This is a genomic window from Enterococcus sp. DIV0187 (genome assembly GCF_051713785.1).
In the GTDB taxonomy this organism is placed as follows: Bacteria; Bacillota; Bacilli; order Lactobacillales; family Enterococcaceae; genus Enterococcus_A; species Enterococcus_A avium.
Genome location: NZ_JBIOQO010000001.1, coordinates 2,135,001 through 2,192,671 on the forward strand (window position 1 = coordinate 2,135,001; position 57,671 = coordinate 2,192,671).

The 57,671-nt window shown below is 40.3% G+C and carries 59 protein-coding genes and 1 other RNA gene (1 of these 60 only partly in view); 12 read left to right on the forward strand and 48 right to left on the reverse strand.

Features of this window, described 5'->3' with window-relative positions:
* Together IGI52_RS10465 and IGI52_RS10470 are read right to left on the reverse strand one after the other, a co-directional pair.
* Positions 1–165: the 5' end (the start) of a hypothetical protein gene (locus IGI52_RS10465; protein WP_171030593.1), read on the reverse strand. The gene continues 198 nt to the left of window position 1, outside the view; only the first 165 of its 363 coding nucleotides appear in the window; the start codon lies at positions 163–165; the stop codon falls past the left edge of the window.
* Positions 166–250: 85 nt separating this feature from the next.
* Positions 251–631, reverse strand: a complete 381-nt coding sequence (locus IGI52_RS10470) for a CvfD/Ygs/GSP13 family RNA-binding post-transcriptional regulator (protein ID WP_016179825.1) — start codon at positions 629–631, stop codon at positions 251–253.
* 77 nt (positions 632–708) lie between these two features.
* On the opposite strand from IGI52_RS10470, the gene IGI52_RS10475 reads away from it, so the two are divergent.
* Positions 709–1,875, forward strand: a complete 1,167-nt coding sequence (locus IGI52_RS10475; RefSeq protein WP_438781231.1) for a MalY/PatB family protein — start codon at positions 709–711, stop codon at positions 1,873–1,875.
* Positions 1,876–1,934: 59 nt separating this feature from the next.
* On the opposite strand, the gene IGI52_RS10480 is transcribed toward IGI52_RS10475, so the two are convergent.
* Positions 1,935–2,522: a peptidylprolyl isomerase gene (locus IGI52_RS10480; RefSeq protein WP_049218898.1), complete on the reverse strand. Its 588-nt coding sequence runs from the start codon at positions 2,520–2,522 to the stop codon at positions 1,935–1,937.
* A 131-nt stretch (positions 2,523–2,653) separates the two neighbouring features.
* Between IGI52_RS10480 and IGI52_RS10485 the strand changes: the two genes are divergently transcribed.
* Complete coding sequence (locus tag IGI52_RS10485) at positions 2,654–3,637, forward strand: NAD(P)/FAD-dependent oxidoreductase (protein WP_048719062.1); 984 nt, start codon at positions 2,654–2,656, stop codon at positions 3,635–3,637.
* 59 nt (positions 3,638–3,696) lie between these two features.
* Entirely contained in the window at positions 3,697–4,206 is a 510-nt protein-coding gene (locus IGI52_RS10490) for a phosphatidylglycerophosphatase A family protein (RefSeq protein ID WP_016179821.1), read from the forward strand.
* 18 nt (positions 4,207–4,224) lie between these two features.
* Here the strand turns inward: IGI52_RS10490 and IGI52_RS10495 are convergent, their stop codons facing one another.
* Genes IGI52_RS10495 through IGI52_RS10510 form a run of 4 tightly spaced genes read right to left on the reverse strand, consistent with a single transcriptional unit; the run spans position 4,225 to position 7,659 of the window.
* Positions 4,225–4,860 carry a TIGR01906 family membrane protein gene (locus tag IGI52_RS10495; protein ID WP_368757159.1) on the reverse strand — a complete coding sequence of 212 codons (636 nt, stop codon included), beginning with the start codon at positions 4,858–4,860 and terminating at the stop codon, positions 4,225–4,227.
* The gene (locus IGI52_RS10500) at positions 4,850–5,620 is read right to left on the reverse strand and encodes a TIGR01457 family HAD-type hydrolase (RefSeq protein ID WP_016179819.1); all 771 of its coding nucleotides are present in this window, start codon (positions 5,618–5,620) and stop codon (positions 4,850–4,852) included. Before IGI52_RS10500 ends, IGI52_RS10495 begins: the two co-directional genes overlap by 11 nt.
* Positions 5,621–5,624: 4 nt before the next feature.
* Complete coding sequence (locus tag IGI52_RS10505; RefSeq protein ID WP_016179818.1) at positions 5,625–6,245, reverse strand: YutD family protein; 621 nt, start codon at positions 6,243–6,245, stop codon at positions 5,625–5,627.
* Positions 6,246–6,279: 34 nt separating this feature from the next.
* Positions 6,280–7,659, reverse strand: a complete 1,380-nt coding sequence (locus IGI52_RS10510; protein ID WP_438781232.1) for a bifunctional metallophosphatase/5'-nucleotidase — start codon at positions 7,657–7,659, stop codon at positions 6,280–6,282.
* Positions 7,660–7,755: 96 nt separating this feature from the next.
* Here IGI52_RS10510 and IGI52_RS10515 point away from each other — a divergent pair, with 96 nt between their 5' ends.
* Complete coding sequence (locus IGI52_RS10515; protein ID WP_048720347.1) at positions 7,756–8,235, forward strand: methylated-DNA--[protein]-cysteine S-methyltransferase; 480 nt, start codon at positions 7,756–7,758, stop codon at positions 8,233–8,235.
* A 51-nt stretch (positions 8,236–8,286) separates the two neighbouring features.
* On the opposite strand, the gene IGI52_RS10520 is transcribed toward IGI52_RS10515, so the two are convergent.
* From IGI52_RS10520 to IGI52_RS10575, 12 genes are all read right to left on the reverse strand, one after another.
* Entirely contained in the window at positions 8,287–8,781 is a 495-nt protein-coding gene (locus IGI52_RS10520) for an LURP-one-related/scramblase family protein (RefSeq protein ID WP_048720343.1), read from the reverse strand.
* A gap of 11 nt (positions 8,782–8,792) precedes the next feature.
* Complete coding sequence (locus IGI52_RS10525) at positions 8,793–9,662, reverse strand: SPFH domain-containing protein (protein WP_048720345.1); 870 nt, start codon at positions 9,660–9,662, stop codon at positions 8,793–8,795.
* A 165-nt stretch (positions 9,663–9,827) separates the two neighbouring features.
* Positions 9,828–9,911, reverse strand: an RNA gene (gene ffs, locus IGI52_RS10530) — signal recognition particle sRNA small type.
* 26 nt (positions 9,912–9,937) lie between these two features.
* Positions 9,938–10,441 carry a tRNA adenosine(34) deaminase TadA gene (gene tadA, locus IGI52_RS10535; protein ID WP_048721224.1) on the reverse strand — a complete coding sequence of 168 codons (504 nt, stop codon included), beginning with the start codon at positions 10,439–10,441 and terminating at the stop codon, positions 9,938–9,940.
* A gap of 94 nt (positions 10,442–10,535) precedes the next feature.
* On the reverse strand, positions 10,536–10,871 hold the full coding sequence (locus IGI52_RS10540; RefSeq protein ID WP_016179811.1) for a hypothetical protein: 336 nt from the start codon (positions 10,869–10,871) through the stop codon (positions 10,536–10,538).
* 129 nt (positions 10,872–11,000) lie between these two features.
* Positions 11,001–11,711 carry a zinc metallopeptidase gene (locus IGI52_RS10545; protein ID WP_102871740.1) on the reverse strand — a complete coding sequence of 237 codons (711 nt, stop codon included), beginning with the start codon at positions 11,709–11,711 and terminating at the stop codon, positions 11,001–11,003.
* A 117-nt stretch (positions 11,712–11,828) separates the two neighbouring features.
* Positions 11,829–12,152, reverse strand: coding sequence for a zinc ribbon domain-containing protein YjdM (locus tag IGI52_RS10550; protein ID WP_016179809.1), 324 nt, complete (start codon positions 12,150–12,152; stop codon positions 11,829–11,831).
* Between the two features lie 172 nt (positions 12,153–12,324).
* The gene (locus tag IGI52_RS10555) at positions 12,325–13,383 is read right to left on the reverse strand and encodes a hypothetical protein (RefSeq protein WP_438781233.1); all 1,059 of its coding nucleotides are present in this window, start codon (positions 13,381–13,383) and stop codon (positions 12,325–12,327) included.
* A 631-nt stretch (positions 13,384–14,014) separates the two neighbouring features.
* Entirely contained in the window at positions 14,015–14,971 is a 957-nt protein-coding gene (locus tag IGI52_RS10560; RefSeq protein WP_438781235.1) for a DHH family phosphoesterase, read from the reverse strand.
* Positions 14,972–14,984: 13 nt separating this feature from the next.
* Positions 14,985–16,316 (reverse strand): DRTGG domain-containing protein, encoded by a 1,332-nt coding sequence (locus tag IGI52_RS10565; protein ID WP_016179806.1) that lies wholly within the window; start codon positions 16,314–16,316, stop codon positions 14,985–14,987.
* Positions 16,317–16,563: 247 nt separating this feature from the next.
* The gene (locus IGI52_RS10570) at positions 16,564–16,800 is read right to left on the reverse strand and encodes a hypothetical protein (protein ID WP_225844341.1); all 237 of its coding nucleotides are present in this window, start codon (positions 16,798–16,800) and stop codon (positions 16,564–16,566) included.
* A 92-nt stretch (positions 16,801–16,892) separates the two neighbouring features.
* Positions 16,893–18,572 (reverse strand): ribonuclease J, encoded by a 1,680-nt coding sequence (locus IGI52_RS10575; RefSeq protein ID WP_016179804.1) that lies wholly within the window; start codon positions 18,570–18,572, stop codon positions 16,893–16,895.
* A gap of 362 nt (positions 18,573–18,934) precedes the next feature.
* Between IGI52_RS10575 and sstT the strand changes: the two genes are divergently transcribed.
* Positions 18,935–20,170 (forward strand): serine/threonine transporter SstT, encoded by a 1,236-nt coding sequence (gene sstT, locus IGI52_RS10580; protein ID WP_016179803.1) that lies wholly within the window; start codon positions 18,935–18,937, stop codon positions 20,168–20,170.
* A 246-nt stretch (positions 20,171–20,416) separates the two neighbouring features.
* On the opposite strand, the gene IGI52_RS10585 is transcribed toward sstT, so the two are convergent.
* Positions 20,417–21,463 (reverse strand): aspartate-semialdehyde dehydrogenase, encoded by a 1,047-nt coding sequence (locus tag IGI52_RS10585; RefSeq protein ID WP_438782245.1) that lies wholly within the window; start codon positions 21,461–21,463, stop codon positions 20,417–20,419.
* 296 nt (positions 21,464–21,759) lie between these two features.
* On the opposite strand from IGI52_RS10585, the gene IGI52_RS10590 reads away from it, so the two are divergent.
* Complete coding sequence (locus IGI52_RS10590; RefSeq protein ID WP_438781237.1) at positions 21,760–22,578, forward strand: hypothetical protein; 819 nt, start codon at positions 21,760–21,762, stop codon at positions 22,576–22,578.
* 54 nt (positions 22,579–22,632) lie between these two features.
* On the opposite strand, the gene IGI52_RS10595 is transcribed toward IGI52_RS10590, so the two are convergent.
* Both IGI52_RS10595 and IGI52_RS10600 read right to left on the reverse strand, forming a co-directional pair.
* The gene (locus IGI52_RS10595) at positions 22,633–23,820 is read right to left on the reverse strand and encodes an MFS transporter (protein WP_438781238.1); all 1,188 of its coding nucleotides are present in this window, start codon (positions 23,818–23,820) and stop codon (positions 22,633–22,635) included.
* Positions 23,821–23,832: 12 nt separating this feature from the next.
* Positions 23,833–24,123, reverse strand: coding sequence for a hypothetical protein (locus IGI52_RS10600; protein WP_034875605.1), 291 nt, complete (start codon positions 24,121–24,123; stop codon positions 23,833–23,835).
* A gap of 216 nt (positions 24,124–24,339) precedes the next feature.
* On the opposite strand from IGI52_RS10600, the gene IGI52_RS10605 reads away from it, so the two are divergent.
* On the forward strand, positions 24,340–25,035 hold the full coding sequence (locus IGI52_RS10605) for a Crp/Fnr family transcriptional regulator (protein ID WP_375356492.1): 696 nt from the start codon (positions 24,340–24,342) through the stop codon (positions 25,033–25,035).
* A 141-nt stretch (positions 25,036–25,176) separates the two neighbouring features.
* Here the strand turns inward: IGI52_RS10605 and IGI52_RS10610 are convergent, their stop codons facing one another.
* Positions 25,177–26,586 (reverse strand): L,D-transpeptidase family protein, encoded by a 1,410-nt coding sequence (locus IGI52_RS10610; RefSeq protein WP_438781239.1) that lies wholly within the window; start codon positions 26,584–26,586, stop codon positions 25,177–25,179.
* A 178-nt stretch (positions 26,587–26,764) separates the two neighbouring features.
* On the reverse strand, positions 26,765–29,062 hold the full coding sequence (pflB, locus tag IGI52_RS10615; RefSeq protein WP_048718635.1) for a formate C-acetyltransferase: 2,298 nt from the start codon (positions 29,060–29,062) through the stop codon (positions 26,765–26,767).
* Positions 29,063–29,709: 647 nt separating this feature from the next.
* Here pflB and IGI52_RS10620 point away from each other — a divergent pair.
* Positions 29,710–31,173 (forward strand): helix-turn-helix domain-containing protein, encoded by a 1,464-nt coding sequence (locus IGI52_RS10620; RefSeq protein WP_176675180.1) that lies wholly within the window; start codon positions 29,710–29,712, stop codon positions 31,171–31,173.
* A 19-nt stretch (positions 31,174–31,192) separates the two neighbouring features.
* Here IGI52_RS10620 and IGI52_RS10625 read toward each other — a convergent pair whose 3' ends face one another.
* The 7 genes from IGI52_RS10625 to IGI52_RS10655 form a co-directional block, all read right to left on the reverse strand.
* Positions 31,193–32,593, reverse strand: a complete 1,401-nt coding sequence (locus tag IGI52_RS10625; protein ID WP_123864245.1) for a glutamate decarboxylase — start codon at positions 32,591–32,593, stop codon at positions 31,193–31,195.
* Between the two features lie 28 nt (positions 32,594–32,621).
* Complete coding sequence (gadC, locus tag IGI52_RS10630; protein WP_438781240.1) at positions 32,622–34,133, reverse strand: glutamate:gamma-aminobutyrate antiporter; 1,512 nt, start codon at positions 34,131–34,133, stop codon at positions 32,622–32,624.
* A 254-nt stretch (positions 34,134–34,387) separates the two neighbouring features.
* Positions 34,388–35,086, reverse strand: coding sequence for a helix-turn-helix domain-containing protein (locus tag IGI52_RS10635; RefSeq protein WP_016179790.1), 699 nt, complete (start codon positions 35,084–35,086; stop codon positions 34,388–34,390).
* Between the two features lie 67 nt (positions 35,087–35,153).
* Positions 35,154–35,807 carry a hypothetical protein gene (locus IGI52_RS10640; RefSeq protein ID WP_438781241.1) on the reverse strand — a complete coding sequence of 218 codons (654 nt, stop codon included), beginning with the start codon at positions 35,805–35,807 and terminating at the stop codon, positions 35,154–35,156.
* Between the two features lie 960 nt (positions 35,808–36,767).
* Entirely contained in the window at positions 36,768–36,902 is a 135-nt protein-coding gene (locus IGI52_RS10645) for a hypothetical protein (RefSeq protein ID WP_256145349.1), read from the reverse strand.
* Between the two features lie 234 nt (positions 36,903–37,136).
* Positions 37,137–37,841 carry a helix-turn-helix domain-containing protein gene (locus tag IGI52_RS10650; protein ID WP_438781242.1) on the reverse strand — a complete coding sequence of 235 codons (705 nt, stop codon included), beginning with the start codon at positions 37,839–37,841 and terminating at the stop codon, positions 37,137–37,139.
* Positions 37,842–38,248: 407 nt separating this feature from the next.
* Positions 38,249–39,562, reverse strand: a complete 1,314-nt coding sequence (locus IGI52_RS10655) for an NCS2 family permease (RefSeq protein ID WP_016179786.1) — start codon at positions 39,560–39,562, stop codon at positions 38,249–38,251.
* A gap of 294 nt (positions 39,563–39,856) precedes the next feature.
* On the opposite strand from IGI52_RS10655, the gene IGI52_RS10660 reads away from it, so the two are divergent.
* Positions 39,857–40,768 carry a prenyltransferase gene (locus tag IGI52_RS10660; protein WP_176675178.1) on the forward strand — a complete coding sequence of 304 codons (912 nt, stop codon included), beginning with the start codon at positions 39,857–39,859 and terminating at the stop codon, positions 40,766–40,768.
* A gap of 46 nt (positions 40,769–40,814) precedes the next feature.
* Here the strand turns inward: IGI52_RS10660 and IGI52_RS10665 are convergent, their stop codons facing one another.
* The 9 genes from IGI52_RS10665 to IGI52_RS10705 all read right to left on the reverse strand — a co-directional run bounded on the left by IGI52_RS10665 (position 40,815) and on the right by IGI52_RS10705 (position 48,681).
* Positions 40,815–41,591, reverse strand: coding sequence for a DeoR/GlpR family DNA-binding transcription regulator (locus tag IGI52_RS10665; protein WP_016179784.1), 777 nt, complete (start codon positions 41,589–41,591; stop codon positions 40,815–40,817).
* Between the two features lie 71 nt (positions 41,592–41,662).
* Complete coding sequence (locus tag IGI52_RS10670; RefSeq protein ID WP_127979630.1) at positions 41,663–42,706, reverse strand: alcohol dehydrogenase catalytic domain-containing protein; 1,044 nt, start codon at positions 42,704–42,706, stop codon at positions 41,663–41,665.
* The gene (locus IGI52_RS10675) at positions 42,707–43,729 is read right to left on the reverse strand and encodes a Gfo/Idh/MocA family oxidoreductase (protein WP_016179782.1); all 1,023 of its coding nucleotides are present in this window, start codon (positions 43,727–43,729) and stop codon (positions 42,707–42,709) included. It lies immediately after the preceding gene.
* Positions 43,730–43,737: 8 nt separating this feature from the next.
* The gene (locus IGI52_RS10680; RefSeq protein WP_438781243.1) at positions 43,738–45,114 is read right to left on the reverse strand and encodes a PTS fructose transporter subunit IIC; all 1,377 of its coding nucleotides are present in this window, start codon (positions 45,112–45,114) and stop codon (positions 43,738–43,740) included.
* Between the two features lie 15 nt (positions 45,115–45,129).
* Positions 45,130–45,576, reverse strand: a complete 447-nt coding sequence (locus IGI52_RS10685; protein WP_016179780.1) for a PTS sugar transporter subunit IIA — start codon at positions 45,574–45,576, stop codon at positions 45,130–45,132.
* Positions 45,573–46,265, reverse strand: coding sequence for a deoxyribose-phosphate aldolase (gene deoC / locus IGI52_RS10690; protein WP_048719135.1), 693 nt, complete (start codon positions 46,263–46,265; stop codon positions 45,573–45,575). The genes IGI52_RS10685 and deoC overlap by 4 nt, the downstream gene beginning before the upstream one ends.
* Positions 46,266–46,426: 161 nt before the next feature.
* Positions 46,427–46,726: a rhodanese-like domain-containing protein gene (locus IGI52_RS10695; protein WP_016179778.1), complete on the reverse strand. Its 300-nt coding sequence runs from the start codon at positions 46,724–46,726 to the stop codon at positions 46,427–46,429.
* Positions 46,719–48,368, reverse strand: coding sequence for an FAD-dependent oxidoreductase (locus IGI52_RS10700; protein WP_438781245.1), 1,650 nt, complete (start codon positions 48,366–48,368; stop codon positions 46,719–46,721). Before IGI52_RS10700 ends, IGI52_RS10695 begins: the two co-directional genes overlap by 8 nt.
* Position 48,369: 1 nt before the next feature.
* Positions 48,370–48,681, reverse strand: a complete 312-nt coding sequence (locus tag IGI52_RS10705) for a rhodanese-like domain-containing protein (RefSeq protein WP_438781246.1) — start codon at positions 48,679–48,681, stop codon at positions 48,370–48,372.
* Positions 48,682–48,859: 178 nt separating this feature from the next.
* Here IGI52_RS10705 and IGI52_RS10710 point away from each other — a divergent pair, with 178 nt between their 5' ends.
* From IGI52_RS10710 to IGI52_RS10720, 3 genes are read left to right on the forward strand one after another with little or no spacing between them, the layout of a single operon-like run.
* A complete protein-coding gene (locus IGI52_RS10710; RefSeq protein WP_016179775.1) occupies positions 48,860–49,120 on the forward strand; it encodes a metal-sensitive transcriptional regulator in 261 nt (86 codons plus the stop codon).
* Between the two features lie 9 nt (positions 49,121–49,129).
* A complete protein-coding gene (locus IGI52_RS10715) occupies positions 49,130–49,444 on the forward strand; it encodes a DsrE family protein (RefSeq protein WP_102871759.1) in 315 nt (104 codons plus the stop codon).
* A gap of 44 nt (positions 49,445–49,488) precedes the next feature.
* Positions 49,489–49,695: a hypothetical protein gene (locus IGI52_RS10720; protein ID WP_227131653.1), complete on the forward strand. Its 207-nt coding sequence runs from the start codon at positions 49,489–49,491 to the stop codon at positions 49,693–49,695.
* A gap of 221 nt (positions 49,696–49,916) precedes the next feature.
* Here the strand turns inward: IGI52_RS10720 and IGI52_RS10725 are convergent, their stop codons facing one another.
* From IGI52_RS10725 to IGI52_RS10760, 8 genes are all read right to left on the reverse strand, one after another.
* Complete coding sequence (locus tag IGI52_RS10725) at positions 49,917–50,993, reverse strand: hypothetical protein (protein WP_438781247.1); 1,077 nt, start codon at positions 50,991–50,993, stop codon at positions 49,917–49,919.
* Between the two features lie 9 nt (positions 50,994–51,002).
* Positions 51,003–51,269 carry a hypothetical protein gene (locus tag IGI52_RS10730; protein WP_016179771.1) on the reverse strand — a complete coding sequence of 89 codons (267 nt, stop codon included), beginning with the start codon at positions 51,267–51,269 and terminating at the stop codon, positions 51,003–51,005.
* Positions 51,270–51,329: 60 nt separating this feature from the next.
* A complete protein-coding gene (locus IGI52_RS10735) occupies positions 51,330–52,979 on the reverse strand; it encodes a hypothetical protein (RefSeq protein WP_438781248.1) in 1,650 nt (549 codons plus the stop codon).
* A gap of 110 nt (positions 52,980–53,089) precedes the next feature.
* On the reverse strand, positions 53,090–54,289 hold the full coding sequence (locus IGI52_RS10740) for an MFS transporter (RefSeq protein ID WP_049218754.1): 1,200 nt from the start codon (positions 54,287–54,289) through the stop codon (positions 53,090–53,092).
* A 132-nt stretch (positions 54,290–54,421) separates the two neighbouring features.
* Positions 54,422–55,078 (reverse strand): methionine ABC transporter permease, encoded by a 657-nt coding sequence (locus IGI52_RS10745; RefSeq protein WP_049218756.1) that lies wholly within the window; start codon positions 55,076–55,078, stop codon positions 54,422–54,424.
* Positions 55,071–56,045 carry a methionine ABC transporter ATP-binding protein gene (locus IGI52_RS10750; protein WP_049218758.1) on the reverse strand — a complete coding sequence of 325 codons (975 nt, stop codon included), beginning with the start codon at positions 56,043–56,045 and terminating at the stop codon, positions 55,071–55,073. The genes IGI52_RS10745 and IGI52_RS10750 overlap by 8 nt, the downstream gene beginning before the upstream one ends.
* A gap of 11 nt (positions 56,046–56,056) precedes the next feature.
* On the reverse strand, positions 56,057–56,857 hold the full coding sequence (locus tag IGI52_RS10755) for a DUF169 domain-containing protein (protein WP_225844213.1): 801 nt from the start codon (positions 56,855–56,857) through the stop codon (positions 56,057–56,059).
* On the reverse strand, positions 56,850–57,662 hold the full coding sequence (locus IGI52_RS10760; protein ID WP_438781250.1) for a MetQ/NlpA family ABC transporter substrate-binding protein: 813 nt from the start codon (positions 57,660–57,662) through the stop codon (positions 56,850–56,852). Before IGI52_RS10760 ends, IGI52_RS10755 begins: the two co-directional genes overlap by 8 nt.
* Between the last annotated feature and the right edge of the window lie 9 nt (positions 57,663–57,671).

The window sequence follows — 57,671 nt, forward strand, 5'->3', positions numbered from 1 at the left end:
TAGTGTCGCCTTCAAGAAATTCAAAAAACTAGCTAAAACGGTGTTTTCGGCTTTGGTATCAGTGCGAGCAAATTCTTTCTCTTTTCCTATTTCGTGAACTAAAAAACGCTTCGATCCATCTTCTAAATGCAACATGATTGTTCCTGACACTTGTTTTGTCACAATTTTCACCTCTGCAAAAGCTAATCGTAAATCGGAATCATTGTATCACGTTTTCAGAAAAAAAGATATTCTTTGCATAAAATAAGCCTTAATTTTCAACTTGTTCTTTCAATAGAAAATCGATTGCCTCATCCGTCCAAGCGGGCATGTTTTTCTCTAAGGAGCGGAAGCCGATGTTTTTATTGCGATTTGTAAAGTAACGTTTCCGATGGTAAGGCACTTCAGCGGAATGCTCTGCCAACGTTCGCAAAGATAAACTGATCTTCTTAGTATATTCATCAATATCAATAACTTGTACCTTCACCACTTGTCCAACCTCTAAAAAGCTGTGTATGTTTTTTGTGTAACCAGACTGTACCTCTGATATGTGGACTAATCCTTGTGTCTGAGCATCTAATGAGATGAACGCACCATATGGCTGAATACCTGTGACTTGCCCTTCGATAATATCTCCAATTTTATATCCCATTCATTTCCCTCTTTTCGCATGTTTCATTATACTGTATTTATAAACAAAATTGAAGTTAGCCATCAGGAGGAAGAGAAATGACAAATTTTGAACAACCGATCAATCGCCTTGGCTCTAACAGCGTCAAATGGGATGCGATCCTTAAGTCCTATAATGAAGAGAACCTTTTGCCGTTGTGGATTGCCGACATGGATTTCAAAGCGCCCGCCGGCGTCTTACAAGCCTACCAAAAATTGTTAGAACATGGAATCTTAGGTTATGCTGATACACCTGATACACTTTATACCGCTATCAGCAATTGGGAGCAGGAACATTTTAAGCTTGCCGTAAGAAAAGAAGAGATTCTTTTTTTCTCTGGTGTCTTAGCAGGAATTACTACAGCGATTCAAGCCTTCACAAAGCCAAATGACGTAATTTTAATCCACGATCCTGTTTACCCTCCATTTGCAAACATCATTACGACGAATCGTCGGCAATTGGTTCGAAGCCAATTAGTCGAGGAGAATGGACATTTTGTAATGGACTTGGCTGACATGGAGGAAAAATTCAAACAACACCAGGTAAAAGTTATGATTTTATGCAATCCTCACAATCCCGGTGGAAGAGTTTGGACGAAGAAGGAACTCTATCAATTAGGCGAACTTTGCCAAAAATATCAAGTGCTTGTCTTAAGCGATGAGATTCATCAGGATTTAGTGTTTCCGCCGAATAAAATGACTTCATTTTTTAATGCAGGCGATGGCTTCAGCGACTTTAGCTTACAATTTACTTCGATGACAAAGACCTTTAATCTAGCGGGAATCAAAAATTCCGTTGTTTTTGTCAAAAATGAGAAACTGCGTAGCCAATTAATCCGTAAGCAAGAAGAGAACTTTCAACAAGAAATCAATACCTTTGGTTTAGTCGGTATGGAAGCGGCTTATGAAACGGGTGAAGAATGGTTAGCCGAACTACTACCTTATATTCAATCCAATATTACTTATACAATGAACTTCTTCCGAGAACAGCTGCCAAAGGTAAAAATCATGAAGCCTGAAGGAACCTATCTATTGTGGTTGGATTTTTCGGAATACGATCTTTCTGATAAGGAATTAGAAGAGCGCTTCGTCCATAAAGGCAAGGTTGTCTTAAATACAGGGGTTAGCTATGGGCCAAGCGGGAAGCAGCATATGCGTTTGAATGTCGCCTGTCCGCGAGTAGTTTTAGAAGAAGGCTTAAACCGAATCGTAAGAGCATTAAGTTAAATAAAAAAAGGTTCCCTGCTCAATTTGCGGAGCAGGGAACCTTTTTCTAATCATTCTTATTATTCAGTAACCTCGATTGATTCGATGACAACATCATGCACAGGCTTATCTTGAGCACCACGTTTTACGGCACCGATGCTATCAACCACGTCCATACCTTCAACAACATGACCAAAAACAGTATGACGGAAGTCTAACCAAGGAGTTCCGCCTTGTTTATAGGTTTCAACGATTTCTCCCGGGAATCCAGCTTCTTCTAATTGTGCCATCATATTAGCTGGCACATTTTGATTGTTCACGATAAAGAATTGACTGCCGTTTGAGTTCGGACCAGCATTTGCCATTGATAATGCGCCACGCAGGTTAAATAGATTTCGTGAAAACTCATCTTCAAATTTCTCACCATAAATACTTTCGCCACCCATGCCAGTACCGGTTGGGTCGCCCCCTTGGATCATGAAATCAGGAATGACACGGTGGAAAATTACGCCGTCGTAATAGCCCTTCTTCGCTAATTCGATAAAGTTCTTAACTGTCTTTGGTGCTTCTTCAGGAAATAGTTGAACCGTGATATCACCCATATTAGTTTTGATCGTCGCTTTAGGACCTTTTTCTTCTGTTAAGTTTAATTGTGGAAATTGAGTCACTTCAATGTCCTCCTTTATTTTTTTGCTGTGTCCATCATAACAAACTTTTTGCGTTTTGCCACCTTTACAAGCCAAGCGTTTCTTTCTCTCTCATTTATTTGTTACAATCGATGGAAAGAAAGGGTGTTGATATGGAAATTTTTGATATAACCATTGTGGGTGCAGGACCAGTCGGCATGTTTGCGGCATTTTACGCTGGGATACGCCAAGCGAAAACAAAGCTGATCGATAGTTTGCCACAGCTAGGCGGACAGCTGACGACACTTTACCCTGAAAAAAATATTTACGACATTCCTGGATTCCCGATCGTTAAAGCGGCGGATCTGGTAAACAATTTGGAAAAGCAATTACGGACTTTTTCCCATACTTACTGCTTAGAAGAAGAAGTTTTGGAATTGAAGCAGCATGAGGACTATCTTGAATTAATTACCACGAAGGATACTCACTATACAAAGTCAGTAGTGCTGGCTATCGGCAACGGCTCCTTTCAGCCAAGACGATTAATGATCGCTGATGCGGATACATTTGAAAATCACGGAATTGATTATTACATCAATGATCTGATGAAATATGCCGGCAAAAAAGTGGCCATCGCTGGCGGCGGGGATTCTGCGATCGATTGGGCATTAATGCTAGAGCCAATCGCTGCTGAAGTTTCGATCATTCATCGACGAGATACTTTCCGAGGACATGAGCACAGTGTTGAAAAACTAAAGGAATCGTCCGTCAATATCTACACGCCTTATATTCTTAAAGAACTTCATGGCGAACAGGATTTGGAAGATTTGACTTTACAAAAGGCAAAAAGTGATGAGACAATTACTTTAAATGTGGATTACTTGATCGTCAATTACGGCTTTTCTTCTTCTTTGGATCATTTAAAATCGTGGGGACTAGAAAGCACACGGCAGGCGATCCTAGTTGAATCGGATATGCGCACGTCAATTCCTGGCGTCTATGCCTGCGGAGATATTTCTACCTATGACGGCAAGGTGAAATTGATCGCCACAGGAATGGGAGAAGCTCCGACTGCTGTCAATAATGCCCTGCATTATATAAATCCCAAAAACCGCACGCAGCCTGGACACAGCACCAGCCTATTTCCACAAATCTAGCTTCAGCTGGAGGTTGTGTCGTGCAATGTCAGCTGCACAAACTAAAAAGGAGGTACAATATGGTATTCGAAACGACTGCTCTTGAGCAAAAAGCACGTGAACTTCTTGAGGAACGCGGAGTCACTATTAGAGATATTGCAGACTTGGTGTTCTTTTTACAAAAGGATTATATTGAAAAATTGGACATCGAATTATGTATCCATAGTGTGAATCGCGTATTGACCAAGCGAGAGGTACACAACGCCATTATCACGGGGATCGAGCTGGATAAGCTAGCCGAACAAAAAAAGCTGGATTATCCATTGCAAAATATCCTTGAAGAGGATGAAGGTCTTTATGGAATCGATGAAATCATGGCTCTGTCGATCGTCAACGTTTACGGTTCTATTGGCTTCACAAATTATGGCTATATCGATAAAGTAAAGCCTGGAATCTTGAAGAAGCTTAACGAGCACGATGGTGTGCATGTTCATACTTTTTTGGATGATCTCGTTGGTGCGATCGCCGCGTCAGCTGCCAGTCGTCTAGCGCACGAGCATCCTCGCAAATTAGATTCAATCGTTAAATAAGGACAACAAAAAAAGAGCTTAACGCTCTTTTTTTAATGCCCTTTTACCAAAATAGATCGGTAATAGATAAAAAATTTCTAGCAAGATAAAAAATAAAATGAAGCAATGCAGGAAAAATGTCTCTGGCAGCACATTAATGATCGGGTCCGTTGCCGGATTAAAAATCCATGCGTCATTGTTGAAAAAGACCCCATGAAACATCACGAAGAAGCGATCAAAATTCACTGCCATCAAAAACGCGATCACGATCGGTACAACAACCGCAATGCGGAATGGCTGGATCAGCTTCCACAGACACTGTTGTTTCATTAGCTGACGTATATAAAGTATGCTGGGCACGACTGTTACCAATAATAAGCCGTAATTCAGTAAGAACAGCTTTTTGACTTCATAAAAATGCAATGCGCCGCTAGATGAGACTGGAAAATCTGTCATTTTAAGTGTCTCTATCCAAGGCAAATTCAAATAGCGCATTAATTGATCAAAGTTATGCAGCAGCTCTTTTTCAGAAAGTGACGTATAATCCAACAAGTCTAAATGTCCGATATCAAACTGATAGAGCCAGCGGGCATTAATCGTCAGCGTAATCGCCAGTGTCAGCAAAGTCACTAGCAGGCAAATCAATCCAATACGTTCCAGCCACTTATTCTTCATTGAAACGCCACTCGTCTAACGAGTCCACTAAATAAGTCGGCGGTACTGGCAAAGTCGGTACATCTGCCTTTTGAGTAAAGCCTGACAATACCAAGAGAGTATCAATTCCATTATTGATTCCCGCTAAGATATCGGTCGTGTAATTATCTCCCACCATCAGCACATTTGCTTTTTCCATGCCTAAGGTTTCTACTGCTTTCTCCATAATGATCGCTTCTGGCTTGCCAATATAGATGGCCTTTTGTTGCGTGGAGGCTTCGATCATGGCAATCACCGAGCCGGCGCCCGGCAGCAGACCACGTTCAGTAGGGATATTTTTATCAGGATTTGTTCCAATAAAGGTCGCACCCTTTTGAATCGCCAAGGTTGCCACGACAAACTTCTCATAAGTAACGTCCGTGTCCAATCCCACCACTACATAATCAGGTGTCTCTTCCTCCCAGACATATCCCGCAGCTAAAATCGGTTCAATCAAGCCTGGTTCACCGATTACATAGACCTTCTTGCCTTTATTTGCATCATTCAAATAATCAATCGTGGCAAGTGTCGCAGTATAGACTGTCTCTGGTCCCACATGGATCGAGAATTCATTGGCCAATCGATTGGCTACTGTCTCTGGTGTTTTTGTCGTATTGTTGGTCAAAAATAAAAATGGAATCTGGCGCGCCTGCAATTGCTCAACAAAGCGGCGACCAGCTGGAATCGGCTCGCTTCCGCGATAGATCGTTCCATCTAGGTCAATCAGGTATCCTTCGTACATCCTATTACTCTTCCCTTTGACGAATTACAAAGCGTTCGTCTTTTTCTTTTGTTTTTGTAGGTGTTTCCTTTTTCGGCTGACGGTTTTTGATTACTGGTTTTTTCTTTGGCTTATTGGTTACTGGAACCTTTTTCTCCTCCACGTATGCTTGAGATTTGTCCTTCCGCTTGCGCTTGCGTTTTTTTCGCGTTTGCTGGCGTTTTCCGCCTGTCCGTTCCAAGACAAAATAAGCACAACCAAAATTGCAGTACTCATACAAATAATCTTCTAATGTATCAATCCGCTGCTCCGGTAAGCTTTTCCGATCGTCTTCGCGGAAAAAGCCCTTTAACCGCAACTGGTCATAGCCCCAGTCACCAACAATGTAATCATAGCGTGTCAAGACCTCACTAAAGCGTTCACCTAAACGTTCGGCATCAAAGCCTTCACGATAATTTCTAACTAAGCGGTATTGGCGTTCGCCAATCAAAAGATTACTATCATCGACAAATACGACGGTTTCACCTTTTTTCTTTTCTTCAGCGGGTGTCTCAACGATTTCATCTAAGACCTCAGCCAATTCTTCTGTGACTGTTTTTTCTGAATTGTTTTTCTGTTCTTTTTTGTCTCTTTTTTCTTTTGCCATCGTTTCACCACCTGTTTGCTATTATACCTTGTTTTTATTTGATTGGATAGTGAGTGTGGAGATAGTCCCCCAAAACACTGCGAATAAAATCAGGGAATAAAAATTCATAATGCCCCGCAATTTCGATCGTCGGAAAAAATGGAACGAACATATAATGATCGACAGTCGCCAGCGTATAGTCCAACTCCGGATCAACCGGTTCTCCTAACCAACGAACCTGATGATTCACTCCATCATATTCGATGCCATCATAAACCAGATGACCAAAAATTTTGCCGCGAAAGCCCATCCCTATCACAGGAAAATTGATTAAGAAATGGCGATTCTTTTCCATTTCTAAAACCAGCCGAATCAAATTATTACCATCCAGTGTTACTTTGATTAGATGCATGGGATGCGGCAATGCTGTGTGCAGCTGATCTTGATTCACGATCCCAGCAGGAATATCCGTTAAAAATAATCCTGAGTTCAACACGGCTGCTTCTGTCTTAGCTGCTTCCTTTACGGCGGCCAATGTATAATCGATCATCGGATGCGCCGTTTGCAGATTTGTACTCATGGTAAAGGGAATGTTCGCGACTTCCTTATCTGCTAATAATCGGTGTCCTTCTGTCAGGTATCCGTCAATTTCTTCTTGGTCCTCAGGCAGCTCCAGCATCTTTTCTGTAGGAAAGGTACGAGCTGAAGTTTTCTGGATGCGGTGTTTATCATCAAGTGTCACATGAACTTCGCCCACATAATAACCGTATTTCCCCGCCGCTGCTAGCTGCACATCGCCAATCTTTTCTCCCGTTTCAAATAAATGATGCGTATGAGAACCTAGAATCACATCAATTGCCGGCAGCTCTCGTGCGATTTGCCGATCAACGCTAATTCCCAAATGACTCATCAATACGAGCACATCAACTTTCGGACGAAGCTCCGATACAAGATCTGGCAAAATATCCATAACCTGGCGAATGTCCCAGCCATTGGGATTGTAGGTTAGTGGGAAGGGGGCAGTGAAGGCCAGCAATCCAACCCTCGTTCCCTGTTCGGTCGTAATAATTTTAGATTGTTGTGCCCATTTTGGCGGCTGCAAGGTCTGCTTATCGAAGAGATTATCTAAAAGAATATCGAAATTCGCCTGATCATACAGCTGATTCAGTTCCGCCTTTGAGTTTCCCACGCCCTCGTTATTTCCAATAGTCGCCGCGTCGTAATGAATTTGATTCATTAATTGAACATTGGCTTGGCCATTAGTCGCTTCTGTCAAAGGATGCCAGCGATCAACAAAATCCCCTAAATCAACGGTAATAATTCGCTTATTCGCTGTTTCCTCCTGTTTGCGGTTCAGTAAAAAACGGCGAAGCTTTGGCCAATTCTCTAAATGGGAATGAAGATCATTGGTATGTAAAAGAATAATTTTTTCCATTATTCTACCTCTTTTCAACTCTTCTTGTTCCATCTATAGTAACATATAGCTCAAGAAGGCTGAACGAACTCGTTCGCTAAAAAAGCAGGTGAAAGTATGAAGTTTGACTCTATTCTCGGTACGATTTGGCTAGACGCTAGTCCCGATGCCTTAATTGGGATTTCTTATACACCAATTGATGAAAGCCCCTTAGCCAACCAAGAAATTCTACAAACAGCAAAAAAACAGCTATTGGAATTCTTAGCAGGTAAACGAAAGGACTTTGATGTGCCTTATGCTTTTACATCTGGAACAGCCTTTCAGCAAAAAGTTTGGCAGGCGTTGACAGAGATTCCTTATGGCGAAACGTGCAGCTACCTGACGATTGCTGAGAAAATTCAAAGTCCCAAAGCTGTTCGTGCGATTGGTCAAGCCAATCGCAACAATCCCTTGCCAATCCTCGTTCCTTGTCATCGCGTCATTGGGAAAAATGGCAAACTGGTCGGGTATTCCGGTTCGAGTGAAGAAGGTCTAAAAATCAAAGAGCAGTTACTCGTGATTGAGAATCCGACTCTGCAGGAAATCACTCTTTTCTAAATAAAGAAGATACCGTTGTTGAAGATAGGCAATCAACAACGGTATCTTTCTTTAGCTTGATGCTGACGAAGCTGCTGCTTCATCCTCCTTCACACAATCAATCGCAATAACCAGCGAAATGATTAACTCTTCTAATGCTTCATCTAAAATCGTAATCTCGTACGTATCGCCCCACGAAATCCAGCGCTTGTTTATCTCCGCAATCTTTCGTCCTTTTCGTGACACGTCAAAATCCATGTCCCACCAGTTGCCATCAACCGTCACGTCTTCAGCTGAAATCGAGTATTTCGCTTTGAAGAAGCTCAACTGTTTGGAAATCTCAATCGCTTCTTTCCCATTAATCTCGACAAAAAATTTTGGCAAAAGACTAATTGTCTTCTTAGTAATTCGACTGACTTCTTTCCCCTGTTCATTTTCAACACTAAAGGTTTTGGGAATCTTCATAAAGCTGCCCTTAACCGAATAGTGCAGCCGTTGATCCTCATCAACCACGGTGAACTTTTCACCAATACTAAAAACCTTCTGTTTAATGTATAACTTCTTCATTCTCTGGCCTCCTATTTTTCTGATAGATCCCCTGTATTAATCACTGGCTGGGTTCCTTTATCGGTGATGATGGAAACCAGCAGATTATTGATCAACTGAACTTTCCGATCATCTGTAAACTGAATGTCCTGACCGTTTTCGATTTGTTCCAGTGCCATTTGCGTCATCGTAACCGCGCCTTCAACGATTGTTTGTCGGGCAGATAATATCGCTTTGGCCTGTTGCCGTTGCAACATCGCGTTGGCAATTTCAGTCGCATACGCTAAATGATTCAAACGCGTCTCGATTACCTCAACACCAGCCATCGCTAAACGTTCTTGTAATTCCTCAGCTAATTCTTCTGATACCTCCGTCGTATTTCCTCGCAACGTTAAATCATCGTCATTGAATGTGTCATAAGGATATTGCGTCGCGATATGACGAATCGCTGTTTCACTTTGAATCTCAACAAAATCTAAATAGTAATCGACATCAAATAACGCTTTGGCCGTATCCACCACTCGAAAAACCACGACTGCTGAAATTTCGACGGGATTTCCATCAGAATCATTGACCTTTAATAATGAGCTATTGAAATTTCTTACCTTCAAAGACACCGGGATTTTTCGCGTCAACGGCGTTGTAATGAATAAGCCGTTTGCTTTGATGGTTCCAAGATACTTTCCAAAAAACAAGACTGCTTTCGCTTTATTCGGCCCAACGATTGTTAAAGAACTTAAAAATAAGCCAGCAATAATCCATAGAAGAACGCCTAAAAAGATCAAGCCGAAACTTTCCTTTGTACTGCCAGCAAAAACTCCCCAGCTACCAATTCCTATAATTACAATTAAACCTACTAAACCTAAATACCCATTGATATGAAATGCCTGCTTCTCTTTCATCGTTGCACCCCCAAAATTTAATATCTTCAGTTTACGCTTATTTTGAAAGAGCTTCAATTAATTCTGACTTTCTATAAAAAGTCTATAAAAAAAACTGCCATCCAGACAGTCCCTGTTGATTTGGTTAAAAGAAAAAGCAGACCAAAAAGTCTGCTGTAATGTCATCTATATCAGACACATGCCGGATCCTACTTAGTGCTGCTTCCTTCCAGACCTGACACAATTCACAGGCCCGGCATTGTCCTGCCTTTCGGCAAAAAATAGTATAACAAACTCTACTCGTTTTGGCTAGTCTTTTTTTTCCGTGCTCGAATGGCGCGGAAAAAATTGGTCAATAGCGTTCCACATTCCGCCTCCAAAATACCGCCCTCAACGTACGCGCGATGGTTGAAACGCTCATCTGTTAATAAATTCATCAACGTTCCCGCTGTACCACCCTTGGGATCATATGCTCCAAAATAAACTTCTTCCACCCGCGACAAAATCATCCCGCCGCTACACATTGGACAAGGCTCCAGCGTGACAAATAGCTGACACTCTTCCAATCGCCAGCTGCCCAAATGATGACAGGCCTCGCGAATAGCAAACATTTCCGCATGACTTGTCGCATCCTGACTGTGCTCTCGTAAATTATGGCCGCGACCAATAATTTCTCCTTGATGGACAACGATCGCACCAATAGGGACCTCCGCGATTTCTTCAGCCTTCTTGGCTTCCTTGATCGCTTCTTCCATAAAATATATTTTCTCTTCTTCCGTCAACTGACTTTCACGTTCCATTTCTTTCCTCACTTAACTTCTCTTGATTGCTGATCAACTTACTTTAGCATAAGTTTTTCAGCAAAAAAAGATGCGCCATCACTGGCACATCTTCTTACATTACTTTGTCTACTAAATCCATCAATCGGTCTTTCAAATCCTCGGTCGTATCTTTGATGGAATCACCATAGACCGATACGCGCTTTTTTCCGCTCTTGATCTTGTCTAAAATACTCATGATGTTATCTAAATCTTCATCTGAAAGTTTATCAACGATCGCTAGCAGTGTTTCACTGCCGTCAAACTTAGCATTCACAAAACGCTTCACTTTACAGCGATTCGAAACATGACGAGCCTTTTCAATTAGCTTCCCAGAAGCGACTACAGCGGTAGCAGTGCTGGCTGCGACAATGACGCCTACTCCGATTTTGACTTTGGTCGATCTTTTCATGGTATCAGCTCCTTTATTTCATGATACCACACTCTTAAAAATATCAGTAATAAGAACTACTTGTGATTGAAAGCGCACGCTTCATAGGCTTGAACACAAAAAAAAAAAAAACCGACAAGTCGTCGGTTCTTAATCGCGGCTCCGATTGCCAAAAAGCAATACCAGTCGTAATAATTGTAGAAATGTTGCTAATGCTGCTGCGACATAAGTCAGCGCAGCTGCCATTAAAACTTTTCGAGCGGCTGCCAGTTCATCTTCTGCCAGCATATTTCCTTCACGCAAAATACTCAATGCACGTCTTGATGCATCAAATTCGACGGGCAAGGTTACAAGCTGAAAAACTAGCGCTAATGAAAACGCCAAAATCCCGATATTAATCAATGTTTGGTTCCAGCTCATAATGACACCTAACATAATCAATGGAAAAGAAAGCGTCGAACCGATATTGGCTACAGGTACAATCGCTGCCCGTAATTTCAACGGAAAATAATTTTTGGCATCCTGCACGGCATGTCCGCACTCATGCGCCGCCACACCAATAGCGGCCACCGACGTCGATTGAGCAGTTGCTTCCGATAAGCTCAACAGTTTATTCCCGCTATTATAATTATCGGTCAGATTTCCGGCGATTTGCTGGACTCCGACATCTGTAATTCCTTGACTACGCAAAATGTATTCAGCTGCTTGAGTCCCTGTAACACCTTTACTGCTGCGAAACTCATCGTATTTGCGGAACGTCGAATTGACATAAGCAGAAGCAAGTCCAGAGATGACCAGTCCGGCGATAACTAATAGAAACGTGGGATCTAGAAAATTATAAAATGTTCCATACCCATACATAAACATTCTCCTCTAATCAAAGATAATTGTGCTGTTTGAAATAAACAGTTTCCTAAGCTTAGTTTAGCATGAAAGCCATGAATTTTTTATGAAAACGGCTCTAAGAATCTCTCTAGCTTATAACTTCTTAACAAATTCAGACTTCAGCTTCATGGGTCCAAAGCCATCGACTTTACAATCAATGTTGTGATCGCCTTCAACTAAACGAATATTTTTAACCTTCGTTCCCTGTTTGATGGCCCCAGAAGCACCTTTGACTTTCAAATCCTTAATAACGGTCACACTGTCACCGTCTTGCAATGGATTGCCATTGCTATCTTTAACGACTAATCCCTCTTCCACATCTTCGCTTTCAGACCATTCGTGACCACATTCTGGGCAAACAAATAAGCCGCGATCTTCATAAGTGTACTCTGACTGACACATAGGACAATTTGGCATACTTTTCCTCCAATAAATTTATTTTCTCTAAACATTTAGTTTAGCGGAAAATCTGGAACTTGAAAAGTCTTTCCTAAAAAATCCACGTTATTAGAATGCATCAACCCAGAAAGCTCGCTGATTCGTAAACTTTCGCTACCAACAAACAGAGTAGCACCGCCAAAACAGCATGCTATTTCCTTTTGTTCCTTTTCCGGTTCTTACTCCGCCCCAGCGCATTATTCACTCTATTCTTCATCTTTCTACCGTCTCGATTGCTCTGAATCTGTTCTTCATTTTTGCCTAAACGTTTATAAGACGTATCTGGTTGGTCCAACAGCTCATTGGCTTTATTCCCAGATGCTTTTTTCTTCAGTTCAGGATTCGGCGACGGACTGTCGGACGTGTTGGTATTTTTCGGCAGACTCGTAGGGCTTGATTGGTTTTTCTTCAGGGTAGTATTTTTCTTTAGAGAAGTGTTGTTACTTGAAGCAGTCTGCTTCGACGCTTCTTTAGGCAAAGTAGATACTGATGCAGATGACTGCTTTTTATTAGTCGCGGCTACCGTTTTTTCTTTTTCTGGGGGTTGTTCAGCAGCGATGGTTTCCGGTTCCTTCGCTGTTGGTTTGGTTTTTTGACGGGAATTATGAGATGTCGCAATGATTTTTCCCGGTGTTTGATAACTCACATAGGTTTCGTATTTCCGCACATCAGCTGTGTCAAAAATACTCAAGGTCGTCAATATATTCAACACTTGAATCGTTTGCGCTTCATTAAAAGTGGAGTCGGTATCACGAATCGTCAACTTGTGTTTTTTCCCAATAGTATCTTCAAAAACGGCTTCTACACGATAAACAAGACCCTCAATCCGATTATCGAGTGTCCCAGTTTGTTCTAAATAGCCTTTATTTACACGCGCCTCTTCCGTTTGCGCAAGGTAGGTTGTATGATTGCCAAATAGGCGATTTACTATTGTTTGCCATTCGTTTTCGGTGAAATAGTCTTCAAAATAGGGCAAATATTGGCGCATGACAGCAGTTGGTTCAACTGTAAAATAAACCTCTTGAATCAAGTCTTGGATCAGCTCCGAAAAGCTTCCCATGCAGAAAAAGCTCCGCACAAGGATCGCGACTCCGTACTCAATCAAGGAATCCACATCCTGTGTTTGAGCATAGTAGGCGCGTACTCGTTTCTCCAAATTTTCAGCTTTCATTAGAAATAACTGTCTCTCAGCTAGCTTTGCCACATTCATTGTCTACCCCTCCATATTTATAGCGCTTTCATTTTTTAACACTCATAATAATATAACAATGAAAAGAGTATTGTAAATAGAAAGCCGAAATATCTTTTTTTAAAAATTCTAAAGAATTTGAAGAATGACATTTTATACATTAAAAACTTTTCTAAACTGAATTTTAGTTATTTATAAAAAAATATAGTAATTTTAAAAACTTTATATAAACTCACTTTTTATATATTCGTTAATTAGTCTTGCTTTACCGCTTTATACCTCAAAACCTGACAATGACTTGGATTGTTTTCTTTCAACTACCTTCACGCTGGATGTACGTCTGTGACTTAATAAGAAAGACTTCACGCACACGCTCAGCTTTTGAGCACCAATCCAGCAGTCTTAGTGAGATGATTGCCGGAATGAAGGTTAGCAGCAACTTTATGCACAGCTAACGCAGAAAAGCTCGTTCGTGAAGCCGGACATGGATACACCTGCCGTAAAATATTTTTCATATAAGAATTTTTATACTTTCCTCAAGTCAAAAAGGCATGGAAAGAAGCCTAAGGATACACCTTACGTTTCTTTCCATGCCTAGTATTAATGTATCAATCATGAAACAACCTTTGTTCACAGCTATTTCTAGATTTTTTTAAACCAATCGATCTTGGTTGTAATTGTTGCACAATACTTGAATCTCACGATAGATGTCCTGGCACATCGCCTGATCCTTCGCGTTTGCTCCGCTGGCTAAGGGATGGCCCCCGCCATGATAACGTTTAGCTAATTCGTTGATAACCGGACCTTTGGAGCGAAGCCGAACTCGATAATAGCCTTCTGGCTGCTCCACAAAGATTGCCCATGCCAACACAGCATCGATTGTTCCTGGAAGCGGCACAAGCGCTGCCGTGTCAGAATCCTTAATACCATACTTATTTAGAATCGCTTGATCCAAAAAGACATAACCGGCACCATTTTCATCAATTTGCAGATTTTGGTAAAGATAGCCTGACAGCTTCGCCACATCTAATGAGATTTGATCAATTTCACGATTCAATCTCGTTGCATCAAAGCCGAAATCCAATAATTTCGCCGCTACCTGCAACGTATGAGAGGTAGTCGCTGGATACAAAAAGCGTCCTGTATCCCCAACAATTCCGCCATATAATAGACGAGCTGCATTCTCGGTCACCGTTAAATTCTCAGCAAACGCAAAATCGGCAATCATCTCACTACAGCTGCTGGCTTGTGTATTAACCCACAGCAAGTCTCCATAAGGGTCATCATTCGGATGATGGTCGATCTTGATCAGCTTATCACCAAGCCTGTAGCGGTCATCACTGATCCGCGGCGCATTTGCCGTGTCTGTTACGATTACCAAAGCACCGTTATATAGAACATCAGATATCTCATCCATTTCAGCTAAAAAGGCCAACCCTTCAACTGGACCGCCCACCTGATACACATCCTTTTCTGGAAAAGACCCACGTAAAATTTCCGCAAGTCCGCACTGGGAGCCAAGGGCATCTGGATCAGGTCGCATATGACGATGGATGATAATCCGATCGTATTGTTTAATCATTAGTAAAATTTCTTCTGTAATTGTCATGCTCTTCCTCTTTCTAAGAACGTTCCATCACTTGACAGACTACGATTGCTTTAGCCACAATCACATTGTCAATGAAAACCTCCAAATCGACCTTCGCTGAACGTCGGCCTAGTTCTAATGTTTTTGAATGAATCTCAATTTCGCTTTCTAATTGAATCAGTCGTAAATAATGCAGATTCATCTGCTCGATTAAGGTATTGCGCCGCTGATCTAACAAAATACTTCGTTGGGCGACATTCGCTACAATCTCACTCAATACGCCAAAAGAAATCGTCCCGACACTGTTCACCATTTGAGGGGTGACCTCAAATTTGAAGTAGGGATTCTCTAACTGATTCTCTTCTCGGTCTGTATCAACTGTAATGATATCACCGACGATTTGATCAGAGATCGTATTAGACATCTGCGGCTGACGCTGAACGAGCTGCATCGCCTTCATGACATCCTGACGGCTGACCATTCCTACTAAAGAAAGATCATCTTTTACTACCGGCATCATTTCAAGTCCATCCCAAATCATTTGATGACTGACCGAAGCCACACTCATACTCTGCTTCACCACATTCGGATCTCGCGTCATGATTCGATCAATCATTAGATTTTCAGCTTTTCCTAAAACGTCCTTGGCTGTCACAACTCCTAAAACCCGCATGCTTTTATTTACAACTGGAAAACGTGAATGTCCGGTTTTATCAGACAATCGATGATAGTTCGCGATCGTATCCCCTGCTTGCAAATAGACGGTCTTTTCAAGCGGCATGTAGATATCGCTGACCTGCATGATATCTTTTTTAATCAATTGATCACTCAACGCCCGATTGATCATCGTTGCTACAGTAAAAGAATCATAGGTCGTGCTTAAAACGGGCAAAGCTAGTTCATCCGCAAGCTTGGCGATCTCAGGTGTCGTATCAAAGCCGCCGGTGATTAGGACTGCTGCACCGTCCTGCAAAGCCAGCTTTTGAGCGCCTTCACGGTTTCCGATGATTAATAACGAGCCTGGGGTGATGTACCGGCGCATCGCTTCTTCTGTCATCGCACCAATGACAAACTTATTCAAATCCTTGTCCAAACCATTAGAGCCGCCTAAGACTTCTCCCTCAATGATTCGAACCACCTCGCCAAAGGTCAAGCGTTCGATATTTTTTTTCAATTTCCGTTCAATACGGATCGTCCCAACACGTTGGATCGTTGAGACCAAACCGATATTTTCAGCATCTTTAATTGCACGATAGGCTGTTCCCTCGCTGACGCGCAAATTTTTAGCAATGCTGCGGACAGAGATTCGTTCTCCCACCGGCAGACTCTCAATATGTTCTAAAATCAGATCGTGTTTTGTCGCCATAATTTCCTCCCGCTATAACATTTATCTATTATATTAGTACAGCTTAGCAAAACCAGTATAACAGAGTGTTCGAAAAAAAAGAAGTCAACCGTTACCATCAAAGTAACCATCGACTTTCCTTGTAGCTCGAACTGTTTAATTTTCCGCCCTTTTTATAAATTCGATCAATAGAAATTGCTGGAGGGATGACACAGCTCACTCACGCTGCCATGAATGTGACACGCATTGCAAAAATAAAAACGAGAGATTACTCTCCCGCTTCTTCCTCATATTTTCCATGTTCCCGATCTTCAAAAGTCATGAAATAGCCGTTGGTGATCCTTTTTTCATAAATATGGTGGCAATTCGGACATTCAACCGGCATCGCTTCTTTCGGATGCTCCTGAACATTCAATACTTCATCAACAAAGAAATGTGTGCCGCAATTTGGACACTTTAATGGTTTTTCTAACATATGACCAGCCCTCTCTACATTTACTGACACCTTAATCATACTCCTTTTTGGCAAAAAAACAGAGTAGTAAGTATTAAAAAAAATCTCCAATCGTTTATTGATTGGAGAGTTTACGGCTTCAACTATTTGCGGCGTCCGCGTCGTTGATTGGCTTCCATAATAACCGGCAAGATCACTGGACGACGTTTCGTTTGTTCAAACAAATGACGACTCAACTGATCACGAATATCCTGCTTTAATTTACTCCATTCAAAATCATCGGAATGCAGATGCTTTTCAACGATCTCGCTGGTAATCTCGGCACTTTCCTTGATCAAATCACGACTTGCTTTGATATAGACAAAGCCACGTGAAGTAATCTGCGGGGCAGAGACGATTTTTTTCAGTTTACGATCAATGGTCACTACGACCACAAAAATCCCGTCATCCGATAAAACTTTGCGATCCCGCAGGACGATATTGCCGATATCTCCAACACCGATTCCGTCGATCATGATATTGTCCGCTGGTACACTGCCGGCAGCACTCATATGCTTATTCTTATACTCTAAAACATCTCCGCGGCCAGTAATGAAAATATCCTTGAAGGGAATGCCCATTTCATTTGCTAAGCTCGCATGAGCAGCTAATTGACGATACTCCCCTTGGACCGGAATGAAATATTTCGGTGACATGAAATTCATCATCATTTGCAAATCGCGAGGATTGGCATGACCGGAAACCCGTAAGTTCTCAGAGATGCTTTTTACGATTCCGCCGGCACGATAGATCATATCCTCCGTCTTCGCAACCGTGGTTTCCATTGCGATCGTTGGCGTCGTCGTGATATAGACTAAATCGCCGTCTTCAATTTTCAAGTTGCGATGTGAGCGATTGGCCATTTTTTGCAACGACTTGATTGGTTCGCCCATACGGCCTGTTTCTAAGATGATCAGCTCTTCAGGCTGATATTTCTTCATTTCTTTGATTGTGACTAAAATATCTTCTGGTACCTCAAGCTTATTCAAACGCATCGCTGTTTTGATGATGCGATCCAAATCTTGTCCAGTCAAGACTACCTTACGTCCAGCCTTTTCTGCCGCATTTAAAATTTGTTGAACCCGCTGCAGGTTGCTGGCAACACACGCTACGATAATTCGTCCGTTCCACTCATTGATGGTGTCATAGACTTCACTGGCGATTTCCCGTTCAGAAGCCACTTGGATTGGATTTTCTGCATTCGATGAAGAACTCAACAATGCCAAAACACCCTCTGAACCAATTTCAGCCAAACGACGATAATCTGTCGCATACATTGGGATCGATGTTGGATCAAACTTGAAGTCACCAGTATAAACGATACTGCCTTCAGCTGTTTTCAAGCTAATCCCGACAGAATCAGGAATCGTATGGGTCGTCCGGAAGAAGCTGATAACCGCAGTCCCAAAATCAATCTCGGTATGCTCATCAATCACGTGAAAATCCTTGAATCCTTTACTTTCTTCATTTTGATTCACATTCAGTTTTGCCAGCTCAATCGTTAATTCAGTTCCGAAGACCGGCACGGCCACTTCAGATATGAAATAAGGCAACGCTCCGATCGCATCAGCATGTCCATGAGTCAAAAAGACCCCTGCCACGCGATCCGCGTTTTCAATTAAATAGGTAAAATCAGGAATCACAACATCGATTCCCAATAGTTCATTTTCTGGATACTTCAGTCCGCAATCGAGGACAAAAATATCATTATCCACTTCAACCGCGTACATGTTTTTACCATTTTCACGTACTCCGCTGAAGGGAATTATTTTGACTGTACTCAAAATATCCACCTCTCTAGTTTCTTTATCTATATTAGCTTACTCAGACCCCGTAATCAGTACGGTCTGTGCCTATACTCATTAGTTATTATACATGTTTTTCTAAAAATAGGGAGAGTTAAGCTGAATGAATGAGAGACGAATTAGATGAAACTGTCACGCAATTCTTCGTTCAACTGTAAGAAATCGATGACTTGAGATGCTCAACCGTACAAATGATTCTCAGAGTTACCAACCAATCTAGCAAGCCTGTTATTTGCTAAAAATGGTTCTAAAGAAACGGTTGCAGGTTCCCTTTATTTCAATTAAACTTTAATTGCCATATAGTGCCAAAATAATTAAAAAATGAAAAGGGGTTTCTTGTTTTGTTAGATTTTTTCAAGCAGCTTTCGTTAATCAAGCGAATTGTGATAGGTATTATTCTTGGAGGCTTATTAGGAATATTTCTTCCTCAATGGAGCTTCATTGCAATATTTGGGAGTCTATTTGTTGGGGCTTTAAAAGCGGTAGCGCCATTATTAGTATTTGTATTAATCATGGCCTCTATATCAAAGCATCAATCAACGACTCAAACCTACATTAAGCCAATTATTTCTTTGTATTTATTTACTACCTTATTAGCCGCAACAATTGCAGTATTAGCTAGTTATCTTTTTCCGCTAACTATTTCCTTGCAAGAAGTTTCCGGTTCTCAAGAAGCACCAAAAGCGTTAATCGATGTATTGACCACTATTCTAAATAACATTGTTCAAAATCCATTGCAGGCAATGATTGAGGGAAATTATTTAGGCGTTCTATTTTGGTCGGCTCTAATTGGTTTTGCCTTACGTACACGAAAAAACTCTGTTAAGGAAGTTATTGATGAATTTTCTCTAGCCATTACGGGGGTCGTTCAGCTAATTATCGCTATGGCACCGTTGGGTATTGCCGGTCTAGTCTTTGAGTCGGTTTCTTCAACTGGACTTGCTGGATTAATGCAATATGGGCGTCTTCTGCTCTTGCTGGTAGGGACAATGCTGATTGTTGATTTAGTTGTTTACCCTTTAGTAGCGTTTGTACTAATTAGACAAAATCCGTATCCTCTCGTTTGGTTTTGTTTAAAGGAAAGTGCTATTCCAGCATTTTTCACTCGAAGTTCTGCGGCAAATATTCCAATCAATATGATGCTGGCAAAACGTATAGGGTTAACAAAAGAATCATATTCTATTTCTTTACCATTAGGTGCAACCATCAACATGGGAGGTGCGGCAATTACTATCTCTATCATGACCCTAACGGCTGTTCATACCTTAGGAATCGATGTGCCTTTTAGTTTAACGTTAATTTTATGTGTATTATCCGCATTGTCTGCTTGTGGCGCTTCAGGAATTGCTGGAGGTTCATTATTATTAATTCCATTAGCCTGCAGCCTGTTTGGAATTTCTAATGACATTGCCATGCAAGTCGTTGGTGTTGGTTTCATTATTGGTGTCGTGCAAGATTCTGTTGAAACAGCAGTTAACTCTTCAAATGATTTATTTTTCACAGCTATCGGTGAATTTTATGATCTACGAAAGCGAGGTGAGAAAATAAATTTAAAAGAACGTTTGGCGAATAAATAAAAGCCGTTTCGTTTTCTAAATAAATCTACCAACACGCTGATTGTATTAACTTCACCTAAAAACAAACTTTCAGCCAAACATATCCTCACTTGTGATACTACTCCAGGTATCGCAAGTGAGGATATTCATCGTGGGGCACGTTAAGCTGTCCTGTCTTCAATCGACCCATAAAATTTAATCCTTCCTTTGATGTCAAAAAAAACCTGCGACACCAAACGTCACAGGTCTGAAAATTTGACTATTCACTTACTTTAAAAGTCCCATTTCATACATTGTTTCCGCAATTTGCAAGGAATTCCAAGCCGCGCCCTTTAATAGATTATCTGAAACTACCCACAGATGGACACCCTTTTCCTCATCTGGATCTTTGCGGATACGTCCGACAAACGTTTCCTTTTTGCCAACACAATTCAAGGCCTGCGGATAGATCTGCTGACTTGGATCATCCTCTAATACGGCACCCGGCGCTTTAGCAATGACTTCTTGGATTTCAGCCACTGTCGCCGTTTTCTCCGTCTCAATATAAACGGATTCAGAGTGTCCGCTCATAACAGGAATGCGTACACAGGTTGCTGAAACCTTAATCGAATCGTCCTCCATGATCTTTTTCGTTTCGTTGATCATTTTCCACTCTTCGTTGGTGTATCCATCATCGGTAAATACATCGATTTGCGGCAAAGCATTAAAGGCCAGCGGGTAATGTTTTTTATCTCCTCCGCAAGGCAAAATATCTGCTTTCCACTCATCTAGAGGCTTTTCAGCTAAAAAGTCGCGAGTTTGCTGCTTCAACTCTTCCATTGCTTGATTTCCAGCACCAGATACCGCCTGATAGGTTGAAACTAGCACACGTTTTAACCCATAAGCCTGTCGGATCGGCTCTAACGCCACCATCATTTGAATCGTTGAACAATTGGGATTAGCAATGATCCCCTTATGAGCCCGCAGAGCTTCAGGATTTACTTCAGGCACAACTAATGGTACTTCAGGGTCCATTCGGAAATGACTCGTATTATCTACTACAACCGCTCCGCGTTTGACCGCTTCTGGTGCAAATTTGGCCGATATTCCTCCGCCTGCTGAAAATAAGGCCAGATCGATTCCTTCAAATGAATCTGGAACTAGCTCCTCGATTGTTTGAGTTTCGCCTTTAAATGAAAGTTGCTTCCCAGCGGAGCGCTTCGAAGCCAAAAATTTCACAGTGCCAATGGGCAAGGTGCTATTTTCTAATAGTTTAATCATTTGTGTTCCTACTGCGCCAGTCGCGCCGACAATTGCAACATTCATTTTTCTCATCACAATCACTCTTCCTTTTCATAGTATTTTAACAGTTTATCATATTTGCCTTGAAACGCAAGCGTTCTTTTGTTTTCAATCCCCTCTGATTCCAGCCGCTCTTATTATAATTATTCGATTATTTAAGAAAATGATTTTTCGACCTAAATAACTGATATAACAAAGATAAAATAAACATTCAATTCAATTTATAGGAAAATAAATTAAAAAAAAGGGTTTTTTTGAATATTATTATTGCAGTTTTCTAATAAAGGCTTTAGAATTAATATGAAAGCGTTATTCGTAGGAGGTCAATCATGAACGTGAATGGAGATATCATCAGACAAAAGCGCGAGAAGGTGGGTATAGCGCGAGAAGACTTCAAAACGATTTGTTCTCCGGCTGACTTAGAGTTGATCGAAGACAAAAACATAGGCATTTTAGAAGTCATTCTCGATCTTTGTATGAAACTGGATGTTCCATACCATCATGCTTTCCCAGATACAGTTCTTTTAACGGAAACTTCTTTGTTGGATATTGTTCGTTGTCTGCATCTACGTCAAGAGTTCTCTAGTGTTTTGTTTTTATTGAATACCTATGGCAAGAAAATTTCATATCAAAATGCACGAATCGTTGGTCATCTATTGTATTTTCGCACTTACGCAAATTTATTTGGCAAGCGCGACACAAAAAAAGCTGTCCATTACTTTCAACGCGCCTATACCTTTTTTCGTGATGAAAAAAGGTATGAACTGCTAGTACTTAAAGGATTAGCCACCTGTTATCAAGTAAACGAAGAAAAAAAACGCGCACGTATCTATTTTGAACGTGCTGAGCAAATGGAGGAAAAAATGAATACAAAATTAAAATTAGGTCCATCCTATTACCAGGCAGCTTGCTTCTACGCCGATCGCGGCAACCAAAAAAAAGCTAATGCACTTTGCGACGAAGGTATTCAAACCTTATTAGAGGTAAACGTGACTACTGGATTAGAAGAGCTATTTTTCGAAAAAGCGATCATTCAAGAAAACAGCAGCGATAAAATCGAACTATTAAAGCAAGCCGATTATTATGCCAAACTAAACCAGAATTATGATTTAACCGAAGTCATCCATGAAAAACTGAATAAAATTTAACAAAAAAAGACTGTGCCAAAACGAGCTGGCACAGCCTTTTTTTGTTTCTATTGCTTACGCATCCACAGATTTCTTTGGATGATAAAAGATCATGTATAAAATCGCTACAACCAATGGAATGATCGCACAGAAGATGTAGATATGCTGATAAGTCCCTAGGATTCCTTTAATGGCTCCTAATAAATAAGGTCCTACTCCTAAGCCTAAGTCAAGACCAATGAAGTACGTCGATAATGCGACACCGATTCGAGCCTTTTCAACCAGCTTCAAGGTCACCGCCTGACCATTTGCCATAAAAGTACCGTAGCCTAAACCTACAAACGCTCCGGCAATTAACAAGACAACAGCATTGCCTGTGAAGGCTAAAAGAACCAAGCCAATCGTCAAACAAATAAAGCTTGGATACATCACAGAATTTTCTCCATGCTTGTCAAAAATTTTTCCAGACATCGGTCTTGTGAGAGTAACCACCAAGGCATAAACCACAAAGAAAAAGGCGCCTGCCGTAACTAAGTGCAATTGATCGGCATAAATAGACAAAAAGCCTAGGACACTGGAATAGGCGATCCCAATCAAAAAGGCGATTCCCGCAATAAATAAAACCTTCAGTTCAACAAAACTTTCTAAGCTAAAGGTGTTGATTCGAGCACGATGCTCCTCTGATAATTCGATATTACTTACTTCAAATTTGAAGCAGGCCAGCATCGTAACAAAGGCGAGAATCACCGCAAGAAGAATGATAGCCTTAAAACCAACCATCGGTAGCAGCAGTAACCCGATAAATGGTCCGATCGCTGCTGCTAAGCTGGTACTCAATCCATAATAGTTGATTCCTTCCCCATATTTAGCCTCTGGAATATAAGCAGTAACGATCGCATTAGCCGCAGTAGAAACCGCTCCGTAACCAAAGCCATTTAAAAACCGTACGCCATCTAAAATAAAAATATTGGTGCTGATCAAATATGCAGCAGTCGTGATTAAATAAAACAATGCCCCATAGCGTAAAACCGCTCGTCGCCCGAATAATTCCAATTTCTTGCCAATGTACAACCGTGCCAGTAGTGTACCGATAATATAAATACCGACAGCGAAGCCCGCTTGAGCGGTGGTTGACCCTAAGCTTTGTGTTGCATATTTTGCCGTTATCACAACAAAACAGTAATAGACTAAAAAGACTACAAAATTGATAATCGTGATGGTGATAAATCCTTTATTGAATAACTTTTCTTCCTTAATTTTCATTACCTACTCTCATTAATATGCGATACGCTCATTTAACTTCTTTAAGGTTGAGATTTTTTCTGCGACCTTATTGTAATTTGATGGATAACGATCCACCGCCTGACTAATAAATAAATCCCGCGTATAGTCAAAAGCTGATAAAAAGGCGGCCAGACTTTCGTCATTTTCAAACGAATAATCTCTCCTCAACATCAACGCATTTTGATACGCATCATTTAAAAAGACCAATACCGCTTCTTTTTCAAATCGTACCTGATAGGCTGATTCCAATCGTTCAATCATTGCGCTTGTCCATTTTTTCATAATAAACACTTCTCTTTCTTTCAAATTTTCTGATCACGCTTTGGGTTGTTCGACTTACTTGATTGATTATACGGATAGAAAAAACAGCGGGAAATCAGCTTTCATATTAAAAAAAGACGTAAATTTTTTTTAACAAAAAAGGACATTAACATTTGTTACTATCTTTTTTAACTAGCCTTTTAATCAAACAAAACGTCTACTTGTGATAAAATGTCAATGAAAATTTCAACAATTCATGGAAGGAATAAAGTAAAATTGGATAATACAGCTTTAACAAACTACTTAGAACAAAAAAAATTCCCGATCGTTAGTAAAGAATACAAAAAGTATCTGCTCTATGAAGGAATTCAGGACCATCATGTGTACATTTTGAAAAGCGGCGTCATCAAGACGAGTGTCGTTTCCAGAGATGGTCGCGAATTCAATTTGGAATACATCAATGAACTCGAAGTAGTGTCATTGTTAAAGGACGAGTACTCTCAATTCATCGACGCTCCCTTCAATATTCGGATAGAATCCGAAAAGGCCGAACTCTACCAGATTGACCGCGTTGAATTTTGGAAAGATATCAATCAAAATCGTGAACTCCAAATCTATGTCAAAAACTATTACCGAGAACGGCTGATGAAATCCATGAAGAGAACTCAGCAAATGTTAATGAATGGCAAATTTGGGGCTGTATGCAGCCAAATCTATGACCTTTACGACAAATTTGGCATAGAATACCAAGATGGGGTCTTGATCGACTTCGTAGTGACCAACGAAGAAATTGCCCATTTTTGCGGTATCAATGCTGCCAGCAGCGTCAGCCGGATCATGCATCAACTAAAAACCTGTGGTGCGATCAAAATGCATGACCATAAAATATTTATCAAAAATATCGAGCTGATCAAGGACAATATTATCTTTTAAAGCTTGAACTGCTTTATTTGTAGGAAATCATTTTTACAACTTGCAAAAAACAAAAAACAGGAGCCGTGACCAAAGATTTGTCATGGCTCCTGTTTCTGAATAAACGGTGTTCCACAAATAACTTCTGGTACAACCTCTGTTTTAGATTTCTGTTCCATACTCTACTGGTTTGTCCCATTCACCTGGCGCGTCATCATAAGCAAGGCCATAAATAAAAACAGGCATTCCGATGTAACTATACTCATAAATTTTCGCCACTTCAGATTTCGGTGTATTGACACACCCATAGCTTCCCAAATCCGTTTTAAAGGCGCCGGGCTGACCGAAATACTGCAGCTTATGATCTGTATCATGAAGACCTATCTCAGTAATCGTCTGACCATAGCTTAGTAACGGCATCCAATAATCAACAGGCACATTATAGGTGCCATCCCCATTTGTTAAGACACCGCTCAAATCAACGTTTCGCCGTTTGTCCATCACCGTATGAAAACCGGGAACAGTTGCCGTTCCTTTATTGTAGCGGCCTGTAATCACATCCGTTTCGACTACTAGCTTGCCATTGTCAAAGCAGTACATTTTTTGATTATCTAAATCAACTTCTATGTAGTTTTTTGTAACATGTAGGGGTTGTTTTTTTGTATCGCCCTTGAGTACCAGTTGAATAACTTTAGTATCGGGTTCCTTTAGTTTTTCAGCGATTCTCTTCGCCGATTGTTTAATATCAATAAACCAGCCGTAATTCCCCACATTTTTAAAACGCAGATGTTGCCCGTGGACATTTGTAAAATCCACCGATTGGTAAATCGTTGAATATTCCCGTTCCAAATCTGCTACCCACGCTGTTATCAGCTCTTGGTCAAAATTTCCCTGATCATCTACTGAAGCGGCCAACAGCTGTTCAGTCAGGGGAATCGTTTGTTTGTTCAGCTTTAGTTTTATCTTACGCTTCCTGACCATTTCCAAATTCTGGGTGATTTTTTGCCGATTCAAATCCTGCGTTGTAATCTCAGGTTCTCGATAATAATTGGCTAACTCATATTCTGTTTGTAGTGTTCCTTCTTCAAAGGCTTCACAGAGTTCCTTGCGCAGTCGCGTAGAATCTACCACTGTGCCGCTTTTTTCTGACTTGATCTCGAATTTTTGATTGGTATAAATGATTTTGGCATTTTGCGCTTCTTTTCCCCCGAGAAAGGAGGCGCGGTTAATTGCCTCAGCTAATCGATCTTTTGCGCCTTTTTTTATGGGCAGACTGAATTCTCCTCGGCGAATATTCTTCTTCAAATAATCCTTTTGAATCTTATACGGCGAAGCGACTTGAAGTTTGATTGTTTGATACTCCCCCTTCAGCTTAATTTCCACCTGCTTTGTTTCTTGCTGAATTTTTTCTTCAGCCGCCTGAACGGACAACCCGCCCACAGGTACATTCGCCACGACCGACCCAAAATAAAAATGTGAACCAAAGTAAGCATAAATAAGCATGAAAAAGACCATTGCCCCCGCAACGATACCAACAATTCGCACCACCCATTGACTTTCATACTCCTTCAATCACTATCACCCACTTGCTTAATAATTATCAATAGTATAGAACAATCAACTAATATTTTATTTAAAAATCACAATTATTAATAATTTTTAACATTTTTGGTAAAAAAGAGGTTCTGAGGCTGCATAATGAGCCTCAGAACCTTTCAAAAATTCTATTTTGCTAAAAAATATTTTATTTTTACATTTTTGTGTGGTCTGTACGTGAGATTACGTCGCGACGTTGTTCTGGTGTTAAGTCACGGAATTTCACGGCATAACCAGATACACGAATCGTAAAGTTCGCATATTTAGGATTATCAATATCTTTGTCCATTTCCTCTAGCAATTCACGACCAAAGACATTCACGTTCAAGTGGTAGCCTCCCTTATCGAAGTAGCCATCTAATACTTGACGTAGATTGTCTATCTGCATTGCTTCGTCATCTGTCCGGCCTAATGCGCCTGGATTGATGGTTTGTGTATCTGAAATACCGTCTTGCGCACAAGAGTAGTTCAATTTCGCAGTTGAGTTCAATGAAGCCAACAGACCGTTTTTCTCACCTAAGAACTTACCATCTTGATAGCTTGGGTTTGCTCCTGGTGCCAATGGTTTACCTGCACGACGGCCATCTGGTGTATTCCCAGTATTTTTACCATAAACGACATTTGAAGTAATCGTCAACAATGACAAGGTTGGTGTTGAATCACGATACGTGTGCTGACGTTTGATTTGCGTCATGAAGTATTCAAGAATCCAGTTCGCCATTTCGTCTGCTTCGTCGTTATCATTTCCGTATGTTGGGAATTCGTTTTGCGGAATATAGTCAATTGCCAAGCCATCCTCATCACGGATCACTTTTACGTTTCCGTGTTTGATCGCCATCAATGAATCCGTTGCGTGAGAAATGCCTGCAATACCGGTCGCAAACGTACGTTTCAAATCTGTATCCATCAACGCTAATTGTGGTGCTTCATAGGCATATTTATCATGCATGTAATGAATCACATTTAAAGTATTCACATATAATTCTGCTAACCAATCCAAAACATCTTTGTAGCTTTCCATGAATTGATCAAAATCAATGCTGTCGCCTTCTAATGGACGGAAACGCGGACCAACCTGCATCTTCGTCATTTCATCAACGCCGCCGTTGATTGCATAAAGCACTGCTTTAGCCAAGTTGGCACGAGCGCCGAAGAATTGCATGTCTTTTCCGATAACTGTCGCGGATACACAGCAAGCAATCGCTGCATCGTCAGATCCCCAGTATTGACGTAATAGATCGTCATTTTCCAATTGGATCGAAGAGCTTTCTTTCGCTACTTTTGCTGCATAAGTACGGAAGCCTTCTGGTAAATGCGATGAGTACAATACTGTCAAGTTTGGTTCTGGTGAAGGTCCCATATTTGTTAAGGTATGAAGGATACGGAAATCATTTTTCGTTACTAATGAAGAACCGTCCATGTTCATCCCTGCTAATGACAATGTCGCCCAGATTGGGTAGCCAGAGAATAATTGGTTGTACTCAGGCGTACGAGCAAATTTCACCATACGTAATTTCATGATCAAATGATCGATCATTTCTTGCGCTTCAAATTCAGTGATCAAGCCACGATCTAAATCACGTTGGATATAGATATCTAAGAACGCTGAAATACGACCGATTGACATTGCGGCACCATTTTGTGATTTGATTGCTGCAAGGTAGCCGAAGTATAACCATTGGATTGCTTCTTGAGCATTATTAGCAGGCTTAGAAATATCATAGCCATAGCTTGCAGCCATTTCCTTCATATCAGCTAATGCGCGGAATTGTTCAGAAACTTCTTCACGTAATTGGATCACGTCATTGGTCATTACTTTACTGCCGACGTTTTTCCAGTCTTTTTTCTTTTCTTTCATCAAGAAATCAATACCGTATAATGCGACACGACGGTAGTCACCGATAATGCGGCCACGACCATAAGCATCTGGAAGACCTGTGATGATTTTATTTTTGCGAGCTAAGCGCATTTCATCTGTATAAGCATCGAAAACACCTTGGTTGTGTGTCTTGCGCCATTTGTTGAAGATGAAAGACATTTCATCGTCTACTTCATAGCCGTTTGATTCTAAGGCTTTGTTGGCCATGTTGATTCCGCCAAATGGCATAAATGCTTGCTTCAACGGTACATCGGTTTGTAAACCAACAATCTTTTCTTCTTCCTTGATCAAATAACCAGGCTCATGGGAAGTGATGGTCGCAGGCACGTCGTTGTCCATATCATAAACGCCGTTTTGTTTGTGCTGAACTTCAAAAAGCTCTTGTAATTTGTCCCATAATTTTTCGGTACTCGGAGCTGCGCCTTCTAAAAAGCTGTCATCACCTTTGTACTCTGTGTAATTTCGTTTAATAAAGTCTAGCGTATTGACCTCATGCTGCCAGCGGCCCTCGTTAAACCCTTCCCAAGGATTTTCTGTTTGTTCTACAGTTTTTTTGATTGTTGTAGTTTCCATAATAGCACTCCCTTGTTAAATAGTTTCAAATTAATTTAAAATGATTATAACAAAGGAATCAGTTTTAAGAAAGGGCTTTTTTGACTTCTTATCTCTACAAAACCTTTTAAAATAATGATAATTATCTTATCAAACACCATGACCTGTTACACTTTTCACTATAACAGATGACGTAATTGATAATGACAGTTTCTACTTGATACGAGAATTTGCTCAGTAATATACAATTTGCAACCGTTTGTTGACTGAAAAACAGAGAACTAATACAGACGGGCTTGTGAAATATTTCTCCCCTCAAACTCTCATAATCGACAAAAATTTATTTCAAAAAAATTTTGTCTCATTATTCTAGCAGTTCATTCTAATTCACTAAAAAAAGGTTTTCACTGTTATCCAATAGTTTAATTAACCCGTCAGTTACTAAGTTCAGCTCTATTCTAAAGTTTTTTAATAACTAAAATTATTCTTAAATAAAAATACTTAAATTTATTTTAAAATCAGCATTGTGATCCCTTTTAGGCGTCCGTCTTCATTATTTTATTTTTCAGTCTAAAAAAATGACGAGTTCTCTAGCCTAGAAATATTCAAAGCAACGAAATTGGTATACAATATCAATCATATGTGTGTCGTTACTAAGGAGGTACTTTATGCTAGAAAGGTATATTGAAAAAAATATTTTTCGTCAGGTTTATCTCTGCCAACAGCTGTACCAAAAGAAAGAAATCACTTTACAAGCGATGGCCGAACGTTTAAACGTCTGTACACCTACGATTACTAACGATCTCGAGGCTCTAAAAGAATCTTTCACACAGGAGATTATTTCATTTGAGCGGACCAGAAATACCTGCAAACTATTTTTTGATCCCGCTTATTCATTATTAGAATTAACGCAACGGATTTACCGACGCTCCGATTTTTTGCGTGTTCTAAACGACTTTTTGATTGGAAACACCCACTGGTCTGAGATCGCGGAAAAAGAATTTCTATCGACTAGTAAAATTTATCAGCTTCGAGCAGATATTTTTGATTTTGCTGATGAGCTTGGCTATTCGTGTTCAAAGCAGCAGCTGAAACTGCCTGAAAAAGATCTACGCTACTTGCTTTTGGCTATCGCAAGATACACTGGTGAACGTTCCGCCATCCCATTCAATAAAATGATTGCTTCAGCTGCTGAAGAATTGATTGATTATGTCGAGGAACACTTTTTCGCACGTGATTACCCGGAAAGCGAGCGAGAAATCATCATTTTAGGCATTCAGCTCAGCAATCACCGTGCCCGACAAGCGACCATTACTTTTTCAGATGAAGACAAAATCTGCGCACAGCAAACACCTTTATTTGGATTATTACGTGAAGGCTTGAAAACCTTAAAATCAACAATTTGCGCTAATGAAGAGGAACTATTTTTTATTTATTCACTTTTCAATGCAAGAAATTATCTTTGCAACAATTTGGAATTGCTGCAAAAAGATTTTGACGTGGTGTATCAAAATCATATCAAGCGCTATCCTGAAATCGAAAATCTGCTGCAAGAATTACGTTCCTCTCTAACGATCTCACCTGACAATGAATTGCTTTTGAAAAAGGCCTTTCTCCCTTTTATTCGTTCTACCTGGGGAGACATGCAGCTTTTCCAGCCGGATCTGATTTATCTGTTAGATAAAGAACAGCTGGTTATTTACCAAAAAGTACAAAAAATCTTAGAAACATGGTCTGCTACTTGCCAAACAACTATTCATTGGAACGACAATCTCATTCGCAAAATGACGTTAACCCTCGATCTGCTGCGCAGAAACACCTTTGATGAAAAAATCGAATTGTATATCGTCGCTTCTTCTGATTTCAATTTTTTATATTATCGTAAACAGCTGGAAGCCTTGCTGGATGATCATTTTCTTATTAGCACGATGATCTATAATACCTTGAATGAAGTAGTGGACGATACTTTCTTTTGCTCAAGACGAGTCATCGTTTGTGACACCGCACTTTACCAGGCGGACTTAGGCAGTGAGAATACATTAATTTTTCCTGTTTCACCTAAAACAATCGATCAAACCTGTATTGAGATCAACCAACTCGCTCGTCCATACGAAAGAAGCCTGAAAGAATAATTTTCCTTCAGGCTTCTTTTTAATGAGTAAATCCATATGTTTTGATTTCTGCTTTTTTATGATAAACCACATGCGCTTGATTCAAAGCGTCAATTGCTTCTTGCATGTCTTGAACATAATCACACGCCATGTTCATACCAAAATCAGCTCGAATGACCAGACGTTGAATGATTTCTTTTTCCAGATTTTGAGGTAATGGATACGCGGGCACTTGCCAGCCTTTCATTAACAGACGGTCTGCCAAATCATACAAGGTCCATTCACGTGTTGGATCTTCTTTTAATTTATAGCAAACAATTGGTAGTTGAGACCCATCATTGACGATTTCAAACAATCCGGTTTCTTCAATTGCTTTGGCTAAATACAGTGCTACTTTATGGGTACGTTCATGAATAGCCTTGTAGCCATCAAAACCGTATCGTACAAAATTATAATATTGACCAATTAATTGTGCGGCACTATGAGAAAAATTAATCGCCATCGTTGGCAGCTCCCCACCTAAATAGCTTACTTTGAAGATTAATTCTTTTGGCAAATATTGTTGATCACGCCATAGAACCCAGCCGACACCTGGGTAAACCAATCCATACTTATGACCAGATGAATTGATTGAGATGACATTCTTCAAGCGGAAATCCCACACTAAATCAGGTTCAGTGAAAGGTGCGTAAAAACCACCTGAAGCAGCGTCTACATGAATATACACCTTATAATCTGTTTGTTTATTGTATTCTTCGACTAAGTCATTTAGTCCTTTAATATCATCATAACGCCCAGTATAAGTAATTCCCATGATACCGACAATTCCAATAGTATACTCATCAACATAGTCCATTACCTTATCTAAATTGATCGACATATGTTCTTGGTCTAATGGCACTTCCCGCATTTCAATATCCCAATAGACACAGAATTTTTCCCAGCAAACTTGGTAACCAGATGAAATAACTAAGTTCGGTTTTTTCGCATTGAGATCCAATCCTAGCTTTTCCGCACGTTTACGCCAAGCAAATTTCATTGCCATGCCACCTAGCATACACGCTTCCGAAGAACCAATGGTTGACGTTCCCATAAATTTTTCGTTCTCACTGGCATTCCAAAGATCAGCGATCATATTCACGCAGCGATTTTCGATTTCTGTTGTGCGAGGATATTCTGATTTATCAATCGCATTTTTTTCTAACGTTTGACTCATTAGCTTCACTGCTTCTGGTTCCATATAGGTTTGACAAAATGTGGCTAAATTTAAACGAGCATTTCCTTCATCCAGCATTTCATCTTGAACTAATTGATAAGCGATTCGTGGTTCGATTGATGCTTGATTCAATTTATATTTTGGCAGATCAACTTGTTCGCTTTCTGAACCAAAAATTGGTTCCAAATATTCTGCTTCATCACGATTTTCTTTTCCATATAACATGAGTAAATCCTCCTAAAAATGTCTTTATTTAATGTTTCAATGTGTGTTCTTCTTTTTGAACAATTTGATGTTCTCCACGAGCTGCTGGATAGATCGCTCCATTCACATCTCCTGCTTTCATGTGAACAGGCTCCTCGATCGTTGTGTGTCCATGCTTGTCGTGCAATTCATAAATAATAAATGGTAAAACTACCGTGATCACAAAACTAATCAATAAAATCACTTGGTAAGTTCGATCTTCGTTCTTAGCAATGGAAGCTGGAGGAACAAAGGAAATCAACAAAGCAAAAACTGATAATAGTAGTCCGACACCAGCAATGATTGTCTTTCCAATTGTTTTTCCAGGGACGTTATAGGTTCGTTTCAACTCTTGCTTTTTATATACCAAAACAAAATAACCGATAAAGAATAAAAGATAGCCGACCAAGTAAATCACTACCGTTAACGAAATCGCAACGAGGAAGGATAAATTATTTCCACCGCCGCCAAAGGTCAATACTGCACCCCAGATTGTGACGATCACGCCTTGGATCATAATTAATGGCACAGGAACCCCATGCGTGTTGGTCTTACGTAAAAAGTTAGGCAATAGCCCACGCTGTGCTGCCGCAAACATCCCGCGAGAAGGACCAACTACCCATGAACTTACTTCACCCATCACACCAAAAGCGATCATCAAAGCAATGACTTTAACCAGCCAGCCTAAATGACTGTTAAAATGCAAAATCAATGATTGAAATGTTTGGATAACTCCAGCGCTTAAAGATAATTCTTTTTGGGGAATCACTGCAGCTACAGAGAAGCCACCGATCGCATCTAAGGCAATGGCCAGGATAACCAATAAGATCATCGCTAACGGGTAATTTCTCTTGGGATTTTCCAATTCATTGATATGGGAAGCGGATGCCTCAACACCCATATAAGCCAAAATAAAGGAGACAAAAACGACTAAAGTTGATAACTGTGAAAAATCTGGGATGAATGCTTTTTTACTAATAGCAATTTCGATAGGATTTCCTCCAATGAAGTAAGCCGCTGCCAACCCAAATAAAATGACGGACGGAATAAGGATACCGGCCACAAATCCTGCTTTCGCAATTTTTGCCGTTCGTTGTGTGCCGCCTAATTGCGAGAAGGTCAGCCCCCAGAAAATGACTAGTAAACCGATATATTTCAATAAAGGGTCTGTATTCAGTGCTTGGAAATTCAATACATAGGACAGCGCACCTAAAATGAAATAAATCATGGTCACGAAGCCAACAGTAATTTGAAACCACTGAAAGAAGATCGCAGCAAAGCCAAATCGCTCACCTAACGTTTGGCTGACCCAACTGAAGATCCCACCGTTTTGCCAACCTTCCACCGTGGACATCTCTGCTGCACATAACGCCACCGGCAAAAACCATAAAATGCCACCTAGCAATAAAAAGAAAACCAGGTGCAGCTTCGAAGTAGCAAAGGTCGGATATTCGTACACCGTTAAGACCATCGAAGCCGTCAATGCAAAAAAGCCAAATAATGATAATTTTTTCTGATTCATAGAAACGCTTCTTTCTCTTTTCATTAATTAATTAGCAATGAATGATTCAGGAAAAATATTTCAAAGAATATTGATAAATCATTTTAGGCACCTCTTTTCTTACAAGGAGAAGTATATATAGGATTTGGAGGACTTTTTTCTAGATTTTTTTCATTCAATCATGGGCAACCTAAAAAAATATGGAATTTTTTCCAACAAAAAAAGCCCTAGCCCTCTTCCTGTGATAGGAGAAAGCTGAGACTTTTAACTTTTAACTACATACTGTATTCCTTAATATGCTCATTCATCAAGCCATTCGGAACATCATGGAGACGATAGCCATTTCCCCAATACGTAATAATCCGAACATTATCGATGTGGGCGTGAGCGATTTTCTTACGAATATTTCCTACTGCCGTAGACATTTGGACCAAACGCGATTTGCTGACTTCGTTGTTCCAAACCTTATTACACAGCTCATCTCTGGAAATGATCTTTCCGCTGCCCTCTGCCAGTGCACTGATAATTTTCTTTTCAATATTATTCAATGAACTATAGAAAAGAACTAAGTCTTGTTTCTTCATTTCAGATTGTCTGACGAGCCCTTTAGAAATCGACTCTTGATGCCCTCCACGCTTATCGCTTAACAGCAAGAACTCTCTTAGTTCCGTTAGCGTACAATCAATCGATAAACAATGGCTTTCATCAATATTAGGTACGGGTTCATCCGTACGCCGTAAATAGTGCAAATCCTTTTCCAAAACAATGGGCAATATTTCATTAAATTCCTGATTTGTCAATGTTTCACTAAAGATGACAATATCAAATAGTGATAAAATATCTTCAAAATAATTAGGTTTATCCACATCAAAAAATTCTTTTAAGACAAAAACTTCATAGTCTAATCGTTGCAGTTCATTTTGAAACTCTTGCTCGATGATAATATTTCTAGTAAGAATAATTACTTTTTTCATCGTCCTACACTCCCATCTTTACTCATTTCCACTTTTACACCCGTTAACTCCACTGTCGAAAGTTCATTTAGTTTTCTAAACAACGAAGACTCTCTTTTACATCATCAATAATCTCTTGCGGTATATTGTTCTTTTGCTTCAATACACTATTCAAACGTTCCATTAGACTCGACTCAATATATTTTGCCTGTTCCTCTGCCTGTTGAATAATCTTACGACTGGTTGTCGCAGCAGCTAACAATGTGTCTGCAGCATCCGCTTTAACAAATAATTCCAAAGTAGCATCGTTTTCCTGATGAAACAGATAATCAAACAATTGTTCACTCCGATCACACTCAAACATATATTGTTCTAAAAGACGTTCATATTTCTCCTGTAAATCATTGATCTCCATCGTTTTTCTAGAAGAATCACCACATGCGCTTGCCTGCTGACGCTTTGATTTTCTATGAAGGACAAAGCGACGCCTTTCTAGATTGTCCTTATTATGATAGACAACGATATCTCTAGATAAAAAGATAGGATGATCCTCTAGCTTCTTTGTCACTTCTTTCAGTCGACAGCGGTATGCTGAAACTTTTTCCTCCAGTGCACCGCGTATCCCTTCCAGTTTTTCGATTTGCTCCAGGAGTTCCTTGTTATGTATCTCCAAATCGTCAACCTTATCCAACAATTGTTCTTTGCTATTATCAGTTACACTAAAAACATCAAAATTTCCCATGCTGGTCTCATCTCTCTTCTTTGTGATTAAGATCAAAAGATAGCTGCTTCTATATGTATGTTTTTTGACTTATTATGTAAAACCGTCTTGCTTTTTCTGAGTGAACCTTCTCTCGTAACAAAACCATCAGAAGCTTATCTTCTATTTACTAACTATTGATTTTTGCGCTATTTCCCCTAAAATCTCTCCTTATTCTCCATCTGATACCTTCATATAGAAATAAACAGATATATCCTATATTTACTCTCGAATGTAGTTTGGCCACTTAATTGTTATCATTTTGAATTTGCTAACATTACGAAAACTCGAACATATCTGCAAAAAGCCATCAGCAATCCTCTTAGTTATATAACTTGTAAAAGTCTTCAAGGTAATTCTAATTCAAAAAGTATAATAATTATTTTTTATTTTAAATAAATAATTTTTATGTTTTATTATACATCTATTTTTTAAAAAATTATAAAATATTTTTATAATAAATCAACAGTATATTAACTTTTTGCGAAACCTTTTTTTTAAAATCATTTTTGCTCATCGAAATTTTTAACCAATTACACATTTAGCAAAAATATTTCAAATTCATCATAATAATTTCTGGAAAACCAATATAAATAGCTACATGATAATCATTCCTTTAAAATAATGCTCCCGTTAATTCCTATGATGTTCTAACTACATTTGTATTTATGACAAATCAAAAACTGAATTTTCTATTCCGAGGGATAGAGTTAGTCGATTGATTTTTCATATATTTCTTGAAAAAAATAATAATCCCCCTCAATTTAAAAATATAACATAAACAAATTTTTATTCATTAAATATAAATATTTATCAATTAACCCTTTGAGCAGCTTGATCCTTTTTTAGTTATTTTACCCAATAATACACTTCCTAATCATCTTACATCGATTCTAAACTGGGAAACGTATTCTAATATAAGAAATAAATAATCATGACTCGCTAAAGAAAAAAGCCCTTAATCATGGCATTTACATACTCTTTGATCCACTGATTCCTTAATAGTAATGATTCTTTGATTGGTTCATCAGTTAGGATTTCCTTTTTTTCATTATAAGTAAATTCTAAAAAAGTCATTCTCCTTTATTCTGTCTGAATTTTTTATAATATTTTGACGATTTTTCAATGTATTAATATAAAGCACTATTGGCAATGCGCTGCATAACACTTACGAATACACATAAATAAAAAAAGTGCCTTTCCGTTTCACACATTCGAAACGAAAAGCACTTTCATTCTTATTTGATAAATAGCTACAAAAAACGTATTGATTGTTAGGAAAAAAGCTAATACTTATTTACAGAGACCAATTTAGCGAACGATCGTTGTTGGCTCTTGCACAAAATCATCTTCTAAATAATCGAAAAACTTTTTGTTCAGACGATATCCTTGACCCCAAACAGTTTGAATCGCTTCCTCGCCAAATTCATTTCCTATTTTCTCATTAACCTTTGAAACAACCTTCGAAAGACTTGCTAAAACAGACTTCGTTGGATCTTTCTCCCAAATTTGTCGACTGATTTCTTCACGAGGGACGGTTCGGTCTCCCGCCTGAATTAAATAGTAGACAATCTCTTTTTGTTTCAACTTCAAATTTAGGTCAGACAATTTTTGTTTGACTGACACTTGTTGGACATGTGCGGCATCTTTACTTGCCAAGCTTGATAATTCAGCAAGCAATAAAATTTCCCGCACGCGTTCCAAATCAGAATTCATTGGAATCCACGCATCAAAAGGAGAAGAGCCTTCTTTGTCAAAATTACTATCTGCTGCTCGACGAAAAAGCTTGATGTTTCCCTGCGGCAGTTGCTTGATTACCTCATAAGCCTCTATATCATAGATGGTCTCGCTAAAAATGATTCCCTCAAATTGAGTAAGAAAAGCTTTGTCAAACGAATTTCTTTTTAACATTGTTAACATATTGCTGGAACAATATACCTCGTTGCCTAACTGTTTCAATTGTCGCTCAAAGTTTTCCTCATATAGCGGAACCTTTGTTAGAAGTAATAATTGCATACCTTCATCTCCTTTAAAATTGCTCTTTCCCAGCGAACACCTTTTCCATATTAATAGCCCTATCCAGCATCACTGAAGGCATACCTTAATAAAATCCGAAAATTAACCCGAAATATCATTTAATGCCTTAAAATAGAAAAACATTTATATAGATAGATTATATTATACTGTTAATTTTAGGTCAATTTTTAATTTGTAAATAATAAAAATATATGCTTACCGTTTTAATGATGAAAGTCATAACCAAAAGAACGCTATCGCTACCTATTTAATATCCAATATTACTTAAAGTAAGACTAATACTCTTAAAAAAATAGCATTTAAGTCCTTTAACAAGACAATATGATTAAAAATAAAATTTCCACTTTATGGAGAAATAGAAATAAAAATGACAACTCAGTTAAATTTTATTTTACATTTAGTATCCACATGAAGCCGATAAAGACAAAAAATAGTCCATACATGATCGGAGAAACTTCTTTCCCACGTTTCGCGGCAATCATCGTGATTGGATAAAAAATGAAGCCTAAGGCAATTCCGTCAGAAATACTATAGGTCAGCGGCATACCAATCAGAATCAAAAATGAGGGAATCGCGATCTCTAATTGATCCCATTTAATTTCACGTAACGATTGAGCCATTAATACTCCTACAATAATTAACGCTGGTGCGGTAACCTGTGAGGTCACAACTGACAGCAGTGGTGAGAAAAACAATCCAAAAATAAAGAAAGCCCCTGTTGTAATCGCGGTTAATCCAGAACGTCCACCAACTGCAATCCCTGCTGAGGATTCTACATAGGCTCCTACTGGTGAGGTTCCTAGCAGTGATCCAGCTAACATCGCCGTGGAATCTGATGCCAAGGCCTTGCCGACTCGCGGCATTTTATTGTCCTTCATAAAGCCCGCCTGATTAGCTAACCCAACTAAGGTGCCGGCCGTATCAAAGAAGGTTACTAATAAGAAGGTCAATACAACCACCCAAAGCTGAAGCGTGTTGATATCTTTTACATGCTTTAAAGCAACTAGGAAGGTTGGCTTCAAACTAGGTGCTGCCGAAATAATCTGTGTTGGTGCTTGAATCAATCCTGTGACTAATCCTAATAATGTTGTTGCCACCATACCGATAAAGATTCCTCCCGGCACGCGACGTACCATCAGAATTGCAGTCACGATCAAACCAAAGATCGTTAACCAAGTGGTGCCGACACTCATTGAGCCTAGCCCAACCAAGGTGGACTTATTCGCCACGATGATGCCGCCTTCGCTCAATCCTAAAAAGGCGATGAATAAACCAATCCCACCAGAAATCGCATATTTCAAGTCTGCTGGAATCGCATCAATGATCATTTCCCGTAATTTAAAAATAGTGATTAAGATAAAAATCAAGGATGCCACGAAAACGCCAGCTAACGCTGTTTCCCAACGAATCCCCATTCCAATGCAGACAGAATAAGCGAAGAAAGCGTTGATTCCTAACGCGGGAGCCGTTGCGATCGGATAGCGAGCTAGAACCCCCATCAGGATACACCCTAATGCACTTGCCAAGGCTGTAGCAGTAAAGACTGCGCCTTCGTCCATTCCTGACGCGCCCAATACGCTTGGGTTAACAAAGAGAATATATGCCATCGAAATAAAGGTGGTAAAACCCGCCAAAATTTCTCTTTTTACTGTGGTGTTCAATTTTTCAAGTTCAAAATAGGAATTTAATTTTCCTTTCATGATACTCCTCCTATATTCTAAAAATGTTCGTAAAATAATAGCTTGTTTTTCCAAACAACGAGGATAATCATATAATAAAGCAGATAATAAGTAAACAATAATATATAAATAGATTAAAACACGAACATTAATAAAAAAAACAACGACTTCTATTGAAAACCTTTCCCTTGGCTTAAACAAACTATTGGACAAAATTCTCAAAGCTCGCTATTTTTGAAAATGGTTGATCTAGTTTTTATCCTCTACTTGATCGAAAACTGATTTTTGACTAATACATTAAAAAGGAGAATCATTTTGAAACAACTGACCTTTAAGCAATTTTGGGAGCTGTCGGAAATTTATACTGCTCCATTAAATCTTTTTATTATCTTACTGGGATATGCTATTGCGAAATTTCAGCTTAACAGCTCACTCAATCCAGAATTTTTTCTATTCGTTTTGATCATCGTCATGTTCCACATTACCGTCAATGTTTTTAATCACTACATGGATTATCGAAATGCTTCTGATGAAAACTACAAACAGCACACCAATATTATTGGACGCGATCATTTGGATCTGCGTTTTGTGCGAAACTTTTATCTATTTAATCTGATTATTTCTTTCATATTAGGATTAATATTAGTTTGGCGAACAAATTGGGTAATTGGAGTTTTAGGTGTGATTGGTTTCTATATTGGGTTGTTTTATTCCTATGGTCGACGGCCTTTAAACAGCCTGCCAATCGCTGAGGCACTAACTGGTACGGCAAGTGGCTTCTTTATTACTGTGGTGAGCTATTATTTAGCGGTTTACCAAACGCAGGTCATCACGCTTGCGATGATTGGCAAGGTTTTCTTGATCAGTTTGCCGCTGGTATTGATGATGTTTAATAATTTATTGGCCAACAACACATGTGATTTGGAGGAAGACATCGAAAATCACCGGAAAACGCTGGTATATTATTTAGGCAAGCCAGCCGCTGTGAAGCTCTTATTAACCATCTACGTATTCAGCTTTATCTGGTTGGCTATCTTGGTTATCACTGGCTTAGCACCTTGGACAGTCCTATTTCTACTCTTCCTTTTTCCTAAAAATTGGCAGAGCTTGAAAAAATACCGCACACTGCAAGATAAAAAGACAACTTTTCCAATCGTCTTAAAAGCAATGTCTGCAATCATGGTGATTTACCCTGTTCTTTATTTTATTGGTTCCCTGTTTGCATAGTAAAAAGCCTGTTTAACTTCCGATATGGGAGTAAACAGGCTTTCTTCTATACCATTAATAAATTGATATTCAACGCATTGATATCACTCTGCTGATCACTGGTAATCTGTGCATCTGTAATTAAGTAATCACATTCATCAGGCTTAGCAAACTGCTTAAAGCTGCGTTGATTGATCTTGCTGGACTCGCACAATACGATTTTTATCCGTCCAATATTCATCAAACTCTTTTTCATCTCTGCTGTTTCGTAATTTGGTGTCGAATACCCATAGCTTTTATCAAAGGAGGTCGTCCCTAAGATGACTTTATCGACTGAAAAGCCAGCCAAACCAAGTGCCACAGAGCTGCCTGATACATATGGATAACCATTGCGAATCGCGCCGCCAATGACTTGTACTTGATAATTGGTTTTTTCACTTAGCAGCAAGCCAATCTCCAAATCATAGGTCAAGATCGTCAAACGCTTCAAGGAACTGTTGATCAATTTTTCAGCAAAAGCTCTGCAAGAAGTCCCTGTATCAATCGCTAAAATATCATTTTCTTCAATCAAGCGCACCGCTCGTTCTGCGATTCGGTATTTTTCATTAGTGAATTCGCGGCTTTTGGGAATGATCTCAACACTGCGTTGAAAATCACGCTTGATTACCCCGCCATGTGTTCGAGTTACTAAGCCTTCATTCTCCAGCTCTCGCAAATCGTTGCGAATCGTTGAACCCGTTACGTTGAATAAATCTGCTAACTCAGCAACCTGCATCCGATTTTTTTCATTTACGATATTTACGATTGATTGCTTTCTTTCTTCTGCGTACAATTGCTCGTCCATTTTTTATCACCTTTTTGCGTTTTGTTTCATTATAAAAGAAACTGAAAATGGAAGCAATGAAACTAAAATGACTATTTGAACACAATCACATTTTTTAAGCCAATTGCATGCTGGGCATTTTCTAACGCTTCATCAAATTGATCGATCGTATAACGCTTCGTGATCAAGTCCTGCAATGGAATCCTACCGCTGGCAACTAGCTGTGCCGATGTTCGATACCCCATTAGACTTGCCCGTGTACAGCCGAATACACGTAATTGTTTGTAATGAAGGATGTTGGTATTCAAACGCACCTCTTCTTTTTCCTTCGGTAATCCGCCGAAGAAAAGACAACGCCCATTTATCGCCATATAATTGAAGCTGGCTTCTTGAGCCTGCGGAGCTGGTGCTGCGATAATACATAGATCAACCCCTTGATTGTTCGTCTCAGCAAAAATTTTGTCCTGTAAATTTTCGGAAGTCAGTGTGATTAGATCTGGAAGCATCTTTTTCGCATCAGCTAGCCGGGCTTCAGACAAATCATTCATCATAACTTTTCCAGCTCCACGTGCTCGAGCCAACATCGCATGCATGATTCCGATTGGACCTGACCCAATAATCAAGACATTATCTCCAGGCTTGTTTCCCGCAATTTCTTGTCCGTTGAAGACACAGCTGAAAGGTTCGATCAAGGCTGCTTCTTCATAAGACAGTTCATCTGGAATCAGTGAGATATTTCCTTGGCGCACCGCTTTTTCCGGAATGACCAAATATTCAGCGAAGCCGCCAGGTAGATTGATGCCGAACGCTTCATAGTTCGCACATAAATGCGTATTGCCGCTAACGCATTGATCACAGATACCGCACCCCATATTGGGAGCAATCGCTACTCGCATGCCGACTTGATAGAAATCAACTGCTGCTCCTACTTCTACAATATCACCTGAAATCTCGTGTCCTAGTGTTAACGGGGTCTCTTCACTTGCAGTCGGGTAGCCGTTTTTATACATTCGCACGTCCGTCCCGCAGATAGACGCGGCTTTGACCTTTATTAGAACTTCTTTTTCCGAGATCTCCGGTTTAGGTAACTCATTTAATTGAATCTGTTCTTTTCCTAATAATTGGATTGCTTTCATTTATGCTTCCACCTCAACAATTCTATTTTCCAGCAACGAAGTCAAGCCTGCATTGACTAAGCGAACCGACATTAAGCCGTCTTTTCCCGTACACTGAGGCTCTGTATCTTTCAAAATACAATCTATAAAAGCCTGATCCTCAGCTACATATGCTTCTCTAAATAGATACATCCAGCTGTGCATCGTTGGTCGGGTCAACTGATGATCACTCGTTGCCACCACGATATTGTGCTTTCCTTGATCACCAACTAAAATGCTGCCTTTAGTCCCAAGAATCTCCGTCCGCGCGTCATAGCCATATTGGACATATTGTGCACCATCGATCAGTCCCAGCTTGCCATCCGCAAATTTTAAATTCATGGCTACGGTATCGTAGTAATCCGGATACTCAGCTCGCACTTCCGGCGAACGATAATTTCCGCCATTGGCATAAATACTTTTTACTTCGCTACCTGTTAACCAGCGTAGAGTATCTAGATCATGACTGTTGACCTCACCGATTGGTCCATTGCTTTTATGAATATCAAACATCCATGGTTTAGGTTCACTAGGGCCATGGGTCAGTGATTTTACCAAGACAACCTCACCAATCGCACCAGAATCCACGACCTTTTTCGCCTCTTGAAAGCTCGCGTCAAAGCGCCGCATGAAGCCAATCTGCAATTTAACCTGATTTTCTGCTGCTGCTTGGATCATTTCTAGACATTCAGCCTCATCCATCGCCATTGGCTTTTCACAAAAAATGTGCTTTTTGGCGGCAGCAGCAGCTAGTGCGATTTCCTTATGATAGACTGTCGGCGTCACGACCACAACGGCGTCAATCTCAGGATTAGCCATCACTTCACGATAATCTTTGTAAATATAAGGACAATCTACTTCCTTTTGCGCTGCTGCTAAACTTTCTTCAGATGGGTCACATAAAGCGATCAATTTTGCATTCTCGATTCTACGAGCAAAATTTTTCCCATGAATCATTCCCGCTCTGCCTGTACCTATCAAACAAACCTTAATCAATTCTGACATGCCAATCATTACTCCTTAGCCGCTTGCTTTTTCTGCGCCATTACTTTTACTGCTGTTACTAAAAATCCGCTGATAGCTGTTCCAATCGCTGGTGCTAAAACATATAGCAAGACATTCTCGACTGCTCCTGGAATCAGGAAGACGAAAAAGCCGCCATGAGGAACCGCGATCCCGCAGTTGAAAATCATCGATAAAGCTCCTGTGATTGCTGAGCCGACAGTTACTGAAGCCAATACCCGAATCGGATCTGCCGCAGCGAATGGAATCGCCCCCTCAGAGATGAAGGATAGACCTAAGACCCAAGCAGATTTTCCAGCTTCACGTTCTTCCTTACTATATAAACCTTTTCCTAAAACAGTTGATGAAAGAGCCATCGCTAACGGTGGTACCATTCCAGAAATCATGACGGCTGCCATGACTGTACTTGTTTCTCCGACTGCCAGATTGGTTAATGATGCCACTCCAAAGAAGTACGCAGCCTTTCCGATTGGACCCGCCAAATCGATTGCCATCATGCCTCCAAGCAGTAGACCCAATAACACCGAGTTCATTCCTGACAAGCTGTTTAGCCAATTGGTAATTCCTTCATTCAATGCGGTAATTGGAATCCCTACGACAAATTTCATAATAAGTCCAACAAATAATACGGAGATCACTGGAAGAATCAGAACTGGTAATAGTCCAGAAAAGGCTGGTGGCAATTTCAACACTTTCTTCAATAATTGCACCGTATAGCCAGCCAAGAAGCCGCCTAATAATGCCCCTAGAAAACCTGCATTCATATTCGAAGCGATCATCCCAGCAACCATCCCGGGAACCAACCCTGGTCGATCCGCGATAGAAAAGGCAACATATCCGCCTAAGATCGGCCACATTAAGCCCATAGCGATGCCGCCTAGTTCATTGATTGCTGCAGCCAAGTCTCCTTTGGCATTGATTCCACCAAAAGCAAAGGCTAAAGCAATACAGATACCACCTGCCACAACAAAGGGGATCATGTAGGACACACCGGTCATCAAATGACTGTAGATTCCGCTTTTTTCTGCTTTTGCCTCCGTTTTGACCTCACCAGAAGTAGTATAGATTGCCGCATTCGGAACACGATCGAATAAATCATCCGGATGATCGATGGCTTCTGTCACATCCACTTCTAACAACCGTTTGCCATTAAACCGATCCTTATTTACTGATGTACTAGCGGCAATAATGACCGCATCAGCTTCTGCGATTTCCTGCTCAGTCAAAACATTTTCCGCACCAATTGATCCTTGGGTTTCTACTTTGATTTCAATATCACGTTTCTTCGCTGCAATCTCTAAGCTTTCCGCCGCCATGTAGGTATGTGCAATTCCCGTCGAACACGATGTGATTCCAACAATTTTCATTTTTTCCACCCTTTCCTATTCAAAAATCTGATAGATTTCTTCTACGTTGCCTACGATCATCAATTTTTGACGGACATCCTCATGCATCAGTTTTCGGGAAAGCTTACTAAGAATTCTTAAATGCTCATCATTTGAGGTTTCTGGTACAGCAATTAAAAACATCAGATGAACCGGTTGGCCATCCATTGAATCGTATTGAATCCCAGCTTGACTTCGACCAAAGGCCAATGAAGGTTCAGTAACGGCTGAACTTTTTCCATGTGGAATAGCAACACCAAAGCCGATCCCAGTTGTACTCTCTGCTTCGCGCTTCATTACGGCTTCTAAGTAAACGCTCTCATTTGTAACAACACCTTCTGCTACAAAGGTGCCCGCTAGTTCACTGATCGCCGCTTTTTTCTCTGTCGCTGACAAATCAAGGTTAATAAAAGCTGTTTTCAATACATCGCGGATTTCGGTCATTTCTCTACTCCTCTGTTTTTAGTTTTTTTGTATTCTTCTATGATCTTAATTCCTGAACTTGTTCCCAAGCGTTCCGCACCTGCTTCAACCATCTTTAAAGCCGTTTCCAAATCCCGAATGCCACCAGCAGCTTTCACTTTTACTTCATCACCGACAACTTTTTTCATTAATGCAACATCTTCTACGGTAGCGCCGCCCGTACCAAAACCCGTTGACGTCTTAACAAAATCTGGCTTCACTTCCTTAGCAATTTCACAAACCGTTACTTTTTCCGCATCCGTTAAATAGCAATTTTCTAAAATGACTTTGCTGAGAATTCCTCCTTCACGTGAAGCATTCACAATTGCTTTCATTTCTTGGCGAATATACTCACTGTCACCGTCCTTCAATTTGCCGATATTGATTACATAATCAATCTCATCTGCCCCATTTTTGATTGCATCCTGTACTTCAAAAACCTTTGTTTCAATCGTTGTTTGTCCTAATGGAAAGCCAATCGCCGCTCCTACATGAACCTTACTATCCTTCAAAAACTCCCGACACATCGCTACTGGATAAGAGTTAATCGCGACCATTTTGAATCCGTATTCATCTGCTTCTTTACAAAGTTGCTCGAAGCCCTCCTTAGTCGCATCAGCCTTTAACAACGTGTGATCCACCATATTCGCTAACTTCTCTAACTCGATCATTTGTTTGCTCCTTTTTGTTTTTATTTACACCTTTATATTATCATTTGTTTTCATTTTGTCAATATATAAAAATGAATAAATTTAGATTTCAAAAAAAAAAACACCAGTTTATCAATTAAACTGGTGTTTCTCTTCATTATCATTTTAAAACCAAATGAAAATTACCGCTGCAATTCTCCAGGCCAAGCAGCTGTTCCCCCTAAAACGTTAATAACCTTATACCCTTGATTACTTAAAAAGCTACAGGCATTATCTGATCGTGACCCTGATTGGCAAATCAAATAGTACTCTTTATCCTTATCAAGCTCACTTGCTTGATTACCTAAACTGCTTAATGGAAGATTTTTTGCGTAAGGAACATGGCCCATTTGATATTCATAGGTTTCCCGAACATCAATGATCCGCAAATTTTTCTCTTTTGTCAAATGGTAAAAGTCACTCATTCCAATCGAACTATTCATAAATCAATTCCTCCGGTCTGACTGTTTTATACAGCGCAAATGCACCATCTAAATTTTTTACATTAAAGCCCTTTTGTTTTAGCAGTCGTTCCGCCACATAACTTCTTAATCCGCTATGGCAGCTGACGACATAGTTTTTCGTTGAATCTAGCTCCGAGATTCGTTCCCTTAATTGATTCAACGGAAGATTGATTGCTCCTGGAAAACAACCGTTTGCTAATTCACCAGGATTACGAACATCTAATAATTGACTGCCGTTTTTCTGTTCTTCCTTTAATTGATACCATTGAATCGAATCACTGATTCCTTCTGCCAGATTGATTGCCGCATAGCCTAGCATGTTAATCGGGTCCTTTGCCGAACCAAATGGCGGCGCATAAGTAAATTCCAATTCAGGCAAATCAAAAATGGTCAATCCACCCTTGATCGCTGTTGCTAAGATATCGATGCGCTTATCTACACCCTTCGCGCCAACACCTTGAGCGCCATAGATTTTCCCTGTCTTAGGTTCAAAAACTAATTTCAGTGTGACATCGCTTGCTCCAGGATAATACCCTGCATGATCCTTTCCGGAAACGTGGACAACCTGATAATCGAGTCCTAATTGTTTAACCACACGTTCACTCAGACCAGTCGATGCAGCTGCCAGATCAAATACACGAACGATCGCGGTACCAATACTTCCACGATTTGTACGCGCCAATCCGGCAATGACATCGGCTACCTGTCGTCCCTGACGATTTGCGGGAGAGGCCAATGAGATCAACGCATCTTCACCACTGACCTGCTGCTTCACTACAATCGCATCACCAACTGCATAAATATCAGGAGCGCTAGTTTGATAAGTCTCATCCACTACAATCCCGCCGCCTAAGCCGGTTGCTAATCCAGCTTGTTGGGCTAGGGTATTTTCTGGTCGAACCCCAACAGAAAGTATCGTTAGATCAGAAGCCACTTCCTCACCATTAGTCAGGGTAATTTTCTTGCCTTGATCACTGAAGCTTTGTGCAGATTCACCTGTTATCACTCGGATATCGTTGCGAACCAATTCATTTTGAACAAATGCGGCCATTTCCTCATCTAACGGCGGCAACACATGAGGGGCTCTTTCGATTACTGTAACCTCTAACCCTCGGGACTTCAGATTTTCTGCCATTTCCAGCCCAATAAATCCAGCGCCAATCACTGTTGCTTTTGCTGGTTTATCCTCTAAAGCAGTCATGATTTGATCCAGATCCGGAACATTGCGTAAGCTGTAGACATTGGTCGCCTCTGCTAATCCAGACATTTCAGGAATCAATGGCTTTGCCCCTGGCGATAGAATTAATTTGTCGTAACTCTCTTCAAAACTTCCTTCTTCATTTTTGATGGTCACGGTTTTGTTTTCGGAAGAGATAGCAGTCACTTCATGAAAAGGCCGTACATCCAAATTAAAACGCGCGTTTAACGATTCCGGCGTTTGAACCAGCAACGCATCGCGATCAGCAATTTCACCTGAAACATAATAAGGCAATCCGCAGTTGGCAAATGAGACGAATGGACCCTTTTCTAAAACAATAATCTCTGCATCCTCCATCAATCGACGCAAACGTGTAGCCGCGGACATGCCACCTGCGACACCACCAACAATAATAATTTTCATTTTATTTTCCCCCTCTAGTTGGACCTTGCCAGCGATTCATCCCGCCTTGAACATTTATCGCTTCGTAGCCCTTTTGTTTTAACAGCTTGGCAGCTTGCTTACTCCGCATCCCTGATTGACAGATCACATATACTTGCTTTTCTTTTCCTTGATAACGATTGATCTTATTCAATGGAACATTCACTGCTTTAGCAATATGCCCGCCACGGTATTCCTCCGTAGTCCGAACATCTAGCAAAGTGATTGAATCCTTTAATTTTTCCGCCAATTCACTTGTTGAAATAGCTGGATTTCTTTGAAATAAATTAAACATGTATTCTTCTCCTTAAATTTCAAAATATACCTCATAGGGTATTTTTACCATAGTAAAATGATTTCTGTCAACCATTCTGTTTCTCCAAAAAAATACTTTAAAAACGATCTACTTGACGAGTTATACCCTAGCTAGGTATATTAAAGACAGAGAGACTTTACAAAGGAAGTGTTAGTAGATGGAATTAGAAGAAAAAAAGATCCTCAATCGGTTAAAACGAACTGAAGGGCAAATTCGCGGTATACAAAAAATGATTGATGAGGAAAAGGAATGTATCGATATCATTACTCAGTTAAGTGCCGTGCGTTCTAGTATTGATCGTGTGATGGGCATGATCGTGGCTGAAAATCTGAAAAACTGTTTTGAGCATCCAGACAAAAATCCAGAAGACCAGGCACAAAAGCTGGAACAAGCTATAAATATGATTATTAAGAAATAAGGTGTAATAATGAAGGTTGTTTTTCATATAGATGAATTAGAAAAATGGACTGAAACTGCTAATAATGTTAAAAACTTGTTGAAAGAACCCCCAAAAATAGATATTATTGTTTTAATTAATGGCAGTGCGATTAACGGGTATCTTGCGACTGAAAATCAAACGTTCATTGCGACCCAAGGCGTGACCTTTCACGCTTGCAATAATGCGATGCGGGCCAATCAGATAACAAAGGATCAACTGCCAGAGAATGTTGTTGTCGTTCCTGCAGGCGTTTTAGATTTGATAGAATTACAAGCACAGGGCTATGCTTATATCAAACCATGATCCACGTTTCACGCAGGATGCTACTCAGGAAAGGGAGTAGGATTTTGAACTCTATTGAAAATATCAACAAAAAAATGCATGTTACAGGCAGTCTCATCAACCTGAAAACAATGCAAGAGCACTTTGAAAAAATCAATACGAAGGATATTTGCTCAGAAGAGGAAAAGCAAGAAATCACTGCGTTTCTTGACATAATTGAAGAGGAAATTTCTTCCATTCAGGAGAAGATTGGCTTTATTCGGCAGATGTAAGGATATAGGATAGAAAAACGGGCAGCTCTTTATTTTCTTCCTCACATAGCCGATTCTGAAATCACGTAAAAAAGAATCCACTACATGAGGCAACTATATTCGTCGAAAAAACTATCTTTCTGATCCATGTAAGGTTGATCCAGAAAACAAAAGTCCTGTTGCAATACAAGCTCAATAATCATTTAGACAAATAAGGAGTTGGTTCATCTCGAACCAACTCCTTATTTTTTCTGCTTTCGTTTGATTGCTTTGCGTATACCGATCCGATAAACCTTCGGAATCGCTAAGAAAAAATTTTGTGTAAACTGGTATTGCTGATATTTTGTAATAAGGAATGTAATTAATTCCGCGTTGCCATATTTCTTTTGATGAAAAAGCTCAAAGCTGTGGATCTTTCGGTCAAGCTTGCTCTTATCCTTCAATGCCAGTAAAAAAGACAGCAAATCATCGAAATAGCGCGCCTTTGCTTCTTCATAGGTTTCAGAACCATAACGGTCCAAGTGAATAAAATCCGTCAGCTTACGCCCCCAAAAGGTTCGTTCCAAATAGATTGGGGCTTGGATATCCTGCTGAAAATCAGCCAAATAAGCTTCGAAGACGGTTTTGTCCGCTAAGAAATTTTTCTCCTGACGATCAAAAACTTCACGATCAACCTGATTAATCTCTGTCACTACACTCAGGTAATCGCCTATGAAAAGCGGTATATTTGCTTTTCGAAAACAGACGACTCGCTCGGCTAGTTTTTGATTCAAAGAAAGCGGACGGCGCAGCGTATTGTTGCGATAAAAAGCAAAAACATAACGTTGCCACAAATCCTCCGGAAAAGGAATTTTCTTCTCCGTCAACCAAAGCAATTCATCTAAGGCTAGATCCACATGAGCCACGCCTTTTTTGATCTCTTCTGCTACCTGCTGCGAAATCCCTAGATGATCCTTAAAATGCTGAATTCCTAAACGAATCTCCTGCTGTTTACTTTTTGACTCAATGACAAATTGATATTTTAACGGACGACCACAGGCACATTTTAATTGGCTGTGAACGCCTCGTTCGTACTCATCATCAATATTCAACGCGACAAATTCCCAATCGGAGGTCTGCAAATACTGCTTTTGTAAAAACAGCGAGCGAACCTCATATTTTCTTTGTTGGTTAACCAGTGCCTGTTGTGCCTCAGTCAATTGTTCAAAAAGTGCTTTCCGTTCTGCTCCTGAATAGGTCACATGACATTCCATCGGATAATCACTTAACCCGTAACTACGTGGATACCAATGCGCATAAATTTCTAAATAATTATCCATGGTTTCTCATTACTTCTTCGGATCAAGCTTGTCTTCGATTTCTTTCATGATTTTTTTGGCTTCATCTTTTAACGAAGTGTGAGGCTCTTCTTCCTCTACAGCATTTGAGCCAGATCGCGCAATCTCCTTTTCTTCACCAGAATTGCTGCCAGCTAATGACTCCGGTTTATTTTCGGTTTCGCTGGAGTTCGTTCCTGCCAACGCAACATCCTCCTCGGTTTTAGGGGCCATTGAGCCACGCAAGCGTCGATCTTTTTCATTATTGTAATTTGTCATTTTCTTCACCTCTTATATTGTAAATTGTATTTTACCTGATCGTCTGTCAGAAAGCCAAAGTTAACCTGTTTTTGTAAAAAAATGATACAGACACCATAAAAATGTCGCGAACCAGCTGAGCCCACAAAGAGCAAAAACGACTGCAATATAACGTGGGGGAGTATATCTTACGCAAACCGTGTTTCTTCCAGCTACTTGCTTAATCGTAGGTACGCCAATGTTAGACAGCGTCAGTGGTTTGATTTCTCGAGTTTTCTTACTTAATTTAGTATTTTGATAAACGACGATCGGCAATTGAATCCTTCCCGCTTCTTTGGCTTGCCAAGAAAGCACTAATTGGTCATTTTTAACTGTCTTAGAAAAGTTCGTCTGATTATCGAGAATCTGCTTTTCATAGCTGACGTATTTATTTTTCGTATCATTATGATAAATCGGTAAATAATCTGGACTGGATTTTTCTACCGCCTTCAATGCTTTTCCCAAATCCTTTGAATAAAAACTTTTTCGAGCCGCTGCTTCAGAAACACGGACAAACGTATGCTTGCTCGCTAACGATTGCTTATCCCATTGATTCAAGTCATGTGTAAGCAGCTGCAGACTTTGTCCGATACTGATTACACTTAGTAAAAGTAATCCACCAAATAGAATTCTTTTCCCGGCTAAATCCTGAAACAAGGAGGCTAAACAAAAGAGAAACAAGACCGTAAATGGCGCGAAAAATCGAAAAGGAAATTGGATCAACGAAATCAACGGAACCTGATGAGCGACCAGCCAATCCCAAGGAATTAGACTTGTCGAAAAAATAAAGAAAATGCCGCTAAAAATCAATAGCTGCTTCGTAAAGCGTCGCGTCTTATGCCAATAGACCAAATTAAGAAGTAAGCCTGCAATCAGTAATAGCCGCAAATTCCCAGGATAGTGTAGCCAATAGGCACCTCCCAGATCGATTGCTTTTTCGCTCATTTCTGGATTGGTAAAGGGCATCTTCAATTGATCTCCCCGGTTGATCAAAAATAAGCTGATCCAAACATTGATGGATAAACAGACATACAAGCCCACCGTTTTTCCCAATTCAAGAAGTGCTCTGCCCCATTGCTTTCGTGCGTAGTCAATAAAAAATGGAAAATAAATCAATCCCAGCATCATCGCCGTCAGGGTGTGAATCTGGGTCATCACAGCCATACTCAAAGCTATTTTAACAATCGGGAAATGATGATTTTTCAGATCCACCAGCGGGATCAAGCACAAAGGTAAAAGACTCGTACCCCAGCTGGTAAAGCCTTGATTCAAGATCCAATAATTAATGCCATAAGTAGTCATAAAAATAATTGCGGTTAGAAATGCGGTGCTTTCCCTGATTTTGTCGTAGGTCAGTAATTTAAATAGCGAACACCCCGCCAGCAAATAGACTAAAAAATTCGAAAGTACCTGATAACGAAACCAGCTGCCAGCAAGTAAGACAAGCATCCCTTGCAAGTAAGAAAACAGCGGTCCATATACCGCATTGACGATCCGACCAGATTGCTGAAAGCCGAAAAGCGAAATGAAATAACTAAAATTTCCAGTTTTGATTTGCTCGGCCGTTTCATAAAAACGATTGTAATGGAACAAGGCATCCGCCCCCAAAATCATTTTCTGCGTCCAAAGCTGTGGAACAACAAACAGCCCAGCGATCAAAAAAATAAACAAATAGTAACGATAACGTTTCATAAGCCGCCTCCGATTGTGTTGATCATTACGTATTTCACTCTATCGCAAATAAAAAAGAAAACGAAATAAAACGCCTATTCCCCCATTGGAAATAGACGCTTCTCTCAATCTTATTTTTCTACCGACAGCCACACAATCAATGTCCCAGTGATGGAAATCAAAGTGCCGATCAAAAGCATTGCCGAAACCGATAAAATACTTAAAATTTGTCCGCCGGCAAAGGCTCCAATAATCCCGCCAATCGAATTCGCTGTGGCCATCAAGGTTTGTCCCTTGACTAGATCCTTTTGCGGAATAATTTGATTCGTATAATAAACCGATGCCATGGTGTGCATCGCAAATCCTACCATCTGTAAGCTTTGCCCGGCATTAATCAGAAAAATATTTCCAGCAAACAGAATCAGCAACGCCTTCACCGAAAAGAAGAAGGCCGCAAAACGCATTAAGGAATGGATCTTGAAACGCCGTAATAGCCACGAAAAGAAAAACATTGTCGGCAGCTCACTCAAGGCTGCGATAGAAAGAGACGAACCTACATTGGCTTCTGTTCCTCCTAAAGGCTGCATAATTTGATACATATAGCTGTTCGTAATCGTATGAAACACAAATAACAAGGACACCCCGACTAGCAGCAGCATAAAGCGCTTATACTTTTTCGCAAATTCCAATAAGCCTATCGGTTCTCCCTCATGAGTCTCCTGAAGATGCTTGGGCACGATCGACTCCGAGTATTTCCCGCCATCCTTGCGCGTATCAATCGTTAATGTTACAAGTGCAAAGAAAAGAAAAATTCCGATTAAAAGAAATAGGATAATCGTTGCAGAAAACCGTTCGATCAAAACTCCAGTGATTGCCGCTGCTACCGCAAAAGCCAAAGAGCCAAGTCCCCGCGCCACACCAAAATTCAAGGCATAGCCGCGACTGATAAAGAAGGTTCCGATGGCAATCGTTAGCGGCTGCAAAAGTACCAGACAGGTATAAAGCAGGATGTAAATAAAGGCAATGACTAAGAACGCTTTAGGTAGCACCAGCAATATACTGGAAAATAAGACTAACAGCAACGCCATCCCTGCCGCCAATTGAGACAAACGAATCCGAGTCATTCGATCAGCAAAGGATGCCAAGAATGGTTGAACAACCGTAGCAACTAGATTGGCCAGCGACAAAACTGTTCCGATCTGACCATTCGTGAAATCACGTGACAGCAAGAACACCGAAGTAAACGTTCCCAATACCGAATACCCCATCCAATAAGGAACCTGCATACTGACATATTGTAGATTCAATTTGAGCTGATTCGACTTTTCCATGTTTCCTCCTAAAAAATATCGTTCTTTCATTATACCTGATATTACTACCGACAGCTATCTCAGCTATAGCTGTTTTTCAATTTAAAACAACAAAAAAAATCAGAGCATGAGTTTCCTCATACTCTGACTGATTCATTTTTTCGCTTTTTTATAGCACAGATTGCCGATCCATTGAACAAGCTGCACAAAAACAATCAGCAAAACCACCGTGCTATACATGATCGTATTATCGAAATTTTGATAGCCGTAGGTAATTGCTACAGCACCCAGACCACCCGCGCCCACCGTACCAGCCATCGCGGTATAGCCTAAAACGGAGATGATCGCCAAGGTCACGCTTGAGATCATACTAGGAAAAGCCTCTACCAGCATCACCTTGAAAATAATCTGCATATGAGTCGCCCCAATCGATTTTGCCGCATCTAAGGTATACGGATTAATCTCCAATAGATTATTTTCAAACAGCCGTGCCACATAAGGCGTCATCGCAAAGGTCAAGGGCACGATCGCCGCCGAAGTACCGATGGTTGTTCCTACGATGGAACGAGTAAACGGCATCAGTGCCACCATCAAAATAATAAACGGAAACGAACGAATAATGTTCACGATAAAATCCAGCAGGCGATAAACTTTCGCGTTAGGCGCTAAGCCTTTTTTATTTGTGATTACTAAAACAATCGCTAAAGCAAAGCCGATGATTGTCGCAATCAATGAGGAGACTATCACCATGATAAGTGTACTGATTAAATTAGGCAACAGTACTTGCGTGATCAAAACCGAATTACTCACCGCTCCTCACCTCCTGACAGCTGAAATGCCCTTGAGCGGAAAGCCTCAATAGCTTCTCTACATCGTTATCAGGGACTGATAACAGCAGTGTCGTCAAGGTCTCCGCTTTAAATTGTTCTGTCGTGGCCTTTAACAAATGCGGTGTTTTTATTTCCGCTTGTCGCAGCAAGGCAAAAAGATCCTCCTTCAAAGGTGTCACGATTTTTACTAACCGATGGTCTGCCTTCTGCACACCAAATTGCGTCTGCTGCTCTCCCGTGATTGTTTGCAATATCTCAGAATTATTCAAAAAAACCTGTTGGACCGTATCTTCCTCCACAATCTTTCCCTGCTGTAAAATAGCGACCCGATCACAGATTTTCTTCACAACCTCCATTTGATGGGTCACAACGACGATGGTTAGCCCCATCTTCTGATTCAATTTCAGCAACAGCTCCAAAATGCCATTGGTGATATTGGGATCAAGAGCTGAAGTTGCCTCATCACATAACAGAATCTCAGGATTCATGGTCAAGGCTCTAGCGATTGCCGCCCGCTGCTTTTGCCCACCAGATAATTGCCGTGGTTTCATTTGCGCTTTATCGGCGATTCCAACTTCTGTCAGCAATTCGTCTACGCGTTCTTTGATTGCTTCTTTAGAGTAGCCGCTGCATTCCAATGGTAGGGCGACATTTTTAAAAATCGTTTTTTGTTCAATCAGGGAATTTCCTTGAAAAATCATCCCGATTTTTTTCTTTATCTCCCGCAATTGCTTTTCCGATAGTTGTTCTAACAGCTGTGTACCGATTCTAATACTGCCGGATTGGCTTTGCTCCAATCCATTGATACAGCGCAGCAACGTGGATTTCCCTGCTCCGCTGATTCCTAAAATTCCCATGATTGATCCCGCGGGAATCGTCAGCGAAATATCCTCTAGGATTGTTTGCTTGCCGTAACTTTTATTAACCTGATCGATGACTATTTCCATCTACTCAACACCTAACGTTTCACGCCCTGATATGCGCCTCTAAAATAATTGTCGCGTTTGCGAACCTCATAAAAATCCGGAACCTCGTCCTCCGCGATTTTTTTGATGATCTTGCGTTTCTTTTCTAATAGCTCCATTGGATTCAGCGTTGCCTCAAGTCCTTCGATCATGCTTTCAAATTTCTCGTAAGGAATACCGACGCATAATTCCTCATCCTTCCAACGTGCCACATAGCGTGTCCCCGAGCACATCATCGAAATATTGATCAAACCAGTTTCATAAGGATAAGAGGTACCTTCCTGACAAATCGCCTGCATCCCCGTCATCTTGATGTTTTTCGCCTGTCCATTAAAATATGCGTTCCCCTGTAAGATTCGCATCGCATTAAATGGCGTAGTAATCATCAAAATAACGTCTGGTGCACTCTTCCAAGAATCAATCGGTTCAACCGCAACACCATAAGAAGGTTCTTTACAATAAACCATCTCATCCGCGATTGCCTTACTTACTTCAATATCCTTATACACACCCATGTTGGCATGCTTTTGACCGCTTGCACTGTAATCATCGTTTTCGATCAGTCCTAACGCAACCGCCGAAGCTGGACAGCCAAAATTATCGATCGACAGTTTCACACTGATTCCTTCCGTTGCCTGTTGGACTGCCCGACAATAAGGGACTAATTTTTTAGTCGCTGGTGCCTCATAGGTGTCAAAATCCGCCCGTGTTCGTAAAAAGCTGATCCCTACAACCCTACGCTCCAACTCTAATAAATAGTTCAACCGCCGATCCAACTCTTGAAATTTACTCATAAAAAGTAAACACTCCCTTAAAATGATCATTGATTCCCTTCTTGCTCTCTTTTGTCGTAAAGGAATCATTGATTGCCTTCGCCCAATCCGTGTCTTTATTTTCCTTCTTAACAATCAAGCTGATCGGAAAATCCTTCGCATGCTGATCGCGAATTAAGTAATCCTTGTAATCCTCACCAGAGTTAAACATAAAGGTAAAGAAGCAGGTCGCTGCATCAAGATCCTCTAAGCTGCGAACCGTTTGTGCCTGTTCAATTTCTACGAATTTAAAATCTTTCGGATTCTCAACAATATCCAACGCCGTATAGCCTGATTTCTTCTCATCACTCAATTTGATTAAACCTGCATCCTGCATCATCAGTAAAGAATTGTCACGATTCATCGCGTCGTTCATAATGGCGATTTGCGCACCATCCGGCAACTCATCAATCTTGTCATATTTACTTGAATACAGGCCGATCCCTGTATAATAAACATGCGGCTTCATCATTGCCAGATCACCGCCCTTTTGTTCATTGAAGGATTTCATGAAGGGCTCGTGCTGTGCGAAAGACGCATCTACGTTGCCATCCTGAACCGCCTGCAGCGCTTCAATATTATTTGAAAACACCACAAACTCAGGCTTGTAGCCTTCTGCCTCCATTGATTTTTTCGCCGCCTTAAGCGAGTTCTCAGACACTTGATTACAGGCAATTTTAATATCCTTTTTCTCTTCTTTTTCCGTCGCCGCTTCCTTCTTTGATCCGCACGCTCCCAATACTAGAACCGCTGCTAACATCGCTAATCCAATCTTAAACCTTTTCATCGTCGTTCT

Bases quoted from the DNA above. Each gene is read 5' to 3' on its own strand.
- IGI52_RS10625 (WP_123864245.1), bottom strand. From the start codon at position 32,593: ATGTTATATGGAAAAGAAAATCGTGATGAAGCAGAATATTTGGAACCA.
- IGI52_RS10695 (WP_016179778.1), bottom strand. From the start codon at position 46,726: ATGAATAGTTCGATTGGAATGAGTGACTTTTACCATTTGACAAAAGAG.
- IGI52_RS10525 (WP_048720345.1), bottom strand. From the start codon at position 9,662: ATGAAAGAGAAGCAGGCATTTCATATCAATGGGTATTTAGGTTTAGTA.
- IGI52_RS10635 (WP_016179790.1), bottom strand. From the start codon at position 35,086: ATGAAAAAAGTAATTATTCTTACTAGAAATATTATCATCGAGCAAGAG.
- IGI52_RS10540 (WP_016179811.1), bottom strand. From the start codon at position 10,871: ATGAAAAGATCGACCAAAGTCAAAATCGGAGTAGGCGTCATTGTCGCA.
- IGI52_RS10545 (WP_102871740.1), bottom strand. From the start codon at position 11,711: ATGTATGGGTATGGAACATTTTATAATTTTCTAGATCCCACGTTTCTA.
- IGI52_RS10725 (WP_438781247.1), bottom strand. From the start codon at position 50,993: ATGGATAATTATTTAGAAATTTATGCGCATTGGTATCCACGTAGTTAC.
- IGI52_RS10470 (WP_016179825.1), bottom strand. From the start codon at position 631: ATGGGATATAAAATTGGAGATATTATCGAAGGGCAAGTCACAGGTATT.
- IGI52_RS10655 (WP_016179786.1), bottom strand. From the start codon at position 39,562: ATGAAAGGAAAATTAAATTCCTATTTTGAACTTGAAAAATTGAACACC.
- IGI52_RS10550 (WP_016179809.1), bottom strand. From the start codon at position 12,152: ATGCCAAATTGTCCTATGTGTCAGTCAGAGTACACTTATGAAGATCGC.
- tadA (WP_048721224.1), bottom strand. From the start codon at position 10,441: ATGGAACGTGAAAGTCAGTTGACGGAAGAAGAGAAAATATATTTTATG.
- IGI52_RS10670 (WP_127979630.1), bottom strand. From the start codon at position 42,706: ATGAAAGCAATCCAATTATTAGGAAAAGAACAGATTCAATTAAATGAG.
- IGI52_RS10555 (WP_438781233.1), bottom strand. From the start codon at position 13,383: ATGAATGTGGCAAAGCTAGCTGAGAGACAGTTATTTCTAATGAAAGCT.
- IGI52_RS10680 (WP_438781243.1), bottom strand. From the start codon at position 45,114: ATGAAAATTGTTGGAATCACATCGTGTTCGACGGGAATTGCACATACC.
- IGI52_RS10620 (WP_176675180.1), top strand. From the start codon at position 29,710: ATGCTAGAAAGGTATATTGAAAAAAATATTTTTCGTCAGGTTTATCTC.
- IGI52_RS10595 (WP_438781238.1), bottom strand. From the start codon at position 23,820: ATGAAAATTAAGGAAGAAAAGTTATTCAATAAAGGATTTATCACCATC.
- IGI52_RS10520 (WP_048720343.1), bottom strand. From the start codon at position 8,781: ATGAAGAAGTTATACATTAAACAGAAGGTTTTTAGTATTGGTGAAAAG.
- IGI52_RS10735 (WP_438781248.1), bottom strand. From the start codon at position 52,979: ATGAAACGTTATCGTTACTATTTGTTTATTTTTTTGATCGCTGGGCTG.
- IGI52_RS10515 (WP_048720347.1), top strand. From the start codon at position 7,756: ATGAAGTTTGACTCTATTCTCGGTACGATTTGGCTAGACGCTAGTCCC.
- IGI52_RS10700 (WP_438781245.1), bottom strand. From the start codon at position 48,368: ATGAAAATTATTATTGTTGGTGGTGTCGCAGGTGGCATGTCCGCGGCT.
- IGI52_RS10685 (WP_016179780.1), bottom strand. From the start codon at position 45,576: ATGACCGAAATCCGCGATGTATTGAAAACAGCTTTTATTAACCTTGAT.
- IGI52_RS10755 (WP_225844213.1), bottom strand. From the start codon at position 56,857: ATGAGTAAATTTCAAGAGTTGGATCGGCGGTTGAACTATTTATTAGAG.
- IGI52_RS10650 (WP_438781242.1), bottom strand. From the start codon at position 37,841: ATGCAATTATTACTTCTAACAAAGGTTCCGCTATATGAGGAAAACTTT.
- IGI52_RS10665 (WP_016179784.1), bottom strand. From the start codon at position 41,591: ATGGACGAGCAATTGTACGCAGAAGAAAGAAAGCAATCAATCGTAAAT.
- IGI52_RS10730 (WP_016179771.1), bottom strand. From the start codon at position 51,269: ATGACAAATTACAATAATGAAAAAGATCGACGCTTGCGTGGCTCAATG.
- IGI52_RS10710 (WP_016179775.1), top strand. From the start codon at position 48,860: ATGGAATTAGAAGAAAAAAAGATCCTCAATCGGTTAAAACGAACTGAA.
- IGI52_RS10715 (WP_102871759.1), top strand. From the start codon at position 49,130: ATGAAGGTTGTTTTTCATATAGATGAATTAGAAAAATGGACTGAAACT.
- IGI52_RS10600 (WP_034875605.1), bottom strand. From the start codon at position 24,123: ATGAAAAAATGGACAAGCGCAATGATTGAACGATTGGAATCAGCCTAT.
- IGI52_RS10760 (WP_438781250.1), bottom strand. From the start codon at position 57,662: ATGAAAAGGTTTAAGATTGGATTAGCGATGTTAGCAGCGGTTCTAGTA.
- IGI52_RS10475 (WP_438781231.1), top strand. From the start codon at position 709: ATGACAAATTTTGAACAACCGATCAATCGCCTTGGCTCTAACAGCGTC.
- IGI52_RS10490 (WP_016179821.1), top strand. From the start codon at position 3,697: ATGGTATTCGAAACGACTGCTCTTGAGCAAAAAGCACGTGAACTTCTT.
- IGI52_RS10590 (WP_438781237.1), top strand. From the start codon at position 21,760: ATGAACGTGAATGGAGATATCATCAGACAAAAGCGCGAGAAGGTGGGT.
- IGI52_RS10640 (WP_438781241.1), bottom strand. From the start codon at position 35,807: ATGGGAAATTTTGATGTTTTTAGTGTAACTGATAATAGCAAAGAACAA.
- IGI52_RS10495 (WP_368757159.1), bottom strand. From the start codon at position 4,860: ATGAAGAATAAGTGGCTGGAACGTATTGGATTGATTTGCCTGCTAGTG.
- IGI52_RS10500 (WP_016179819.1), bottom strand. From the start codon at position 5,620: ATGTACGAAGGATACCTGATTGACCTAGATGGAACGATCTATCGCGGA.
- IGI52_RS10510 (WP_438781232.1), bottom strand. From the start codon at position 7,659: ATGGAAAAAATTATTCTTTTACATACCAATGATCTTCATTCCCATTTA.
- IGI52_RS10750 (WP_049218758.1), bottom strand. From the start codon at position 56,045: ATGGAAATAGTCATCGATCAGGTTAATAAAAGTTACGGCAAGCAAACA.
- IGI52_RS10740 (WP_049218754.1), bottom strand. From the start codon at position 54,289: ATGGAAAAGTCGAATCAGCTCAAATTGAATCTACAATATGTCAGTATG.
- IGI52_RS10605 (WP_375356492.1), top strand. From the start codon at position 24,340: ATGAAAATTTCAACAATTCATGGAAGGAATAAAGTAAAATTGGATAAT.
- IGI52_RS10645 (WP_256145349.1), bottom strand. From the start codon at position 36,902: ATGACTTTTTTAGAATTTACTTATAATGAAAAAAAGGAAATCCTAACT.
- IGI52_RS10675 (WP_016179782.1), bottom strand. From the start codon at position 43,729: ATGTCAGAATTGATTAAGGTTTGTTTGATAGGTACAGGCAGAGCGGGA.
- IGI52_RS10585 (WP_438782245.1), bottom strand. From the start codon at position 21,463: ATGAGAAAAATGAATGTTGCAATTGTCGGCGCGACTGGCGCAGTAGGA.
- pflB (WP_048718635.1), bottom strand. From the start codon at position 29,062: ATGGAAACTACAACAATCAAAAAAACTGTAGAACAAACAGAAAATCCT.
- IGI52_RS10485 (WP_048719062.1), top strand. From the start codon at position 2,654: ATGGAAATTTTTGATATAACCATTGTGGGTGCAGGACCAGTCGGCATG.
- IGI52_RS10560 (WP_438781235.1), bottom strand. From the start codon at position 14,971: ATGACAATTACAGAAGAAATTTTACTAATGATTAAACAATACGATCGG.
- deoC (WP_048719135.1), bottom strand. From the start codon at position 46,265: ATGATCGAGTTAGAGAAGTTAGCGAATATGGTGGATCACACGTTGTTA.
- IGI52_RS10505 (WP_016179818.1), bottom strand. From the start codon at position 6,245: ATGGCAAAAGAAAAAAGAGACAAAAAAGAACAGAAAAACAATTCAGAA.
- gadC (WP_438781240.1), bottom strand. From the start codon at position 34,133: ATGAATCAGAAAAAATTATCATTATTTGGCTTTTTTGCATTGACGGCT.
- IGI52_RS10705 (WP_438781246.1), bottom strand. From the start codon at position 48,681: ATGTTTAATTTATTTCAAAGAAATCCAGCTATTTCAACAAGTGAATTG.
- IGI52_RS10565 (WP_016179806.1), bottom strand. From the start codon at position 16,316: ATGGCGACAAAACACGATCTGATTTTAGAACATATTGAGAGTCTGCCG.